General features: G+C 68.2%; 49 protein-coding genes and 1 pseudogene (1 of these 50 only partly in view). 19 read left to right on the top strand and 31 right to left on the bottom strand.

The features are described 5' to 3' along the window. Nucleotides 1-85 precede the first annotated feature (85 nt). The 10 genes and pseudogenes from HZ321_RS04280 to HZ321_RS04240 form a co-directional block, all read right to left on the bottom strand. Entirely contained in the window at nt 86-1,219 is a 1,134-nt protein-coding gene (locus HZ321_RS04280; protein ID WP_181700541.1) for an AAA family ATPase, read from the bottom strand. Continuing rightward, nucleotides 1,216-1,503 carry a hypothetical protein gene (locus HZ321_RS04275; protein WP_181700539.1) on the bottom strand — a complete coding sequence of 96 codons (288 nt, stop codon included), beginning with the start codon at nt 1,501-1,503 and terminating at the stop codon, nt 1,216-1,218. The genes HZ321_RS04280 and HZ321_RS04275 overlap by 4 nt, the downstream gene beginning before the upstream one ends. Continuing rightward, nucleotides 1,500-1,709 carry a hypothetical protein gene (locus tag HZ321_RS04270; RefSeq protein WP_181700537.1) on the bottom strand — a complete coding sequence of 70 codons (210 nt, stop codon included), beginning with the start codon at nt 1,707-1,709 and terminating at the stop codon, nt 1,500-1,502. The genes HZ321_RS04275 and HZ321_RS04270 overlap by 4 nt, the downstream gene beginning before the upstream one ends. Next, nucleotides 1,706-1,888, bottom strand: coding sequence for a helix-turn-helix transcriptional regulator (locus HZ321_RS04265; protein WP_181700535.1), 183 nt, complete (start codon nt 1,886-1,888; stop codon nt 1,706-1,708). The genes HZ321_RS04270 and HZ321_RS04265 overlap by 4 nt, the downstream gene beginning before the upstream one ends. A 140-nt stretch (nt 1,889-2,028) precedes the next feature. Further along, nucleotides 2,029-2,784 carry a hypothetical protein gene (locus tag HZ321_RS04260; protein WP_181700533.1) on the bottom strand — a complete coding sequence of 252 codons (756 nt, stop codon included), beginning with the start codon at nt 2,782-2,784 and terminating at the stop codon, nt 2,029-2,031. 92 nt (nt 2,785-2,876) lie between these two features. Continuing rightward, nucleotides 2,877-4,073, bottom strand: coding sequence for a tyrosine-type recombinase/integrase (locus HZ321_RS04255; RefSeq protein WP_181700531.1), 1,197 nt, complete (start codon nt 4,071-4,073; stop codon nt 2,877-2,879). A 203-nt stretch (nt 4,074-4,276) separates the two neighbouring features. Next, a pseudogene (locus tag HZ321_RS21980) lies at nt 4,277-4,419 on the bottom strand (transposase); the annotation flags it as partial. Between the two features lie 235 nt (nt 4,420-4,654). Beyond that, entirely contained in the window at nt 4,655-5,152 is a 498-nt protein-coding gene (locus HZ321_RS04250; RefSeq protein ID WP_181700529.1) for a cytochrome b, read from the bottom strand. 44 nt (nt 5,153-5,196) lie between these two features. Further along, complete coding sequence (locus HZ321_RS04245; protein WP_181700527.1) at nt 5,197-6,525, bottom strand: sensor histidine kinase; 1,329 nt, start codon at nt 6,523-6,525, stop codon at nt 5,197-5,199. Further along, complete coding sequence (locus tag HZ321_RS04240; protein ID WP_181700525.1) at nt 6,522-7,181, bottom strand: response regulator; 660 nt, start codon at nt 7,179-7,181, stop codon at nt 6,522-6,524. Before HZ321_RS04240 ends, HZ321_RS04245 begins: the two co-directional genes overlap by 4 nt. Nucleotides 7,182-7,315: 134 nt before the next feature. Here HZ321_RS04240 and HZ321_RS21610 point away from each other — a divergent pair, with 134 nt between their 5' ends. Genes HZ321_RS21610 through HZ321_RS04220 form a run of 4 tightly spaced genes read left to right on the top strand, consistent with a single transcriptional unit; the run spans nt 7,316 to nt 11,483 of the window. Beyond that, nucleotides 7,316-7,771, top strand: coding sequence for a PepSY domain-containing protein (locus HZ321_RS21610; protein ID WP_181700523.1), 456 nt, complete (start codon nt 7,316-7,318; stop codon nt 7,769-7,771). Between the two features lie 34 nt (nt 7,772-7,805). Continuing rightward, nucleotides 7,806-8,276, top strand: coding sequence for a DUF2271 domain-containing protein (locus tag HZ321_RS04230; RefSeq protein ID WP_181700521.1), 471 nt, complete (start codon nt 7,806-7,808; stop codon nt 8,274-8,276). Nucleotides 8,277-8,290: 14 nt separating this feature from the next. Next, the gene (locus tag HZ321_RS04225) at nt 8,291-10,501 is read left to right on the top strand and encodes a PepSY domain-containing protein (protein WP_181700519.1); all 2,211 of its coding nucleotides are present in this window, start codon (nt 8,291-8,293) and stop codon (nt 10,499-10,501) included. Beyond that, on the top strand, nt 10,482-11,483 hold the full coding sequence (locus tag HZ321_RS04220; protein WP_244635562.1) for an FAD:protein FMN transferase: 1,002 nt from the start codon (nt 10,482-10,484) through the stop codon (nt 11,481-11,483). The genes HZ321_RS04225 and HZ321_RS04220 overlap by 20 nt, the downstream gene beginning before the upstream one ends. A gap of 129 nt (nt 11,484-11,612) precedes the next feature. Here HZ321_RS04220 and HZ321_RS04215 read toward each other — a convergent pair whose 3' ends face one another. The 4 genes from HZ321_RS04215 to HZ321_RS04200 all read right to left on the bottom strand — a co-directional run bounded on the left by HZ321_RS04215 (nt 11,613) and on the right by HZ321_RS04200 (nt 15,877). Next, nucleotides 11,613-12,080 (bottom strand): cupin domain-containing protein, encoded by a 468-nt coding sequence (locus tag HZ321_RS04215; RefSeq protein WP_181700517.1) that lies wholly within the window; start codon nt 12,078-12,080, stop codon nt 11,613-11,615. Nucleotides 12,081-12,186: 106 nt separating this feature from the next. Beyond that, the gene (locus HZ321_RS04210; protein ID WP_181700515.1) at nt 12,187-12,816 is read right to left on the bottom strand and encodes an ImmA/IrrE family metallo-endopeptidase; all 630 of its coding nucleotides are present in this window, start codon (nt 12,814-12,816) and stop codon (nt 12,187-12,189) included. Between the two features lie 321 nt (nt 12,817-13,137). Next, entirely contained in the window at nt 13,138-14,163 is a 1,026-nt protein-coding gene (locus HZ321_RS04205) for a sulfate ABC transporter substrate-binding protein (protein ID WP_181700513.1), read from the bottom strand. 277 nt (nt 14,164-14,440) lie between these two features. Beyond that, a complete protein-coding gene (locus tag HZ321_RS04200) occupies nt 14,441-15,877 on the bottom strand; it encodes a hypothetical protein (RefSeq protein ID WP_181700511.1) in 1,437 nt (478 codons plus the stop codon). 237 nt (nt 15,878-16,114) lie between these two features. Here HZ321_RS04200 and HZ321_RS04195 point away from each other — a divergent pair, with 237 nt between their 5' ends. Both HZ321_RS04195 and HZ321_RS04190 read left to right on the top strand, forming a co-directional pair. Beyond that, the gene (locus HZ321_RS04195) at nt 16,115-16,450 is read left to right on the top strand and encodes a hypothetical protein (RefSeq protein ID WP_181700509.1); all 336 of its coding nucleotides are present in this window, start codon (nt 16,115-16,117) and stop codon (nt 16,448-16,450) included. Between the two features lie 231 nt (nt 16,451-16,681). Beyond that, entirely contained in the window at nt 16,682-16,930 is a 249-nt protein-coding gene (locus HZ321_RS04190) for a hypothetical protein (RefSeq protein WP_181700507.1), read from the top strand. A gap of 344 nt (nt 16,931-17,274) precedes the next feature. Here the strand turns inward: HZ321_RS04190 and HZ321_RS04185 are convergent, their stop codons facing one another. From HZ321_RS04185 to HZ321_RS04165, 5 genes are all read right to left on the bottom strand, one after another. Further along, on the bottom strand, nt 17,275-18,822 hold the full coding sequence (locus HZ321_RS04185) for a SpoVR family protein (RefSeq protein ID WP_181700505.1): 1,548 nt from the start codon (nt 18,820-18,822) through the stop codon (nt 17,275-17,277). Continuing rightward, nucleotides 18,819-20,135 carry a YeaH/YhbH family protein gene (locus HZ321_RS04180; RefSeq protein ID WP_181700504.1) on the bottom strand — a complete coding sequence of 439 codons (1,317 nt, stop codon included), beginning with the start codon at nt 20,133-20,135 and terminating at the stop codon, nt 18,819-18,821. The genes HZ321_RS04185 and HZ321_RS04180 overlap by 4 nt, the downstream gene beginning before the upstream one ends. A gap of 78 nt (nt 20,136-20,213) precedes the next feature. Further along, nucleotides 20,214-22,157 (bottom strand): PrkA family serine protein kinase, encoded by a 1,944-nt coding sequence (locus tag HZ321_RS04175; RefSeq protein WP_181700502.1) that lies wholly within the window; start codon nt 22,155-22,157, stop codon nt 20,214-20,216. Between the two features lie 278 nt (nt 22,158-22,435). Further along, nucleotides 22,436-22,912 (bottom strand): phage holin family protein, encoded by a 477-nt coding sequence (locus HZ321_RS04170; protein WP_181700500.1) that lies wholly within the window; start codon nt 22,910-22,912, stop codon nt 22,436-22,438. Beyond that, entirely contained in the window at nt 22,912-23,175 is a 264-nt protein-coding gene (locus HZ321_RS04165) for a hypothetical protein (protein ID WP_181700499.1), read from the bottom strand. Before HZ321_RS04165 ends, HZ321_RS04170 begins: the two co-directional genes overlap by 1 nt. A 186-nt stretch (nt 23,176-23,361) precedes the next feature. Here HZ321_RS04165 and HZ321_RS04160 point away from each other — a divergent pair, with 186 nt between their 5' ends. From HZ321_RS04160 to HZ321_RS04140, 5 genes are all read left to right on the top strand, one after another. Continuing rightward, on the top strand, nt 23,362-26,637 hold the full coding sequence (locus tag HZ321_RS04160; protein ID WP_181700497.1) for an alpha-1,4-glucan--maltose-1-phosphate maltosyltransferase: 3,276 nt from the start codon (nt 23,362-23,364) through the stop codon (nt 26,635-26,637). Between the two features lie 24 nt (nt 26,638-26,661). Beyond that, a complete protein-coding gene (gene treS, locus HZ321_RS04155; RefSeq protein ID WP_181701726.1) occupies nt 26,662-29,952 on the top strand; it encodes a maltose alpha-D-glucosyltransferase in 3,291 nt (1,096 codons plus the stop codon). Then, complete coding sequence (gene glgB, locus HZ321_RS04150) at nt 29,949-32,144, top strand: 1,4-alpha-glucan branching protein GlgB (protein WP_181700495.1); 2,196 nt, start codon at nt 29,949-29,951, stop codon at nt 32,142-32,144. Before treS ends, glgB begins: the two co-directional genes overlap by 4 nt. Before the next feature lie 323 nt (nt 32,145-32,467). Next, a complete protein-coding gene (locus tag HZ321_RS04145; protein ID WP_181700493.1) occupies nt 32,468-33,208 on the top strand; it encodes a cold-shock protein in 741 nt (246 codons plus the stop codon). 186 nt (nt 33,209-33,394) lie between these two features. Further along, nucleotides 33,395-35,542 (top strand): methyl-accepting chemotaxis protein, encoded by a 2,148-nt coding sequence (locus HZ321_RS04140; RefSeq protein WP_181700491.1) that lies wholly within the window; start codon nt 33,395-33,397, stop codon nt 35,540-35,542. Between the two features lie 112 nt (nt 35,543-35,654). Here the strand turns inward: HZ321_RS04140 and HZ321_RS04135 are convergent, their stop codons facing one another. After that, complete coding sequence (locus HZ321_RS04135) at nt 35,655-36,809, bottom strand: AAA family ATPase (protein ID WP_181700489.1); 1,155 nt, start codon at nt 36,807-36,809, stop codon at nt 35,655-35,657. Between the two features lie 343 nt (nt 36,810-37,152). On the opposite strand from HZ321_RS04135, the gene HZ321_RS21975 reads away from it, so the two are divergent. Both HZ321_RS21975 and HZ321_RS04125 read left to right on the top strand, forming a co-directional pair. After that, complete coding sequence (locus HZ321_RS21975; protein WP_181700487.1) at nt 37,153-37,650, top strand: DUF4259 domain-containing protein; 498 nt, start codon at nt 37,153-37,155, stop codon at nt 37,648-37,650. A gap of 57 nt (nt 37,651-37,707) precedes the next feature. Continuing rightward, on the top strand, nt 37,708-37,968 hold the full coding sequence (locus HZ321_RS04125; protein WP_181700485.1) for a hypothetical protein: 261 nt from the start codon (nt 37,708-37,710) through the stop codon (nt 37,966-37,968). 274 nt (nt 37,969-38,242) lie between these two features. Here HZ321_RS04125 and ribB read toward each other — a convergent pair whose 3' ends face one another. The 7 genes from ribB to rsmI form a co-directional block, all read right to left on the bottom strand. Next, complete coding sequence (gene ribB / locus HZ321_RS04120) at nt 38,243-39,361, bottom strand: 3,4-dihydroxy-2-butanone-4-phosphate synthase (RefSeq protein WP_181701725.1); 1,119 nt, start codon at nt 39,359-39,361, stop codon at nt 38,243-38,245. Between the two features lie 102 nt (nt 39,362-39,463). Continuing rightward, entirely contained in the window at nt 39,464-39,826 is a 363-nt protein-coding gene (locus HZ321_RS04115; RefSeq protein WP_181700484.1) for a cupin domain-containing protein, read from the bottom strand. A gap of 1,011 nt (nt 39,827-40,837) precedes the next feature. Further along, nucleotides 40,838-43,447: a hybrid sensor histidine kinase/response regulator gene (locus HZ321_RS04110; RefSeq protein ID WP_181700482.1), complete on the bottom strand. Its 2,610-nt coding sequence runs from the start codon at nt 43,445-43,447 to the stop codon at nt 40,838-40,840. Nucleotides 43,448-43,797: 350 nt separating this feature from the next. Then, nucleotides 43,798-45,339 (bottom strand): YifB family Mg chelatase-like AAA ATPase, encoded by a 1,542-nt coding sequence (locus HZ321_RS04105; RefSeq protein WP_181700480.1) that lies wholly within the window; start codon nt 45,337-45,339, stop codon nt 43,798-43,800. Nucleotides 45,340-45,436: 97 nt separating this feature from the next. After that, nucleotides 45,437-46,378 (bottom strand): glutathione synthase, encoded by a 942-nt coding sequence (gene gshB / locus HZ321_RS04100; protein ID WP_181700477.1) that lies wholly within the window; start codon nt 46,376-46,378, stop codon nt 45,437-45,439. Between the two features lie 104 nt (nt 46,379-46,482). Further along, entirely contained in the window at nt 46,483-46,860 is a 378-nt protein-coding gene (locus tag HZ321_RS04095) for a YraN family protein (protein ID WP_181700475.1), read from the bottom strand. Beyond that, the gene (rsmI, locus tag HZ321_RS04090; RefSeq protein ID WP_181700472.1) at nt 46,857-47,801 is read right to left on the bottom strand and encodes a 16S rRNA (cytidine(1402)-2'-O)-methyltransferase; all 945 of its coding nucleotides are present in this window, start codon (nt 47,799-47,801) and stop codon (nt 46,857-46,859) included. The genes HZ321_RS04095 and rsmI overlap by 4 nt, the downstream gene beginning before the upstream one ends. Before the next feature lie 199 nt (nt 47,802-48,000). Here rsmI and HZ321_RS04085 point away from each other — a divergent pair, with 199 nt between their 5' ends. Further along, complete coding sequence (locus tag HZ321_RS04085) at nt 48,001-49,218, top strand: penicillin-binding protein activator (protein WP_181700469.1); 1,218 nt, start codon at nt 48,001-48,003, stop codon at nt 49,216-49,218. Nucleotides 49,219-49,294: 76 nt separating this feature from the next. Here the strand turns inward: HZ321_RS04085 and hemW are convergent, their stop codons facing one another. From hemW to rph, 3 genes are read right to left on the bottom strand one after another with little or no spacing between them, the layout of a single operon-like run. Then, a complete protein-coding gene (gene hemW / locus HZ321_RS04080; protein ID WP_181700466.1) occupies nt 49,295-50,500 on the bottom strand; it encodes a radical SAM family heme chaperone HemW in 1,206 nt (401 codons plus the stop codon). Then, the gene (locus tag HZ321_RS04075) at nt 50,497-51,144 is read right to left on the bottom strand and encodes a non-canonical purine NTP pyrophosphatase (protein WP_181700464.1); all 648 of its coding nucleotides are present in this window, start codon (nt 51,142-51,144) and stop codon (nt 50,497-50,499) included. The genes hemW and HZ321_RS04075 overlap by 4 nt, the downstream gene beginning before the upstream one ends. Before the next feature lie 14 nt (nt 51,145-51,158). Continuing rightward, complete coding sequence (rph, locus tag HZ321_RS04070) at nt 51,159-51,878, bottom strand: ribonuclease PH (protein WP_181700461.1); 720 nt, start codon at nt 51,876-51,878, stop codon at nt 51,159-51,161. Nucleotides 51,879-52,047: 169 nt separating this feature from the next. Between rph and hrcA the strand changes: the two genes are divergently transcribed. The 5 genes from hrcA to HZ321_RS04045 all read left to right on the top strand — a co-directional run bounded on the left by hrcA (nt 52,048) and on the right by HZ321_RS04045 (nt 56,976). Further along, the gene (hrcA, locus tag HZ321_RS04065) at nt 52,048-53,118 is read left to right on the top strand and encodes a heat-inducible transcriptional repressor HrcA (protein ID WP_181700458.1); all 1,071 of its coding nucleotides are present in this window, start codon (nt 52,048-52,050) and stop codon (nt 53,116-53,118) included. A gap of 113 nt (nt 53,119-53,231) precedes the next feature. Next, the gene (gene grpE, locus HZ321_RS04060; RefSeq protein ID WP_181700455.1) at nt 53,232-53,819 is read left to right on the top strand and encodes a nucleotide exchange factor GrpE; all 588 of its coding nucleotides are present in this window, start codon (nt 53,232-53,234) and stop codon (nt 53,817-53,819) included. Between the two features lie 120 nt (nt 53,820-53,939). Beyond that, nucleotides 53,940-54,596, top strand: a complete 657-nt coding sequence (locus HZ321_RS04055) for a trimeric intracellular cation channel family protein (RefSeq protein ID WP_181700452.1) — start codon at nt 53,940-53,942, stop codon at nt 54,594-54,596. 186 nt (nt 54,597-54,782) lie between these two features. Next, complete coding sequence (locus HZ321_RS04050) at nt 54,783-55,274, top strand: PRC-barrel domain-containing protein (protein WP_181700449.1); 492 nt, start codon at nt 54,783-54,785, stop codon at nt 55,272-55,274. Between the two features lie 157 nt (nt 55,275-55,431). Further along, nucleotides 55,432-56,976, top strand: a complete 1,545-nt coding sequence (locus HZ321_RS04045; RefSeq protein WP_181700447.1) for a methyl-accepting chemotaxis protein — start codon at nt 55,432-55,434, stop codon at nt 56,974-56,976. A gap of 28 nt (nt 56,977-57,004) precedes the next feature. Here the strand turns inward: HZ321_RS04045 and HZ321_RS04040 are convergent, their stop codons facing one another. After that, nucleotides 57,005-57,221: the 3' end of an ABC transporter ATP-binding protein gene (locus HZ321_RS04040; protein ID WP_181700445.1), read on the bottom strand. 1,415 nt of this gene lie beyond the right edge of the window; the window shows 217 of its 1,632 coding nt (coding positions 1,416-1,632); the start codon falls outside the window, past its right edge; the stop codon is at nt 57,005-57,007.

The raw sequence follows: 57,221 nt of genomic DNA, 5'->3' as shown, positions 1-57,221 counted from the left end.
ATGGGGGGTGTGTTTACGTGTGTTACGGCCTTGCCCGTAACAGCCGTCACAGATGTTACACCTGTTACACTTGTTACGGTCGGGTTCATGCAAGCCATATCCAGGTATCCCCCTCTATGTCCGCTGAGTGCGCTAGATGACGATTTGCCGCCTGCGATACCGCACGACTGAACGCCATCTTCCGAGCCGTGTGATTGTCGGCAGGATGACGGCTGACGAACTCATCGCGGAGCAAATCGCGGCGGATCGCCTTGACCTTCGGCCCGTCTGCGTACGGGCGGATATCCTCGCCATGATCAACGAGGGCATTCGTCAGCGCCGACGTGAACAGCTTCAGAGAAGCCGGGACAGTTCGGGCTCTAGCCTTCGTTGCAACCTCGGTTCCGAACGCAACATCCGTAACGTTCTCGACCACGCACGTTGTTACGGGCTCGCCATCGGCATCCCTGCCCACTTCGACGGTCTTCAGATCGAAGCTGAAGGACAGGTTGTCCGCACCTTCCTTGGACTTGACGAGGCGGACAGTCCGCACGCCAGCGTCGACCGAGATGCACCATTCCGCGTCCGCCGCACCGTGCAGCGCGGACGAACCGCGCATGCCGGAGTCGACGTTCTTGCCGCTGTGATGAACCGCGATAACGGTGCACCCGAGGGCGCGGGCAAGCTTGTCGCAGTTGGCGACGAAGATGCCCATTTCCCGGCTAGAGTTCTCGTCCAGCCCTGGAATGGTGCGGGCGAGCGTATCGATCACCACGACACCCGGCGACCAGCCGAGCGTCTTCGCCTGCGTCCGGACATCCGTGATCAGGGATGCAATGTCCTTGTCCGCCGTACCGAGGTCGGGAGCGGCCGACACCAATGCGAACGGCGCATCAGTGATGCCGAGTTCGTCACGGGCGGCGACGACGCGACGCTTGAACCCCTCGCCAGCTTCAGCTGCGATGTATACGACACCGGCCGGGCGGGATCTCTTGCCGGCGAACATCATGCCACTGGCGAGACACAGAACGGCGTGCAGTGCCAGGAAGCTCTTGCCCGATCCGGGCGGGCCGTAGATCACGGAAAGCCCGGTTGCGGGGAGCAAGTCGCGAATGTGCCACGCGGGTAAGGCCGGCGCGGCGATCGATGCCAGCGGCTCGAGCCGGAAGCGAGGAGTTGGAGGCGACGCCTTTGGCGGGGCAACCGGATCGTCGGCCCAAAAGGCAGCTACGTCGTTCATCGCGTCGCCTCCAGAATGGCGGCGCCGATCGCGGACAGCACCCGCTGTGCGACTTCCTCCGTTATAGTGTCCGGAAAACCCCGGCGTCGGCCATCAGACAGGGCGAACATCGCCGTGTCGTGCATCCATTCATCGAGCCCCTGCATCGCGCGCTCGGCTGACTGGTGAGCATCGATGCGGGCGTGTTCCCGGTTTGCTTCGGTCCGGCGCGGCTGCGTTCCCTGGTAAGCTTCAAGGAACGCGCTGTGCCGCATGCGGCTGTCGAAAGAGGTGTGCATGTTCACGAGCGCACCCCCATCATGACTGCCAAGCCGGCAAGTTCCGCGATCAGCGCGGCATGAGCGGGCGTGATGGAAAACCGCGCCATCAGGTGCCGGGCTGCGAGCGGGAAATCTTGAGATTGTGAGGCAGCCGCGATAAGGTTCGAACCAGATCCGCCAAGATCGTAATTCGAGCCCTCGCCTGCGACATGCGGGCGGGGGTTCATCATTTAAGAGGCCCCCCCGACACGAGCCGTTCGAGGTCCGCTCGCAAGATCACCGAGCGACCACCCACTTTGCGGATGGACAGCTTATTCTCTTTCGCGAGGTCGTAGATTTTCCAGCGGCTCACGCCGATGAAGCTTGCGGCATCGTTGATCCGCAGTGCGAAGGCTTCAGACTTAGTCATTCCGACCGTCCTACTCTTAGGATCACACCGCCTATACAGTAAGCCGGTGTGGGTCCTTGTTTGCGACGGTTCGAGATTGCCTGCCTTAGCTTGATTGGACCAGTTACAGACCCCCAACTAGCTAGGGGGTGGGTCTGTCATCAATACCAGCTTGGCATTCCGGGAGGCTCGATTAGCTGGATTTCAGGCGGGTTGGCGAGCATCGACCGCAACTGCGAGGCGAAGCTGGTATCTGACGTTTGCCCAACATCTTCCCAAGCAACGGCACAGTAACGAAGGAATGGGTTGAGTTCCTTGTCCGTGCTTTTCCCCGGCATCTTCCCTGTGAGACTCAGCCATCCTTGGGCCATGTGTAAAACGAACGCCTGCTTTGCTGGTTCGCCAGGGTTATTCCGTCCAGTGGAGACACGGATCCCTTCCACCTCCATAACCGACACTATCTCGGCACAGATCCGTTGCGCTTCGATTAGTACCCGAGCCCTTTCGGCGGCTGCGTTCCAAGTCTCAACAGGGTTCGCAGCCGGATCGGCCTTAGCCGCTATGATCGAAAGCGGACGCTGCAAAACAGATGGGTTGTCGCCGGCGGCATGGTGCGGGCTCAATCTATTGAGAAGGTCTGCAAGTTCACGCGAGGCTTTCCTGGCCGGTGTCTCGATGTAATCAAGTTCAGTCTTGTAAGCGGATATTCTGTCGACGCCGTCGATTGCGTATCGGGTGGCGACTTCAAGCGCGCGTCTGGCAAAGCGTGTTGCGCTGTCTATGCTCGTCCATTGGGGACTAAGTTTCGGATGCCGTCCGCTTCCGTTGGCAAGCGCCATAACGATCGCATCGATCTTCGGCTTGTGCGTGCCGTCTTCGATCGCCTCAAGCCTTGCCACTGCCTCTGCAACATTCATCGCGAGCACCTTCGCGGCACCTGTCGGGTCGCAGGGGAAACCGAGGGTGCGTCTCGGCTTGTCGGCTGGCCGGCCTATCCCCTGCGAACTGGTTATGCCTTCCGGATCGGCACGACCTTGTCGGCGCCTTTCGGCTCAATGTATCCAGCCCACGCGATCATCAGCGCGCGGCGCTTTTCCAGGGCATCACCACGGCGGTAAGCCCGTTCGGTCTGGTCTCCGACGACGTGAGCGAGCGCGGCCTCTGCAATCTCGCGCGGGAAGGTCGACACCTCGCCACACCAATCGCGAAATGACGAACGGAAGCCATGCACGGTCACGTCGGAACCCATCCGCCGCAACACCATGTCCAGCGCCATGACGGACAACGGCTTGCCGCGACGGCTGCCAGGAAAGACGTAGCCGGCGGGGTCATCACCGAGCTTCGCCATCTCCTTCAGGATCGTCACAGCACGGGCTGAGAGCGGCACACGATGTTCGCGGCCTGCCTTCATCCGCCCGGCCGGGACGGTCCACACCTTGGCGTCGAGGTCGAATTCCCGCCATGTTGCCCCACGGACTTCGCCAGACCTGGAAGCGCAGATGATAACGAATTCCAGTGCCAACGCCGCGACGCCGTCGCGCTCACGTAGACGGGCGATGAAGGCGGGCACGTCCTGGTACGGCATGGCCGCGTGATGTCCACGCGTGAGCTTGTGTCGCTTCGGCAGTAGGTTCGCCAGATGCCCACGCCATGCGGCCGGGTTCTCTCCGTTGCGGTGCCCTTGCGCCTTGGCTGCATTCAGTACGCGTTCGATGCGACCACGGACGCGGGACGCGGTCTCCGGTTTCGTTGACCAGATCGGTTTGAGCACCGACAACACGTCCTCGGTCGTCACTTCCGAGACCAGCTTGTCACGGATCGGCTTGGCGTACTCGGTAAGCGTCATCGTCCATTGCGCGATGTGCTTGGCGTTCCGGAACTGCGGCTTCATCGCTTCGATGTAGTCATCAGCGGCCTTACCGAACGTAGGAATGTCGGCCGGCTTCTCATCTCGTGCCTTGATCGGGTCGACACCTTCACGGACCAGCTTGCGAGCCGCATCGGCCAACTCACGGGCGCGGGCAAGTGGCACGTCACGAGCCGAGCCGAGCCCCATCTCGCGACGCTTACCGTTCCAAGTGAAATAGAGAAGCCAACGGCGGCGTTCGTCTGTGACGACGAGGTACAAGCCGTCTCCGTCAGCGTGCTTGCCGTCACCAGCCGTCGCGACCGTCCGTGCACTCAGTCTCTTTGCCGCCCGCGCCATATCGGCCCCACTCTCGACCCCACTTGCGTTGCCTATTTATAGCAAACAACCTAACACAGTGGCAACTAAGCGAGCGCACGGTTGGGCGGTTTTCTGCTCGCTAATCAAACGTCGGCGATCATTCACAAACGCCAGTATGGCGGACTCCTTCTCCGCCATGTTCCGCGTTGTCCATGCCGGACACGGGTGACGGCTTGTTCCGATCACCGGGGTGACAACCTCCTGCTGAACGGGTTGTCGAGTGGCTGCAGGGTCCTCTGCTCGAGGTCCACATATCCCGGATCGCAGTGCGCGTAGGAGACGAGCCAGAGGCCCCGTCGGCCCGCTTGATGCCGAGCCTCTGCCCGCCCTCCGGTGCACGAAGCCATCCGCAGCGGAACGCGTCGCGCGCCCGGCGCGCCCAGAGGAGGCTCACCCGTGAAAAGGTGGCCTCCTGGGTTTTCCGCCTCAACGATCCGATGCCGATGTAACCCGCCCAAGGGCCGCGGCGACTCCGTGGACAAGGCAGGAGACATGGACACGCCTGGAGGCGAGCCATGGCGACCGCCGCGCCGCCAGTGCCGGGGAGTCGAAGCCTGCCGTCATCCGCGCCCCGGGCGGAGCATGCGCTTCAATGTCTCGTCGCGCAGCACGACGGCGTGGAACAGGGCAGCGCCGGCGTGGATCGCGATCAGCACGATGAACACGGGCTTGGAGACCTCGTGGATCTCGCCCCATGGGTCGCCGAGATAGAAGCCCATCAGCCCGGTCACCGGAACGAGGACGAGGAGCAGGTAGAAGAGATGGTGCAGGCCGGCGGCGATCTTGGTCGAAAGACCCTCGCCGATGGCATCGGGAGCGCCGGTGCGGATCCGGACCAGGAGGCGGACTGCGACCAACGCGAGGATCGCGATGCCGACCCAGTAGTGGGCGCTCGCCATCGTCTGGTCGACGGCGGACAGCGCCTCGCCCTCCTCGGCGGCCTCGACCGCCTCGGCCATGCTCTCCCCGAAGACGAGCTGGAAGAGGACAAGGGCGGCGATCGCCCAGTGGAGCACGATCTGGGTAAGCGAGTACCCGGTTCTGGTTGCGGTCTGCATGGTCGGCTTCTCCGATGAAGCCCGCCGGAAACGCGGCGGACGGGTTAGGCGAGCCTGAGACGGACTTCGGCGGCAAAGCCGACCGTTCGTCCCGGCGCGGGGGAATGAAGAACGAGGCGTGTTCCGGCGCCGCGTGCGATGGCATCGACGATGGCGAGGCCAAGGCCGGTGCCGTCGGCTGTGGTCGAACCCCGTTCGAAGGGCCGCACGAGTCGCACAAGCCGGTCCGGCGGCACCACGGGGCCGCCGTTCGTCACCGTCAGCCGGCCGTCCGGATCGAGCCGGATCGTCACGGGGTCGCCCACGGCACCATGCTTCAGGGCGTTCTCAACAAGATTTCGGACCAGGATCGACAAGGCGTCCGGATCCATCCGCGTGACGACCGGCCCCGCAGGCGGTTCCCAGGTCGGACGTCGGTCGGGGGCGGCTGCCCGGACGAGGTCCTCGCAGACCAGCCGGACGATCGGCACCGCGTCGACGGGCGTCTCGGCGAGGAGGCGTCCGCCTTCGGCCTTGGCGAGCTGCATCAGCTTCTCGGCGAGCCGGGCGAGCGTCTTCAACGTCGTCTCGATCTGCCGGGCGCGTGCGGTGACCCGCTCGTCCTCAGTTTCGGCGAGAAGGCGCTGGGTCTGCGCGAGCGCACCGGCGATCGGCGTCCGCAATTCGTGTGCGCTGTTGGCCGTGAAGCTTCGCTCGGCTTCCAGCGTCCGCCGCAGCCGCTCCATCAGATGGTTGACCGCCGCCGCGATCGGCTCAATCTCGCTTGGCATCGACCGGGCGGGGAGCGGCGTCAGGTCGCCCGTCCCGCGCGCCTCGATGTCGCCGCAGAGCCGGCGGATCGGACGCATCCCGGTCCGCACCAGCAGCCACACACCGCCGAAGGAGAAAGGGATCAGCAGAGCGAGCGGCATCGCCAGGGCTTCGGCGGCTTCGTGCGCCGCCTCGCGCCGAACGCTCCAGGGCTCAGCCAGCAGGATCGTCAGCGAACCCTGGAGCGCCGGCTCGGCATAGATCCGGTGCGCCGGTGTCATGGAGAAGCCGGGCGGCGCTTCGGCTGGGAAGATCGCCGGATCGGCGTCGTGCGAGGCGAGGATGACGGTGCCCGTCTCGTCTCGGACAACGTAGGTCAGCAGTTCGTCATGCGGACGGACGGAGGCGACACGCTGGAGATCGTCGGGGTCGCGGTCGATGATCTCCATCACGGCGAGCGGCAGGATCCGCTGGGCGGTCTCCTGGATCGCGCTGTCGAACACCTCGTCCATCTCGTGGCGCATCACGGTGTAGGCCGTGCCGGCCGCCGTCGCCCAGACCAGGGCGAGGCCCACGGAAAGCGCGAACGCCAGCCGCGCCTGCAGGCTGCGGAGCGCGATCATGCCGCCCCCAGCTTGTATCCGAGCCCGCGGACGGTTTCGATCGCCGCGGCCCCCAGCTTCTTGCGCAGCCGGCTGACGTGGACCTCGATGGTGTTGCTGTCGACCTCCTGATCGAAGGCGTAGAGCCGTTCCTCGAGCTGCGGCTTGGACAGGATCATGCCGGGGCGCTGGACGAAGGCTTCGAACAGCGCCCACTCCCGGGCCGTGAGCGGAACCGGCGAGCCCGACCGGCGAACCGCCTTGGCGGCGAGATCCACGGAGAGCGTGCCGACGGTGACGAGCGGGTTCGGGTTGCCGTGATAGCGCCGGGAGACGGCGGCGAGCCGGGCGGTCAGTTCGTCGAGGTCGAAAGGCTTCACGAGATAGTCGTCGGCACCCGCGTTCAGGCCACCGATGCGGTCGGAGATCTGGTCCAAGGCGGTCAGGATGACGACGGGCGTGACGTCGCCCCCCGCCCGGAGCGCCTTCAGGAAATCGAGGCCGCGGCCGTCCGGCAGCATCAGGTCGAGCAGGATGAGTTCGTAGGGCGCGGCGCGCACATGGTCGCGGGCCGCGTCGAGCCGGGTCACCCAGTCGACGGAATGACCGCCGTCCGCCACCTGATCGCGGACAGCCGAGCCCAGGCCAACGTCGTCTTCGATCAAGAGCACGCGCACGGACATCTCCTTCGAGATCTTGTCTGCACCCCGAAGCTGACAGGAAGCTGAAGCGAAATCTGTACGGGCTTCAGCTGACTGTCAGCTTCGACGACCACGGTGCTGCCAGCCGAGACGGCTTGGGAGTGCATGCGATGAAGACGAAGATTCTGATCCTGGCCGCCACCTTCGCCCTGACGGGCGTGGGCGTCGCCCTGGCCGACGACGACGAATGCGAGGCGCGGGTCGGCGAGTGGCAGCCGCGGAGCGCCGTTGTGAAGATGGCGGAGGCCCGTGGCTGGACCGTCCAGCGGATCAAGACGGACGACGGCTGCTACGAGATCCTCTGCACGGACGAGAATGGCCGCCGCTTCGAGGCGATCGTCGATCCGGCGACCCTGCAGGTATTGGCGACCGAGTTCGGCCGCGACGACGACGATCGCGGAAGCGACGGCAGACGCGGCAGTCACGCCGACGACGATGACGATGACGACGACGACCATCACGGGGGACCGGCCGTGCCGCGGAACCGACCTGCGGATCCGGACGCGCCCCTCCCCGACAACGGCCTCTTCAAGGGCAAGGTCCGCCCCAAGGTCCAGGTGCAGTGAGCGCCGACCTGATCCTCAACGCAAGGAACATCCGATGAAGATCCTCACGCCCGCGCTCGCCGCGGCCACGGCCCTCGTTGCGCCCACTCTGGTCGACGCACGCGAGGTCACCTTCGAGACGGTCCTGAAGAACTACGGTGGCGACGGTGCCTACCTCGCCCTCTACGTCGTCGATTCGGCCGGCACCTACCAGGGCACGCTCTGGATGGCGGGGGGCAAGGCGAAGTACTACCGCCACCTCTCCGACTGGCAACGCGCCTCCGGCGGCGCGCTCGCCGAAGTCGACGGCATTACCGGCGCGAGCGTGGGTTCGGGCCGGACGCTCAAGATCACGCTCGATCTCGCCGACACGCTGATCGACGGCGGCTTCGAGGTGCACATCGACACCGCCGTCGAGGACATGCGCGACAACCCCTCCGACGTCGTGGCGCCGCTCACCACGGCGGGCAACGGCAAGCCCGTCGCCGGGCGCGGATACGTCGAGAGCTTCACTTACGCCTTCTGAACCGGACCGAACCCATGTTCCGCACGATCCACTCGATCCCCGGCCTCCTGGCCGCATTCCTCGTCGCCGTGATGGCGGCGGCGGGCGCGGTGCTCTCCGTGAACCCGGCCTTGGAGCGTCTCCAGGTGGCCGTTCCGGCCCGCGGAGAGGTATCCATCGCCGATCTCGCGGGAAGGGTGCAGGCGGCCCTGCCGGGCGTCGAGCGGATCGAGCGCAAACCCTCCGGCCTGCTGGTCGCGACCTGGTTCGACCCGGACCGGCCGGGCATGGCGACCGTCGATCCCCGCACGGGTGCCGTGCTCGGCCCCTATGAGCCGTCGGCCTTCGCCCGCTGGATGACGAACCTCCACCGCAAGCTGTTGCTGGACGACACCGGCCGGATCGCGGTCGGCTTCGGCTCCGCCGCGATGCTGATCCTCACCGTCTCCGGGACGGCGATGCTGGCCCAGCGCCTCGGCGGCTGGCGGCGTCTCTTCGGCCCCATCCGGGGCACCGCGAGCCAGCGGATCCATGGCGAACTCGGCCGCGCGGCCATGGCGGGCCTCGTGCTCTCGACCTTGACCGGTCTCGTCATGTCCCTCTCGGCCTTCGAGTGGCTTCCCGACGGATCGCCCGCCGAAGCCCCGGCCACCGAAGCCTCCGCAGGCCCGGCGCTGCCGGTTGGCGACCTCGCGGCCTTGAAGGCGGTGGACCTCCGCGATCTGCGGGAGCTTTCCTTTCCCTATCCCAACGATCCGACCGACGTCTTCACCCTGACGACCGCGTCGGGCGAGGCGGCCGTCGATCCGGCGACCGGGGCGGTGTTGACCTCCGCGGAGAACGGCGCCTGGCAAACGGCGACCCAGTGGATCTACGCCCTCCACACCGGAGAAGGGCTCTGGTGGCTGGCCCTGGTGCTGGGCGCGAGCTCCGCCGTGGTTCCGGTCCTGACCGGGACCGGCCTCGCCATCTGGGTTGCCCGCCGGCGCGCTCGGCCGCGGATCGCCTGCAACGTCGGCGCCCAGTCCGCCGACACGGTGATCCTGGTCGGCAGCGAGGGCAATACCACCTGGGGCTTTGCCGGAACGCTTCATGCTGCGCTCACCGCCGCCGGTTACCGGGTCCACACCGGAGCGATGAACGACGTCGCCGTCCACCGCCAGGCCGAGCGCCTGATCGTGTTGACGGCGACCTACGGCGACGGCGAAGCGCCCGCCTCCGCGCGCCGGTTCCTGGACCGTCTGGACCGGCTGCCGGTGGCCCCTGCGCCCTCATTCGCCGTGCTCGGCTTCGGCGATCGCGGCTTCGCGCACTATTGCGGCTACGCGGCGGAGGTCGATGCGGCATTGGCCGAATCCGGCGCCACGCGGCTCCTCGATCTCGGGCGGGTCGACCGCCAGTCCGCGCAGGCCTTTGCGCAATGGGGCGCCGAGTTCGGCGCCGTGCTGAACCACGATCTCACTCTCGCCCACGTCCCCGTCCCTCCGAAGACCTGCCGGCTGCGTCTCGTTTCGCGCGAGGACTACGGCCTCGCGGTGGACGCGCCGACCGCCGTCCTGCGCTTCGCGCCGGCCGAACCGGGTCCGTCTCTTCATGCCCGCCTGTTCGGCGCTCGTCTGCCGCGCTTCGAGGCGGGCGACCTCGTCGGCATGCTGGCGCCGGGCAGCACGGTCGCCCGCTTCTATTCGCTCGCCTCCGCGACCCGCGACGGCGTGCTGGAGATCTGCGTCCGCCGCCATCCGGGCGGGCTCTGCTCCAGCTTCCTGACGGACCTGCCCGTCGGAGGCGAGATCGACGCCTTCGTCCGCGCCAACCCCGGCTTCCGTCCCGCTCCAGGCGTGGCCCCGGTGATCCTCGTCGGCGCCGGAACCGGCATCGGCCCGCTCGCCGGCTTCATCCGCCACAACGACGGTCTGCGGCCGATGCACCTCTGGTTCGGCGCCCGCAACCCCGCCTCCGACTTCCTCTATGACCGCGACCTGAAGCGATGGCTCGCCGAGCGGCGCCTGTCCGGCCTGCACACCGCCTTCTCGCGCGTCGCCGATCGCGCCCACGTCCAGGACCGCCTCGCGGCGGACGCCGAGACGGTGCGGGCGCTGGTCGCGAAGGGTGCGCAGGTCATGGTCTGCGGCGGGCGCGACATGGCGGCCGGCGTCGCCGACGCTCTCGGGCAGGTGCTGCGGCCGCTGGGTCTCACCGTCGAGTTGCTGAAGCGGGAGGGCCGCTATGTCGAGGACGTCTACTGACACGGCCGGCGGGGCCCGTCGGGTCAGCCTGAGCGGGCCGACCATGGGCAGCCGCTGGACGGCCGTCTGGTTCGACGACGGCCGCCTCGATCCGATGGAGATCGGTCGAGCGCTCGTCGGCGCGGTCGGGGCGGTCGACGGCCAGATGTCCACCTGGAAGCCGGACTCGGACCTGATGAGGCTGAACCGCGCCGCGGTCGGCTACTGGCACGACGTGCCCGCGAATCTTGCAGTGGTGCTCGCCGCGGCGCTCCGGATCGGGCGGGCGAGCAGCGGCGCCTTCGACATCGGCGTCGGTCGCCTCGTCGCGGATTGGGGTTTCGGCGCCCACGCCGGACGGGTCGACGGGTTGGCGGGCACGAGCGGCCCGCTCGGCATCGACACGCTGGAGATCGACGGCGCCGGACGCCGCGTCCGCAAGCTCGCGCCGATGTCGCTCGACCTTTCCGGCATCGCCAAAGGATTCGGGGTCGACGAACTCGCCGGCGTGCTCGACGAGGCCGGAATCGGCTCCTTCCTCGTCGGCATAGACGGCGAGATGCGCGCTCGGGGCCGCAAGCCGGACGGCGGCGCCTGGTCGCTTGCCGTCGAGCGGCCGGAGCCGGACCGCCGTTCCGTTCATAGCGTCGTCGAGCTGGAGGACTGCGCAATCGCGACTTCCGGTGACTACCGCCATGTCCGCGAGACCGGCGACGGGCGGATCTCCCACACGATCGATCCCCGCACCGGCGGCCCGTCGAGGAACGCCGTCGCCTCGGTCACGGTCCTCGCACCGACCGCCATGGTCGCCGACGCCATGGCGACGGCACTGATGGTCCTCGGTCCGGACGAGGGCACGGCCCTCGCCGAACAACACGGCCTCGACGCCCTCTTCATCCTGCGCGGCGCAGACGGGGCGTTTCAGGAGCGATCGACTCGCCGCTTCGCAGCAACGGACCTCACCGCGACATGCGCCCGTATCGGTGCTGACGGCCACCGCTGAAGACGCCGAGCAGGAAGCGGAAGACGGAACGGAACAGGCCACCCTCCGTCGGCCCGGACCGCGCCGTTGGCCGACTTGTGGAGGAGCTTGGGATCGGGAGCTTTCAGCCCCACATGGCGGCCGGTCGCCTCAGCCGCCGGCGCCCCGCTTCAGGCGGACGGCCAGCGCGATCGGCCCGGGCATCTTCCGCCGGCAGAAGGCGATCTTGCGGACGTGGTCCGGGATCGTCCAGACGGCGGACGTGCCGCCTTCGAAATAGCAGACGTCGCCTGCCGAAAGCACGCGCTCGCTCCCGTCCTCGGCCGTGACATGGACCGAACCGGAGAGGATCAGCACCGTCTCTTCCCAGACGAACTGCCAGCGAAAGCTGCCAGCCGTGCATTCCCACACCCGCGTCTCCGCCAGATCGTCCGCCGCGCGCGAATGAAGGCCGGAGCGCGCCACCGGATTGCCGTCCAGGATCCAGTCGGGATCGATCGGCGCCGGCTCCAGCACGACGTCGTCGAGGCCGGCCGCCACCACCGGACGGGACGGCGCCCGTGCCGGCAGGAAAGCCAGGAAGGCGAGGGCGAGCGGGGTCAGAAGCTTCAGCGGCAAGGTGTGGGTCCCGCGAACGTGCTCGGCGAACCGGGCGGTCGGGCCGGCCGGCGTCCGGATGGAGGAAAGGTCGGCGCGCCGGACGCTCGGTCGGCGCGGATCCCGGTCAGGTCTCCGACCCGGACGGCCGCAGCCCGAAGTTCTTGGCCGGCGGCGGAGTGCCTTTCGGCTTGATGGCCTGGACCGCCCGTGCGTTGCGCAGGATGGCGTCCACGCCCGACGACGTTTCCGACGCCTCCGGCGACAGGGGCAGCGGCGCCGGGGCCGGTGCCGGCTGCACGATGGGCTTGTCGACCTTCTTGGCCGCGCGGTAGAGGCCGAGATGTTCCGACCAGACCTCCACCGCCTGGCGCGGCACGCAATAGAGCGTGGCGAGACGGGCGAAGTCCGGATGGGCCGGCTTGAAGATGCGGCGGAAGCCCTGCTCCGGCACCAGCAGCTCCATGGCCTCGGTCAAGGCGGGATCGCTGCCGAAGTCCGACGCGGTCAACCGGCGCTGGGATTCCAATTCGAACCCGCGCGCCTTCGGATCGGTACGCGGCAGCTTGACCAGCGCTTTGGCGAGTGCGAAGCGGCGCCATTCCAAGCTTTCCCGCTTCTCCAGCCGAACCTCGGTGGAGTTCTCGTCCCACCGGATCATCATGGCGGAATACTTGCCGCGAAGATCTGTCATCGTGACCTTCACGCCGCGAGCAAGTGCGATCGCCTCCAGATTGACGGGTTCGAAGTCGGGCAAGTCAAGGCTCCACTACTGTCTGGTGGATGCCAAACTGGGTTCTAAAGGTTGATGAAGCCCGAAATTCCCAGGGCTGTCTCCGGTGAAGGTGCATAGAAGCTTAGTAAGAACTTAAACTTTGCCGAAGAATGCTCGCCGGCGCTGTCGGTTCTGGCAAGACCCCGGCAGGGGATTGCAAAGGGGCCGCGCGGCATCCGGCGGCTCCCCGAAAGCAGGCGACCGCCGACGATCCCGAAAGGATCGCAGCGGCCGCCGCCATGTCTCGTCGTCGATGGGCGGACCGGGCACGTCTCCGCCTGGAGCCTGCGCCCGGACGCAGCGTCAGTTCGCCGGCTTGTAGATCTGGTCGAACACGCCGCCGTCGCCGAAGTGGTAGGGCTGCGCCTTCTTCCAGCCGCCGAAGATCGGATCGTCGATCGACACCAACTTCAGCTCGGGGACGCCCTTCAGCAGCGCCTGGTCCGCCACCAGTTCGGGCTTGGACGGGCGGTAGTGGTGCTTGGCCGCTAGCGTCTGGCCTTCCGCGGAGTAGAGGTAGTCCAGGTAGGCCTTGGCGACCTTGGCCGTGCCGTTGGCCTCCAGGTTGCCTTCCACCAGCGCCACCGGCGGTTCCGCCAGGATGGACTGCGGCGGCACCACGATCTCGAAGCTGTCGGCGCCGAACTCGTCGAGCGCGAGGAAGGCCTCGTTCTCCCAGGTCAGCAGCACGTCGCCGATCTGGCGCTGGGCGAAGGTCGTGGTCGAGCCGCGGGCGCCCGTGTCGAGCACCGGGACGTGCTTGAAGAGCTCGGCGATGTAGTCCTTGACCTTGGCCTCGTCGCCGCCGAACTGGCCATGCGCCCAGGCCCAGGCGGCCAGGTAGTTCCAGCGCGCGCCACCCGAGGTCTTCGGGTTCGGCGTGATGACCTCGACGCCGTCCTTCACCAGGTCGCCCCAGTCCTTGATACCTTCCGGGTTGCCCTTGCGCACCAGGAACACGATTGTGGACGTGTAGGGCGACGACTGGTTCGGCAGCTTGCCGCGCCAGTCGGCCGGGATCTTCCCGGTCTTCTCGGCGATGGCGTTGATGTCGCTTTCCAGCGCCAGCGTCACCACGTCGGCCGGCAGGCCGTCGATCACGGCGCGGGCCTGCTTGCCCGACCCGCCGTGCGAAGTCTGGATGGTGACCGTTTCACCCGTATCGGCCTTCCACTTGGCTGCGAAGACCTCGTTGAACTCCTTGTAGAGCTCGCGGGTCGGGTCGTAGCTGACGTTGGTCAGCGTGATGTCGGCGAAAGCCGGCCCCGCCGCCAGCGGCCAGGCCAGCGCTGCTGCGAGCGCTAGGCGCTTGAAAGACTGGAGTGTCATCTTGATCCTTCCCTTCACCGTTCGGGCCGGCCCTCCGTCTGGGGGCGACGCGGACGCTCCCCGCGCCCCGGCTCTCTGACGACGAACCCTATCGGCTTTATAGATTACGGGAAGAAAGGAGAGATCCGTTCTCACGGGCGCCGGAGAAACATTTTTCCAAACCAAGCCCTGCGATTGCGAGATCGAGGGTAGCCGGCCGCAGCCTTTGCCCTCCGAACGAAATCCAATTCCGCATCGCTCTACATCCCCGCCGCCCGACACATGGCCCTCTGGATCATCAACCCTGAAGGGGCGGCCGCAGGCGGTCGGCTGCTTCCAGGGCGCGCCGGTCCGCCATGATCGCCTCCGACACGCTGCCGAACGGTCGGCGGCGCGGGAGGTCGACCATCGGAACGTCGGTGGATCCTCCGGTGTGGAATTCCGGCAATCCCCTGAACGGCGGACCCGGCCGTGTCCCGCGCGGCATCCGGCGCCGGCGCGCCGACGCCGCGGGTGATCGCCCGTCGGGAAAGAAATGGTGGAACGTCGCGATGGCGGCGCGTGCCGGCCCCGGTTTCAGTCCATGGGCGGGTTTTCCCTGAAGGCTGTCGCGCAGCCAGCCGTGCCCGAGGTGGAGCGCGAACGGCAGCACGATGCCGAACAGGATCCACACCATGTGGATGCCTTCGTAGAAGAGATTGATCCGCCAGAACTCCCAGAAGGCATAGCTGGCCGCGGCTCCGCCCACGATCATTTCCAGGCGGCGGGATCGATAGGCGCTGAAGAAGAACAGCGTGTTCACGCCCAGGATGACGCCGTAGTAGACCAGCAGCCACCACCGCATTCCCGCGCTCTGCATCACCGCCGAATTGGTGGTGAGCGAGGAATCGATACCCGATCGCCGCAGGTCGCCCCCCGCGACATAGTCGGCGCCGACGAGGCTGCCGTGGGCCGGCGACGCGAGATAGGTGAGCGTATCGGCGAGGCCCGCCAGCACGGGGCTGTCGACGCCCAGTTGCTCCTGGTAGAAATTGATGTTGCGGGTGTTGCTGAGAACGATCAGCGCCACGACGAGCGCCACGCCTCCTGCAACCGCCTGGCGGACTCGGATTTGGCTTCCATAGCGCGCCATCGTCATCATCAGCACCACGACAGACGCGATCAGCGTCAGCCGGGACGACAGCAGCGCGACGACCAGCATCAGGCCGACGTTTATCGCCGCAAGGAGAATGATCGGTCGCCGCCACCGCGTGATCAGGCCGATGGCGATGCTTGCCGGCGCGGCCAGCACCACGAGATAGCGCAGGCTCATAACACCCGCGGAGTAGTCCTCGTAGAGGGCGTGCTTCAGTTCATTGGCAAGCCCGCCGCTGATCAACGCCCACGCACCGGATATGCCGACCTCGGAGATCGCCTTGCCGACGGCGGCCGTGGTTCCGACAGCGGCCAGGGCCGTTACGATGACGAGCCAGACGGTGGTCAATCCATCGATCTGCCGGATCGCCGGCCGCAGCGGAACCGCGGCGCTTGCCAGCGCGCTGGCCGCCACCACGATCCCGGCGAGCACCAGGTAGATCACCGCCAGCGCCAGAACCGCATAGCCATGATCCACGTCGGAGGCGCCGAGCCACCGGCGGCCATACCAGTCCTGCGGTACGAAATAGGCCGCGAAGCTCAAGCCGATGGGAATCAGGAGCCATTGGACCGGTTTTCCGACCACCGCATATAAGCGCATAGAGGGTTCGCCGACGTGAAAACAACCAATTGTATCACGGCCGACATCGCTGGCAATCCGGTTGCAGGATGATCCCGATGCAATCGAACGCAGCAGGGCGGTCTGCCCGACGGTCGGCGTCGAATGCCTCTGATAATGCATGCTGCATGCTGACCGACGCCGGGTCCCGGAACGCCCCGGCGCGTCCGGGCGTTCTCCTGCCACACCAGGTGGGTGGTCGAAGATGGGAGCGTTGTCATGGTGTTGCGTTCGATGCTGGCGGCCGGGCTTGTGGCGGCAATGGTCGCGGAGGCTGCGGCTGCGGGGTCCGTTGCCCCGGGCGTGATCTCCTCGCCCGGATCCGCAGCGGCGGTGGAGATCCAGTTCCGCGATCGCTACGTCGTCGAGCGACGGGGCCCGATCGGCCCGCGCCAGGCGGCTCGGATCGCCCGTGATCATGGCATCCGCGATGTCGAGCGTGTCATCCGGCGTGGACGCACCTACCGGGTCGTCGGTGTCGATCGCGTCGGCCGGATCGTCCGCATGGACATCAGCCGTCGCACCGGCGCGATCCTCGCCGTCCGCCGCCGTTGAGCCGGACCATCCCGGCACGTTCCCGGCCCGCCGCATCGTTGGACCGGTTAGGCGCGACGAGGGGCTGCGAGGTCGTTCGCACGGAGAAGCACAGGAAAGTCGAGGCAAAGGTGATCGGCAAGATCGATCGACTTTTACTCGACACGGAACTTGCAAGGCTGGCGAGCGTTGTTTGGCCACGACACGCGACGGGATCCTCCCGCGTGGTCAGGACGGTGGCCTGCACAGCCCATGTCGAAGTCTTCCGATGAGATCCTGCGGCAGCTCCAGGAGCAGAGCCGGCGGCTCGAGAACGAGTCCTACGTCGTCGTCGCCAAGGCGCTGATCGCGGCCGAGCAGATCCGCGCCGACCTTCGCCCGATCGAAGGCGGCGCCGACCCCCTGGACCGTGTCATAGAAAGCCAATTGAGAAAGATCGACGACGGCGACGAATCCGTCGCCGGATCGTCCTCCACGCCCCCCTCGACGCGCGATGTCTGAACATCTCAGAAGTCATGCTGGCGGATGGCGAAGCTCGTCGCCCGTTCCCTGCTGCCGGCGCACGCCGACCGCGGTCCCCTGAACGCCGGTGCATCGGACGCTCTTCCGATGACGGGGCCCAGCACCCGCCCCACCCAGCCTGTTAGCCGCGCCAAACGGTTCCTCCGGCGGGCGTCTCGTCGTCCCTGCTTCGATCCTGCGCGATCCATATCCAGTCTCCTCCGAGCCTGGAGCAATAGCGCGCTTTTGTTTCCGTCGGACGTCGCGGCAAGCGCAATTAGGTTTCGTTTGTTTCAGTTTGGGGCGATTTGCGAAACCTGCAACTCGGAGCGGATCCCGCACGTCTAGACGATCACGCCGTCCCGAGCCGAAGCGGCGTGCTCCTCCAGCACCGTCAAGGTTCCAGGGTCGACCTCCTTCAGCAGCACGTCGTAGCCCCAGAGGTCGGCGAGGTGCTGCAGCACGCGAGCCGCTTCCTCCGGTTCCAGCAGGCCGCCGTCCAGCACCCGGTGATGCAGCATCAGCCGCCGGTTCCCGTCGAGATCCACGTCCACCACCTGGATGTCGGGCGTGATCCGTCCGATGTCGTGCTGCCGCGCCAGCATGCGCCGGATGTTGCGATAGCCCCGTTCGTCGTGGATCGCGCTCACCTCAAGGTGCGGCTTGTCCGGGTCGTCCTCGATGTGGAACAGCCGCCACTTCCGGATCAGCCGGGGGCTCAGGTACTGCGCGATGAAGCTCTCGTCGCGATAGTTCGCCCAGATGTCCTTCAGCGCCTCCGTCGCATCGCCCCGTCCCGCGAGATCCGGGAACCAGGCCCGGTCCTCCTCGGTCGGTTCATTGGCGATGCGGACGATGTCGCACATCATGTCGTAGCCGAGCGCGTAGGGGTTGATCCCGGAATAGTGCGGATCGGTATAGAGCGGCTGGCGCACCACGTTCGTGTGCGACGTCAGGAACTCCAGGAAGCTGCCGTCGTCGATCCGCCCGCGCTCGTGCAGCGTGGTCATGATCTGGTAGTGGATCCAGGTCGCGCAGCCCTCGTTCATCACCTTGGTCTGCTGCTGCGGATAGAAGTACTGCGCGATCAGCCGCACGATCCGGAGGATCTCGCGCTGCCAGGGCTTCAGCTTCGGCGCGGTCTTCTCCAGGAAGTAGAGCACGTTCTCCTGCGGCAGGCCGAGCAGCGCCCGCCTGCGGTCGTCGAGCACGCGCCGCTTGCTCGCCGGGCCCCGCGGCACCGTGCGCCAGAGGTCGTTGTACATCCGCTCCCGCTCGGCATCCCGCTCCCGCTCCCGCCGCTCCTCGTTCATAAGGTCGAGCGACTTCTTGCCGGGATAGCGGTGCACGCCCTGGTTCATCAGCGCGTGCGCCGCATCCAGCAGCCGTTCCACGGCCGCATGCCCGTAGCGCTCCTCGCAGGACGCGATATAGGCCTTGGCGAACGACAGGTAGTCCAGGATCCCGTCCGGGTCCGTCCATTGCCGGAACTGGTAGTTGTTCTTGAAGAAGTGATTGTGCCCGAACGCCGCGTGGGCGATCACCAGCGTCTGCATCGTGGCGGAGTTCTCCTCCATGATGTAGCTGATGCACGGATTGGAGTTGATGACGATCTCATAGGCGAGCCCCATCAGCCCCTTGCGATAGACGCTCTCGTGCTGGGCGAAGCGCTTGCCGAACGACCAGTGCTTGTAGAACAGCGGCATCCCGATCGAGGCGTAGGCGTCGAGCATCTGCTCCGCCGTGATGATCTCGATCTGGTTGGGGTAGGTGGAGAGCTTCAGGTCCTTCTCGGCGATGTCGGCCACCGTGTCGTGGATCCGCTGGATCGTCGAGAAATCCCAGTCGTTGCCTTGGAACAGCAGGTCGTCCGCCCCCGCGATCGTCGTCATGGGCTCGCCCCCTGCGCCGCGCCGCGCTTCTGGAACAGCTGCCGGAACACCGGATAGATGTCCTCCCGCCGCGACACCCGCCGCATCTCGAACTTCGCGCCCGCGGCAGCCAGCGCCGCATAGGTGTGCCAAAGGCTGGTCTCGCGTGAATGCTGCATGAACCCCAGCGGATGGCCCATCGGATCGCCCACCTCCAGGTAGGCGAAATACTGGCAGAGCGGCAGGATCTCGCGCGAGAGCAACTGCCCGGTCCTGTCGCTGTCGCTGGCGCTGTTGTCGCCGTCCGAAGCCTGGGCGGCATAGATGTTCCAGGCCGACGGATCGTAGCGTTCCGCCACCACCCGCTTCATCTCGGCCAGCGCCGACGACACCAGCGTCCCGCCGGTCTCGGTGGAATGGAAGAACGTGTCCTCGTCCACCTCCTCGGCCCGGTCCGTGTGGCGGATGAACACAACGTCGACGTGCTTGTAGCGACGCGTCAGGAACACGTGCAGCAGCATGAAGAAGCGCTTGGCGATGTCCTTCATGCCCTCTGTCATCGAGCCCGACACGTCCATCAGGCAGAACATCACCGCCTGGACGACCGGCTTGGGATAGGGCTCGTAGCGCCGGTAGCGCAGGTCGAGCGGATCGATGTAGGGGATCCGCGCCCGCCGCCGCTCCAACGTCTCCAACTCCAGCGATAGCGCCGCCCGCACGCCCGGTTCTTCGCCCTCCGCTTCCACCGAAGCTTCGGCGATCGCCCGCTGCAGCGCCTCCACCTCCGCCGACTTCGGCCGGCCGAGAGCGATCCGCCGCGCCAGCGAGATCTGCAGCGTCCGCTGCAGCGCCAGATTGGCCGGGGAGCCCGTTGTCGTGTAGCCGGCGCGCCGCAGCCCGTGCGTCTCCACCTCTGCCATCCGCTGCTTGGCGAGATCGGGCAGTTCCAGGTCGTCCAGGAAGATGTTGAGGAACTCCTCGCGCGTCAGCACGAAGCGGAACTGGTCTTCGCCGCCGTCGCCCGATCCGGCGCCGCTGCCGCCGCCGCGGCCCTTGCCGCCCGGCGAGCGCTCGATCAGGTCGCCCTCCACGTAGTCCTTGTTGCCCGGCAGCACGAGGTCGCGCTTGCCTCCGGCCGCCCGCCTGAAGCTGGGCTCCCGGATGCCATCGACCGGGATGGACACCTCGCCGGACTGCTCGATGTCCTCCACGCCGCGGTCCTTGGCGCTCTCTCGCACCGCGCGCTGGACCAGATCCTTGGCCCGCCTCAGGAAACGCTGCCGGTTCGCGAAGCTCTTCCCCCCGGGATTCAACCTGCGATCGATGATGTGCATCGGTCTTTCCGTTCGCCGGCGCCGAACCGCCCCGAACAGGGCCCGGCCGGATGCCGGACCCGTCGGAAGCGGGTCAGTCTAGCCAGCCTGCTTCACCCGCATGTACCACTCGACCAGGCGCCGCACTTGCCGCTCGGTGTAGCCGCGCGCGGTCATCCGCTGCACGAAGTCGTCGTGCTTCTTTTCCGTCTCGCTGTCCTTCTTGGACCCGAAGCTGATCACCGGCAGCAGTTCCTCCACCTGGCTGAACATCCGCCGCTCGATGACCTCGCGGATCTTCTCATAGGAGTTCCACGACGGGTTCTTGCCGCCGTTGGTCGCCCGCCAGCGCAGCGCAAACTTCACCACCTCGTTGCGGAAGTCCTTCGGGTTGGCGATCCCGGCCGGCTTCTCGATCTTGGTCAGCTCCTGGTTCAGGAGCTCACGGTCGAGCAACTGCCCGGTGTCCGGATCCTTGAAATCCTGGTCCTCGATCCACGCGTCTGCATAGTCGATGTAGCGATCGAACAGGTTCTGGCCGTAGTCGTTGTAGCTCTCCAGGTAGGCCTTCTGGATCTCGTTGCCGATGAACTCCGCGTAGCGCGGCGCGAGCTCGGCCTTGATGAACTCCAGGTACAGCTTCTCCGTCTCCGGCGGCAGCTGCTCGCGGCGGAGCGCCTGCTCCAGCACGTACATCAGGTGCACCGGGTCGGCCGCCACCTCCACCGTGTCGTGGTTGAAGGTCGCCGCGAGCACCTTGAAGGCGAAGCGGGTGGAGATCCCGTCCATGCCCTCGTCGACGCCGGCCGCGTCCTTGTACTCCATCAGGCTGCGGGCCCGCGGGTCCACCTCCCGCAGGCTCTCGCCGTCGTAGACGCGCATCTTGGAGAACACGTTGGAGTTCTCGTGCGCCTTCAGGCGCGACAGCACCGAGAACCGCGCCAGCATCTCCAGCGTCGACGGTGCGCACGGCGCCGCCGCCAGCTCCGAGCCGCGGATCAGCTTCTCGTAGATCCGCTGCTCCTCCGTGACGCGCAGGCAGTAGGGCACCTTGATCACGTAGATCCGGTCGATGAAGGCTTCGTTGTTGCGGTTCTGCTTGAAGGATTGCCACTCCGCCTCGTTGGAGTGCGCCATCACGATGCCGGAGAAGGGGATCGCCCCGATGTTCTCCGTCCCGATGTAGTTGCCCTCCTGCGTCGCCGTCAGCAGCGGATGCAGCATCTTGATCGGCGCCTTGAACATCTCCACGAACTCGAGCATGCCCTGGTTGGCGCGATTGAGGCCGCCGGAGTAGCTGTAGGCGTCTGGATCCGACTGGGAGAGCGTCTCCAGTTTGCGGATGTCCACCTTGCCGACCAGCGAGGAGATGTCCTGGTTGTTCTCGTCGCCCGGCTCGGTCTTGGCGATGCCCACCTGCCGGAGGCGCGACGGCATCATCTTCACCACGGTGAACTTCGTGATGTCGCCCTCGAACTCGTCCAGCCGCTTCAGCGCCCACGGGCTCATCAGCCCGGTCAGCCGGCGGCGGGGAATGCCGTAGCGGTCCTCCAGCATGGACCCGACACGCTCCGGATCGAACAGCCCGAGCGGGCTCTCGAACACCGGGCTCACATCGTTCCCGGCCTTCAGCACGTAGATCGGGTTGACCTCCATCAGCGCCTTCAGCCGCTCGGCAAGTGACGACTTGCCGCCGCCGACGGGGCCGAGCAGGTAGAGGATCTGCTTGCGCTCTTCGAGCCCCTGCGCGGCATGGCGGAAGAAGCTGACGATCCGCTCGATCGTCTCCTCCATGCCGTAGAATTCGGCAAAGGCGGGGTAGAGCCGGATCGTCCGGTTCATGAAGATGCGGCCGAGCCGCGAGTCCCGCGACGTGTCCACCATCTCCGGCTCGCCGATCGCCGAAAGGATGCGTTCCGCCGCGCTCGCATAGGCCCCCGGGTCCTCTTTGCAGAGGTCCAGATACTCCAGCAGGGTCATCTCCGAGGCCCGGCGATCACGATAGAGGCGCGCGAAATCCGAGAAGACGTCTGCCTGTGTCATGGTGGCTCCTGATACCGGCTGGTGAGCGTGGTCGAGCACTTGGCTATGGAACGGTCCCGAACTTGAATTGGTTTCCCTGCCCCCCGAGGACAAGCGTCAATGACGACGGTTTTACGGCGTCGCCGATGTGCGGTCGCCTTTGCCGCACCAGGATGACATGCAAGGGGAATGCCGCCAACGCGCAACAAGGCGAAGGATGCACCCGTCGTTGACGCGGATGGCGGCGGATGCGGCTCGGCCGCCGCACGAGGCGGCGCCCCGACGGTCTGCGGAGCGGATCAGCCGGCCTTCTTCTCGCCCCGGCTTTTCAATGCCTTCAGGATGATGCCGCCGAGCGGCACGATCAGCCCCGGCAGTGCGCCGTCGAGCGGGTTGCGCACCGCCTTGAGCAGGCCGCGTGCGTCCGCTTCCAGACCCTTCGCCTCGGCCGCGAGCGCTTCGGCGGCCGTTGCGTGGAGCTCCTGCGCCAGGACGAGGTCCCGTCCCGGCTGGATGCCGGTTGACACCCAGAACACCACGAGGGCGATGACGACCGCGGCAAGTCCTGTCAAGGCCGCCGCCAGCGTCGGGCCGACCCACGCCGACAGGACGAGGTAGGCGGCGATCCCGAGCATCACCAGCCCGAACATCAGGATGGACAGGGCAAGCGTTGCAAGGCCGGCGCGCACCAGCGCCACCCGGATGTGGATGTCCGCGATGATCCGGTCGGCGCGCCACAGCACGCGGAGCTGGCGGGCGATGTCCTCGCTTCTCATCAGAACCCCCTCGTGCTGCGCCCGATCAGGAAACCGAGCAGGAACGCCGACCCCACCGCCGCCGCGGGATGGTCCGCGACGAGGTCTTCGGCACCCTCGGCGGCCTCACCCAGCGCCTTGCGGATGTCCGCGATGACGGAGGCGACTTCCGCCTCCGATCCTCCGGTCTCCGGAGACATCGCTTCGGCGGCAGCCGTCGAACGCGCCTTGAGGTCGGCGCGCAAAGCCTCGATCTCCGCCATCAGTCGCTTGGAGCCGATCATGCATGCGCCCTCCGAAATGTGAAGCCTACGCTTACTCTCGGACGTGATCCGCGCCTTGACGTGCGTCAAGCGGGTGAGCTTCCCGCGGAACAATATGCATGAGGACAGGTTCTGACCCCCGTGACGCGGCGGCCGGACGAGCTACGAGCGCCCGCCGACCGACAACCCGCCCACGGACGGCAGACCATGATCCACCGGCAACGGCTTCCTGCGCTCTATTACATCCACCCCCTTCTTGCTGGCCCGCTTTCCGACTGGGATCCCCATCTCCAGCAGGCGGCCGCCATGGGCTTCTCTGCCGTGGCGACGGCCCCGCTGTTCGCGCCGGGAGAGACGGGCAACGTCCTCCTCGCCGCCGACGACGAGCGCTTGAACCCGTCCCTGGGGGAGAACGGTTCGGCCGATGAAGGCATCGCCGGTCTTGTGGAGAAGGCCGCCCGCCACGGCCTGGCACTCGTCCTCGATCTCGTCGCCGACCGGGTCGCCGCTGGCGGACCGCTCGCCGACCGCTTCGGATTTCGTGCCGACGCCCGCTTCGACGGCCTCGACCCGCGGGTCGACCCCGCCGAGCGCGGCGCCGCGGACCTCCCCGTCGACCGCCAGCCCTGGCTCGATCACCTCGCCGCGCGGCTCGCCCGCCTCGCCGGTCTGGGCGTCGCCGGCTTCCGCTGCCTCGGCCCTGAACGCCTCCCGGCCGATGCCTGGCATGGACTGATCGCAGCCGTGCGCGCATCCCGGCCGGACACGGTATTCCTGGCGGTCACCCCCGGCCTGCCGTTTGAGGCGCGTGCAGCCCTTTCCGGCGCAGGCTTCGACGCCGTCTTCTCCTCCGTACGGTGGTGGGACGCCCGCTCCGGCTGGATTGTCGACGAGAACGATGTCCACCGCCGCATCGCACCCGCGATCGGCTTCCCCGAAGCGCCCTTCGGCCGACGGCTGGCCCGCGAGGTCGACAACGACGAGGACACCCGCCGCGCGATGGGCCGCGCCCTCTGGCTCGCCGCCTCGCTCTCCGACGGCCTCCTGATCCCGATGGGTTTCGAATACGCCGCCCGGGATCCGATGTCCCCGCTCGCCGGCTCCCCGCGAGACTGGTCGCGGATCCGCGCGGAAGCGCCCTTCGACCTCTCCGAGGAGATCGCCGCCGCAGCAGCCTTCGTCGCCGAGCGCGCCGACGATTTCGACCGCGCGGAGATGCGTACGCTGACCGGCGCCAGCGCCCCGCTTACAGCCGTCCTGCGCACCAACACCGCCGACATCCGCCAGGCCGAACGCGCCCGCCTCGTGCTGGTGAACCCGGACCTGCGGCGCGCCGCCGAGATCGACGCCGACCACCTCCTCACCGACACCGGCGGCCGCTTCCAGCGCTTCCTCGATATCGCCGGTACGCTCGAGGTCGGCATCGACAGCCGCATCCGACTCGGTCCCGGCGACGTCCGGGTCCTGGAGGGCAACGCCCTCGAGCCCATCCGCATGCCTGGCGCCCTGGTCCCCGACGTCGACAGCGCCACCGCCGCCCCCCGCCTCGCCATCGAGGCGATCAACCCGTCGGTCGACGGCGGCCGCTTCCCCGTCAAGCGCACCGTCGGCAGCTCGGTCACCGTCACCTGCGACCTGATCGCCGACGGCCACGACAGGATCGCGGCGAGCCTTCTCTACCGGGCAGCCGATCGCCAGACGATCCACGAGGTGCGGATGCAGCCCCTCGGCAACGACCGCTGGACCGCCGACATGCCGCTGGAACGGCTCGGCCGGTGGTACTTCACGGTCGAAACCTGGCGCGACGAGTTCGCCACATACCTGAACGAGCTCTCCAAGAAGCACGCCGCGGGGCTGAAGATCGGCCTGGAGCTGGAGGAAGGCCGCCGCCTCGTCGCGGCCGCCGCCGAGCGCACGGCCGACGGCGAGCACGGTGCCCGCCTGAGGGCCATCCTGGACCGTCTCAACGATGGTAGCGACGCCGTCCGCGTCGACCTGCTGCTCGCCCCGGAAACCGCGGAGGTGATGGCGGCCGTTGACCACCGCCCGTTCCGCCTCCGGCACGAGCCGTGGATCCCGCTCGACGCGGAGCGCACCGGCGCCGGCTTTGCGTCCTGGTACGAACTCTTCCCGCGCTCCCAGAGCGGCGACCCCGCCCGGCACGGCACCTTCGACGACGTCATCGCCCAGCTCCCCCGCGTCCGCGACATGGGCTTCGACGTCCTCTACTTCCCGCCGATCCACCCGATCGGCCGCACCAACCGCAAGGGCCGCAACAACACCCTGACGCCCGGCCCCGACGATCCCGGCAGCCCCTACGCCATCGGCTCGGAGGCCGGCGGCCACGACGCCGTCCACCCCGAGCTCGGCACGCTGGAGGATTTCCGCCGCCTGGTCGCCGCCGCCGCCGAGCACGGCCTGGAGATCGCCCTCGACTTCGCCATCCAGTGCTCGCCGGACCACCCCTGGCTGAAGGAGCACCCGGACTGGTTCGCCTGGCGACCGGACGGCTCGATCCGCTATGCCGAGAACCCGCCCAAGAAGTACGAGGACATCGTCAACGTCGACTTCTATGCCCCCGGCGCCGTTCCCGCGCTCTGGATCGCGCTCCGCGACGTCGTGCTCTTCTGGGTCAACGAGGGCGTCCGCCTCTTCCGCGTCGACAACCCGCACACCAAGCCGTTCCCGTTCTGGGAGTGGCTGATCGCGGAAGTCCGCGGCCGGCATCCCGACGCCGTGTTCCTGGCCGAGGCCTTCACCCGCCCCAAGGTGATGTACCGCCTCGCCAAGATCGGCTTCTCCCAGAGCTACACCTACTTCACGTGGCGCAACACCAAGGCCGAGCTCACCGAGTACCTGACCGAGCTCACCTCCGAAGCGCCGAAGGAGTTCTTCCGCCCCCACTTCTTCGTCAACACGCCCGACATCAACCCGGCCGTCCTGCAGGCGTCCGAGCGCTCGGCGCACCTCATCCGCGCCGCCTTGGCCACCACGCTGTCCGGCCTCTGGGGCATGTACAACGGCTTCGAGATCTGCGAGGGCCGCCCCTATCCGGGCAAGGAAGAGTACCTCGACAGCGAGAAGTACGAGATCCGCGCCTGGGACTGGTCGCGCCCAGGCAACATCATCGCCGAGATCACCCGGCTGAACCGGATCCGCCGTGACAACCCGGCCCTCCACAGCCACCTCGGGCTGACCTTCCTCACCGCCTGGAACGACCAGGTCCTCTGGTTCGAGAAATCCACCCCCGGCCGCGAGAACGTCCTCCTCGTCGCGGTCAGCCTCGATCCCCATGCCGTCCAAGAGGCGGACGTGGAGATCCCCCTCTGGTCCTTCGGCATCCCCGACCACGGCTCGCTCCCCGTGGAGGACCTCATGCGCGGCCACCGCTTCGCCTGGACCGGCAAGCACCAGCGCCTGCGCCTCGACCCCCACGAATTGCCCTTTTCCATCTGGCGCGTCGACGCCGCGAAGGAGTTCTGAGACATGGCCGACGATCCGAAGCCGATGCCGCAAACCGGCAGCCGGCCGGCGCTCGATCCGCTCTGGTACAAGGACGCGATCATCTACCAGCTGCACGTGAAGTCCTTCTTCGATGCCAACGGCGACGGCATCGGCGACTTCGCGGGCCTCATCTCCAAGCTGGACTACATCGCCAGCCTCGGCGTCGACACCATCTGGCTGCTGCCCTTCTACCCATCGCCGCGCCGCGACGACGGCTACGACATCGCCGAGTACCGCGACGTCTCGCCCGACTACGGCACCATGGCCGACGCCAGGCGCTTCATCCGCGAGGCGCACGCACGCGGCATGCGCGTGATCACCGAGCTGGTCATCAACCACACCTCCGACCAGCATCCCTGGTTCCAACGCGCCCGCCACGCCAAGCCCGGCTCCAACCACCGTGACTTCTACGTCTGGTCCGACACCGATCAGAAGTACCAGGGCACCCGGATCATCTTCCTCGACACCGAGAAATCCAACTGGACCTGGGACCCGGTCGCCGGCGCCTACTTCTGGCACCGCTTCTATTCCCACCAGCCGGATCTCAACTTCGACAACCCGCAGGTCCTCAAGGCCGTCCTCTCGGCGATGCGCTTCTGGCTCGACCTCGGCGTCGACGGCCTGCGGCTCGACGCGATCCCGTATCTCGTCGAGCGCGACGGCACCAACAACGAGAACCTGCCCGAGACCCATGTCGTCCTGAAGAAGATCCGCGCCGAGATGGACGCGCACTATCCGGACCGCATGCTGCTCGCCGAGGCCAACCAGTGGCCGGAGGACACCCAGGAGTACTTCGGCGCCGGCGACGAGTGCCACATGGCGTTCCACTTCCCGCTGATGCCGCGGATGTACATGGCGATCGCCAAGGAGGACCGCTTCCCGATCACCGACATCATGCGCCAGACGCCGGAGATCCCGGAAACCTGCCAGTGGGCGGTCTTCCTCAGGAACCACGACGAACTGACGCTCGAGATGGTCACCGATGAGGAGCGCGACTACCTCTGGAACTTCTACGCCGCCGACCGGCGCGCCCGTATCAACCTCGGCATCCGCCGCCGCCTCGCTCCACTGTTGGAGCGTGACCGCCGCCGCATCGAGCTGATGAACGCGCTGCTCCTCTCCATGCCCGGCACGCCGGTCATCTACTACGGCGACGAGATCGGCATGGGCGACAACATCCACCTCGGCGACCGCGACGGCGTGCGCACGCCCATGCAGTGGAGCCCCGACCGCAACGGCGGCTTTTCCCGTGCCGACCCGGCGAGCCTCGTGCTGCCGCCGATCATGGATCCGCTCTACGGCTACGAGGCCGTCAACGTGGAGGCCCAGAGCCGCGACGCCCACTCGCTCCTCAACTGGACCCGGCGGATGCTCGCGCTCCGCAGGCAGCACAAGGCCTTCGGCCGCGGCACGCTGCGATTCCTCTACCCGGGCAATCGGAAGGCGCTCGCCTATCTCCGCGAGTTCGACGGCGATACCATCCTCTGCGTCGCCAACCTGTCCCGCACGCCCCAGGCCGTGGAGCTCGACCTGTCCGAGATGGCCGGCCGCGTGCCGATGGAGATGACCGGCGCCTCCGCCTTCCCGCCGATCGGCCAGCTCACCTACCTCCTCACGCTGCCGCCCTACGGCTTCTACTGGTTCCAGCTCCTGGAGGAGGCGGCGACGCCGACCTGGCACGTCTCGCCACCCCAGCAGCTTCTGGAATTCTCCACGCTCGTCCTGCGCCGCGGCCTCACCGAGATTACCGAGACCCGCAATCGCCGCGTGATCGAGGCCGATGTTCTGCCGCCCTATCTGGCCATGCGCCGCTGGTTCGGCGCCAAGAACGAGACGCTGGAGGGTGCCAGCCTCGCGCTCGTCACGCCGATGCCGGACGGCGAGACCCTCCTCGCCGAAGTGGAGACGCGCCTGCCGGGCCACACCGAGCGCTACGTGCTCCCGCTCGCCATCGCCTGGGAGGAGGGCAACCCCTCTCCGCTCCCGGCCCAGCTCGCGCTCACCCGCGTCCGCCAGGGCCGCCGCGTCGGCTATCTCACCGACGGCTTCGCTTCCGAAACCTTTGCTCGCGGCCTGCTGGACGCCTTGCGCAAGGAGACCGTTGTTCCGACCGACGACGGCGAACTTCGCTTCATGCCCACCCGACGGTTGGAGACGGTCGAGATCGCCCCGGACGCCCCCATCAAGTGGCTCTCCGCCGAGCAGTCCAACTCCTCCCTGATCGTCGGCGACGCTGCCGTGATCAAGGTCGTCCGCCACATGGCCGAGGGCATCAACCCCGAAGCGGAGATGACCCGCCGCCTCACCGAGCTGGACTACGGCAACAGCGCCCCCCTGCTCGGGCAGGTCGCCCGTGTCACCAACGACGGCACTTGCCGCGTCATCGCCATCGTCCAGGGCTTCGTCCGCAACCAGGGCGACGCCTGGACCTGGATGCTGGAAACGCTGAAGCGCTCGGTGGAGGAGGCCCTCCTCACCAGCACGCTAGAGGGCCCGCGCCCCGTCGGCGACCCCTTCGAGGACGAGGTCGGCTTCGCCCGCACCATCGGCCGCCGCCTCGCCGAACTGCACGCCGCGCTCGCCCAGCCGGTCGACGACGAGGCCTTCGCCCCTGTCGAGGCGGGCGATACGGAGATCGCCGCGTGGGCCGACAGCGCCCGCGGCCAGCTGGAGAGCGCCTTCGGTGTTCTCCAAGCGCAGACGGACGGCCTCGAGCCCGATCTCTCCAGCCCCGCCGAGCGCATCCTCGCCGAACGGCAAGAGCTTCTCGCCGCGCTCGACCGTCTCGCCGCCGCTGGCCGAGGCGCTCTTGTCACCCGCATCCACGGGGATTTCCATCTCGGCCAGATCCTCGTCGCCCAGGGCGACGCCTACCTGATCGACTTCGAGGGCGAACCGGCCCGCTCCCTGGAGGAACGCCGCGCCAAGTCCAGCCCCTTGCGCGACGTCGCCGGCCTCCTGCGCTCGCTCGACTACGCCGCCGCGGCCGTCGGCACGGAGGAGGAGGAACCCGCCTCCGGCGAGATGGCCGATAAGCGCCGCCAGTTGCTCGACCGCTTCCGTCGGGAGGCCGGGGAGGCTTTCCTCACCGCCTACCGCGAGGTTGCCGCGGCGGCCGAACAACCCTGGCTTCCGCCGGGCGTCGAGGAGCCGCTCCTCGGCCTCTTCCTCCTGGAGAAGGTCGCCTACGAGATCCGCTACGAAGCCGCCAACCGGCCGAAGTGGTTGCCGATCCCGCTCAGGGGCATGGCGGCGCTGCTTGATCGGATCACGCGGTCGGGAGCCTCGTCATGATCGATCCCGCTTTCGGACTGGACCATGCCGCCGTCCAGGCACTGGTCGAGGGACGTCATGGCGACCCCTTCACCTTGCTCGGCCCCCACCGCCTCGGCGACGCGGCGAGCGTGCGCGCCTTCCTGCCGGGCGCCCGCTCGGTGGAGGTTCGCGCCCGCGACGGCGGCGATCTTCTCGGCACCTTGCGGCTTGCCCACCCCGCCGGCTTCTGGTCCGGCCCGGTCGCGCGCATCGGCCCTTATCGTCTTGTGATCGACTGGCCCGACGCACGCCAGGAAACGGAGGACCCTTACGCCTTCGGCCTCCTCCTCGGCGATCTCGACCTGCACCTGATCGCGCAGGGCACCCACTACGAGCTCGGCCGCTGCCTCGGCGCCCAGGCGATGACCGTGGAGGGCGTTCCCGGCGTTCGCTTCGCCGTCTGGGCCCCCAACGCCCGCCGCGTCTCCGTCGTCGGCGACTTCAACAGCTGGGACGGTCGCCGCCATCCCATGCGGCAGCGCCGTGAGGCCGGCGTCTGGGAGCTGTTCGTCCCGCGCGTCGGTGTCGGCACTCGCTACAAGTTCGAGCTCGTCGGCCCGGACGGTGCCGTGCTGCCCCAGAAAGCCGATCCCGTTGCCCGGTCCGCCGAACCGGCGCCGGGCACCGCTTCGATCGTCGCGCGCACCGAGCCCTACGCCTGGACCGACCACGCGTGGATGGAGTCCCGCGCCGCCCGTCAGGCGCCCGACGCACCCATCTCCGTCTATGAGGTCCACGTCGGCTCGTGGCTCCGCATCGGCGAGGACGCCCGCAGCCTCGACTGGATCGAACTGGCCGACCGGCTGATCCCCTACGTGAAGGGCATGGGCTTCACCCATCTGGAACTGCTGCCGATCATGGAGCACCCTTTCGGCGGCTCCTGGGGCTACCAGCCGCTCGGCCTCTTCGCTCCCACCGGCCGCTTTGGTCGGCCGGAGGAGTTCGCCGCCTTCGTCGACCGCTGCCACGCCGAGCAGATCGCCGTACTCCTCGACTGGGTGCCGGCCCACTTCCCCACCGACGTGCACGGCCTCGCCCGCTTTGACGGCACTGCTCTCTACGAGCACGAGGATCCGCGCGAAGGCTTCCACCAGGACTGGAACACGCTGATCTACAATCTCGGCCGCAACGAGGTGAAGGGCTTCCTGATCGCCAGCGCCTTCGAGTGGCTGGAGCGCTATCACGTCGACGGGCTGCGCGTGGACGCCGTCGCCTCGATGCTCTACCGCGACTACTCACGCAAGGCGGGCGAGTGGATCCCCAACCGCTACGGCGGCCGCGAGAACCTCGAAGCCGTGGAGTTCTTCAAGCATCTCAACAGCATGGTGCCCCGCCGCTGCCCCGGCGCGGTGATGATCGCCGAAGAGTCCACCGCCTGGCCCGGCGTTTCCCGCCCCGTCGAGGAGGGTGGGCTCGGATTCGCATACAAATGGAACATGGGGTGGATGCACGACACCCTCCACTACATCGCGGAAGACCCGATCAATCGTCGTTGGCACCACGACGAGATGACCTTCGGCCTCGTCTACGCCTGGTCGGAGGCCTTCGTACTGCCGATCTCCCACGACGAGGTCGTGCACGGGAAGGGTTCGCTCCTTGGCAAGATGCCCGGCGACGACTGGCAGCGCTTCGCCAACCTGCGCGCCTACCTCGCCTTCATGTGGGCTCACCCCGGCAAGAAGCTGCTGTTCATGGGCTGCGAGATCGCCGAGCGCCGCGAGTGGAACCACGACGGCTCCGTCGACTGGGCGCTGCTCTCCGAGCCACGCCACCGCGGCGTCCGGGATCTCGTCCGCGACCTGAACCGACTCTACGCAACCGAAGCGGCGCTGCACCGCCTGGACGCCGACCCGGCCGGCTTCGCCTGGGCGGTTGGTGACGACCGGGAGAACTCCGTCTTCGCCTTCCTGCGCCAAGCAGGGGAGGGCGACCCCGCCGTCCTCGTCGTTGCCAATCTCACGCCCGTTCCACGCACCGCCTACCGCATCGGCGTCCCATTCGACGGACACTGGCGCGAACTGCTCTCCACCGACGCGGAGATCTACGGAGGCTCCAACCTTGGCAACGGCGGAGGCGTTGAGACCGAGCCGGTCCCGGCGCACGGCCAGCCTCGGTCCCTGTCCCTGGTGCTCCCCCCGCTTTCAACCGTCTACCTGCGAAGCGGTGGGTGATCCGCGGCCTGCGGATGGCGGCGAAACCGTGGCAGCGGCCGCCGGAAAAGGCGTTTTTGCCGTGTTACCTTCAAAAAAAGTCGCTCTGTGGCGATGGAATCGCAAAAAACGGGGCGATCAAAGGCGGGCGGTATGCTAAGACTAGTCCCTAGGAGCGGTTCTGGAATACGGTCAAGCTTGGATTTCGTCCTCCGCGAGGGGCAGCGAGCCGAGCTTTGAAGAATACGAAATCGGCGCAGAAGGCTCTGGCAAACAAAACAAGTCGGCGGAAGCTCCGCGGCCGCTGACTTGGGGCTCTCTATAGGCGGAGACGAGAAGACAGAATGGGTAAGGGTAAGGATTTCCGCCCCCCGCGTCGGCGTGGCGGATTTGACGACGACATCATGCCGTCCTTCGAGATGCCGCGCGAGCGTCCGCAGCGTTCCTTCGGCGGGCCGTCGCCCTTCGACAGCGCTCCAGCATCAGGCCCCGTGGTCGACGCCACGGTGTCTTGGTTCAACCCGGAGAAGGGGTTCGGCTTCACCGCCCTCTCCGACGGCTCCGGCGATGCCTTCCTGCACATCGGTCAGCTCCAGGCCATCGGTCGGGACAGCGTCCCGCCGGGTGCCACGCTCAAGGTCCAGGTTGCCCAGGGCGCCAAGGGCAAGCAGGTCGTGAAGGTTCTGGAAGTCGACGAGACGACCGCTCAGGCGCCGCAGTTCCGCCCGCGTCCCGCTGGCCCCCGTCCGGGCGGCTTCGGTGGCGATCGCGGTGGCTTCGGCGGTGATCGCGGTGGCTTCGGCGGCGGCGGTGGCGACCGCGGCGGCTTCGGCAGCCCGCGTCCGCCCCGGCGCACGGTGGACCTCTCCTCGGCCACGCCGCTCGACGGCACAGTCAAGTGGTTCAACCCGGACAAGGGCTTCGGCTTCGTGGCCGGCGAGGATGGTGGCAAGGACGTTTTCGTCCACATCTCCGTCCTTCAGGCCGCCGGCATGGGTCCGCTCGCCGATGGCCAGCGCGTCTCCATGAAGATCGTCGAGACCCCCAAGGGTCGCGAAGCGGTGCAGATCAGCGTCCTCGACTGATCCGGCTCATTGCAGACAAACAAAGGCCCGCGGCTTGCCGCGGGCCTTTTGTTTTCAAGGGCACGACCGCAACGCGTGCGGCAATCTGTACAGCACAATTTATGCAGCGTAGGGCATTAATTAATAATTATGGGTGCTTGATGTTTCTCCTATGATGACTGCGTAAAGTTGCTTGGGGGAGTCCTGATGTTCTCGACACTGAAAATCCGTTTGCCGGTGGCGCTGGTCGGGCTCGCTTTGGCGAGTGCAGCGGTCATGGGCGGGATTGGATGGTTCGGTGCCAAGGACGGCCTGGAGCGGGAAGCGCTGGACCGGCTCGCCTTCGCGGCCGACGCCCGGCAGGATCTCCTCGGCATGCAGGCAGCGCGCATTTCCAGCGACGTGCAGACCGTCTCGGAGATGACCGTCGTCTCAAGCAGCATCGCCGAACTCGACAAGAACCTCGCACTCAACCCGGCCGACTTCGAGAAGACGCTCGCCTACTTCAAGGCTGGCGCGCCGGCCGAGCGGCTCGCCCGCGACGGCGCGGACTCGCAGACCATGTACGGCTTCCGCCACGCCAAGGTCCACGCCACCTTGAAGTCCGCCATGGAGAAGGGCGGCTACGCCGACATCATGATCCTGGACGGCAACGGCCGGGTCATCTACTCCGTGGCCAAGGGCGACGATTTCGCGCTCTCCATGGACGATCCGGCGCTGGCCGGAACCGCGCTCGGCGGCCTCTTCAAGTCCATGCAGGAGGGCCCTGCCGACACCTTCGTCTTCGCCGACTTCCAGCCCTATCCGTTGGCCGGCGGCGAACTCTCCGCCTTTCTCGGCCATCCCATCGAGCGCAAGTCCAACGCGGCGATGAACACCGCCCAGGAGACGCTCCGCGTCGGCTACATGGTGTTCCGCCTGTCGCCGGCCGTGTTCGACACCGTCATGTCCGGCCGCAAGGGCCTCGGCCAGTCCGGCGAGACTTTCGCCGTCGGCCCGGACGGGCTGTTGCGCACCAACCCGCCGCTGAGCGGCGCCAAGGCCGGCGAGCCGGTCACGGTCGTCGGCATCGACGGCGCTGACATGAATCCGTCGGACGGCATCCACTTCCAGCGCGCCGATACGCTTTTCACCGCCGCCACCGCCGAATCCAAGGTCTTCGGCGCCACGTGGACGATCTACGCCACCCAGGCGGATGCCGAGGTCCTGGCCACCGCGACCACCATCCGCAACCAGATGACGCTGATCGGATCGATCATTGTCGCCGCCACCGTCGCCATTGGCTTCCTGACCGCCCGCAGCATCATCGGCCCCATCGCCAAGCTCACGCAGGCACTTCGCGCCATGGCCAGCGGCCACGACGTGGAGGAGATCGCCGGACGCCACCGCAAGGACGAGATCGGCGAGATCGCCCGTGCCGTCGAGCAGATCCGCGAGATGACACACAAGGATGCCCAGAGCCGCGCCGAGGCGACGGAATCCGAGCGGTCCGCCCGCGAGGCCGAGCGTCGGGCGCTCACCGAGAGCATGGCGAACGACTTCGAGGCCCGCGTCGGCTCCATCGTCGGCAAGGTCGCCGACGCCGCCCTCCAGCTGGAACGGGCCGCCGGCGACATGGCGGGCCTCGCCCAGCAGGCGAGCCAGCGCTCCTCCACCGTGGCTGACGCCACCGAAGCGGCCAGCGGCGACGTCCGCTCCGTGGCCGCCGCCGCCGACCAGCTCTTCGCCTCCATCCGCGAGGTCTCCGACCTGATCGCCCGGTCCGGGGAGATCGCCGGCGACGCCGACCGCCACGCCGCCTCCACCAACACGCTGGTCGCCTCCCTCTCCGAAACCGCCGCCCGCATCGGCACCGTGGTCGACATCATCCAGTCGATCGCAGAGCAGACCAACCTGCTCGCCCTCAACGCCACCATCGAGGCCGCCCGGGCCGGCGAGGCCGGCCGCGGCTTCTCCGTGGTCGCCGGCGAGGTCAAGGGTCTGGCCGGCCAGACCGCCAAGGCCACCGAGGAGATCGGCTCCCAGATCGCCGCCATGCGCGCCGCCACCACCAACGCGGTGGATGCGATCACCCGGATCCGCAGCGTCGTCGGCGAGATCGGCCAGGCCGTCACCTCCGTCGCCTCCGCCATCGAAGAGCAGTCGGCCGCCACCAGCGAGATCGCCCGCGCCGCTCAGAACGCGGCCCGCGGCACCAACACGGTCTCCACCAACATCTCCGACGTCCGCTCCGCCGTCGGCACCACCGACGAGGCCGCTTCGCGCGTCGTCGACCAGGCCCGCAGCCTCGGCAAGGACGCCGCCGACCTCCAGTCCGCCATGAAGAGCTTCGTCTCCCAGATCCTCGCCGCCTGAGAAGGCCGCATTCCGTCTGCCCAGGCTCCCGACGCCCCGCGCCGGGAGCCGATTTGCGCCGGGAGACCCGGCCGCAGCCCTGTCCCGCAGGGTCGGAGGGAAGCGAACGGGCTCAACGCGTCGGCCAAACCCAACGCGGTCTCTCCACGCCCTGTGCCAGCGTCTCGCCCAGGTCCTTCTCCAGCTCGAGATGGAGCACATCCGGTGCTTCCAGCAGCCGGTGCGCCAGCTCCGCGGCATGCGTCACGACCACAATCTGGCATCTTCGGCTGGCTGCGGCGATCAACCGTGCAAGGGGTGCTGCGAGGTCGGGGTGCAGGCTGGTCTCCGGCTCGTTGAGCACCATGAACTCGGGCGGCCTCGGCGACGTCAGGGCGGCGAGGAGCAGCAGGTAGCGCAGCGTTCCGTCCGAGAACTCCGAAGCGGCAAGCGACCTGAGAAGCCCTGGCTGCCGCAGCCGGATGGAAAAGAACCCGTCGCGCTCCTCGATCTCGACCTTCGACCCTGGAAAGGCGTCGTCCACCGCCTCCGCCAGCCCCTCCGGGTCGCCGATCTCGCGGATCGTCTGCAGCGCCGCCGCAAGATCGGCGCCGTCGCCGGCAAGCACCGGCGTGAACGTACCGATCTGCGGCGCCCGGCTTGGCGCCTCGCGGTCCGTGCGCAGGTGGTCGTAGAAGCGCCAGGCCTTCAGTCGCTCGCGCATGATCAGCAGATCCAGGCCATCCCGGCCGTCTGCGGCATGGGTCAGCATGCTGTCCACGGCTGCAAGGGATGTGAACGCCTGCTGCCAGATGTGGGCTTCATCGCGGATGCGGACGCTTGGGCCACGCCGCTCTGCCACGGTGTTGGCCCGACCAGGAGCCGAGCCTGTCCACAGCGTCTCCACTTTGATAGCCGGATCGAGGTTGAAGGCCGTCTTCCCCGGCACGGGATAGCCGAGGTCGATGGCGTATCCGCCCACGTCGCCGGAAAAGCCGAGTTTCAACGAAACGGCGTCGCGCCTGACCTGCCCCTGGACCGGCGCAGTCCCCTGTTTCATCGCACGGGACAGTGTCGGCGGTCCCGCCCACAGGGTCGATGCCAGTCCGCCTTCCGCCGCCAGCGTCTGGACGATCCGGCCTTGTCCGTTGTCAGCCAGCAGGCGCAACGCACGATAAAGGCTGGACTTGCCGCTCCCGTTTGCCCCCGTCACCACGGTAAGCTGCGCCAGCGGTACGACGAGGTCGCGGATTGAGCGATATCCGGAGATGGCGAGCGTCGACGGCATCGGTGAGAGACTACGGGAGCCGCGGCTGATTGCAACCTGCCCGCCGGAAATCCTGTCGACTGGTCGCCGTCACACCTGCGTCCCCATCTGAAGATCCGAATCGGATCTCGACGTATTGGTGCTGGCTGCGTCACGGATCAATTGCCACCGCCGAAGTCGGATAGTTGGCTCTTGACAGGGCAGACAGCGTGTCAAAGACTAATTCTGATGGAAACGAAAGCAAACAATAAAATGGATGCATATAGGAAATGCGATAACGTCTCTGGAGAACCAAGCGTGCTTGGAGGTACGTCTGTTTTGTGATTTTACGCCAGGATAACGCAGATCAGACTTATGTTTATCGATGAATTACTCTGAAGGGCGGGCGATGGGCGCTTGGGGAACTGGACTGTTCGAGAACGATGCCGCTTGTGACCTAGCCTCCGATGTTGCGGAGGGAGATCCTGCACGTTTGGAGCAGGCCATTGATGCTGTTCTGGCTTGCGGGGCTGGATATCTCGAAGCGCCGGTCGCGGAGGAGTGTTTAGCAGCTGCCGCGATCATCGCGAGGCTGAAGAGCGGGCCGGAGCGTGGAACCAAGTATCCCGAGGTCCTCGAACCCTGGTTCCGAAGCGCCGCAGCACCGCTCCCCGCCGGACTGGACCAGAAGGCGAAACGGGCAATCCAACGTGTTTTGTCCGAAACAAGGGACTCATCTTCGGCAACTGGCATCCTCGACCTTATCAAGCGGGCGCTTCGGCGTGAGCAGTCCGGACCCTCAGAAATACTTAAGGTTTGGTCGGACTCGACGGACTTCGAGGAGTGGCGACGCAATGTCGATGCAGTACGAGCCCGCCTGTAGACGTCAAAGACAGGTTCGACCCCTGCACGCTTGTCGAACCGTATGAAGGACTGGAACGTGAAGACTTTGACAGTGGACTTCAACACCCTGCACTACGTTGAAATGGTCGTTGTGAACGAAAACTTCAACGACATGTACGGTATAGAGGTTGGAGAAAGAGTGCTGCTTGTCGACGGAGATGATGACGTCGTTGCCGAGGGCTACCTGCGTCGAAGTGATTTCACGAAGTATGTTGTGGAGATCATTCACGGAACGATGCGGTCGACGCTTGGCGACACTTCCGGAACTAGTCCCGTTACAAATATCGAACCGAAATAGGGACCACCGGCCGGCTGGATCTCGACGAACACGACACCCGTCTGGGCAGAAAGGGCAGTCCGCCGATCGGTCGATCCGGGAGACTTGCAAACCCAGGCTGGAAACCGATCGCTCCCGCAATTCGCCGGTTGACTGCTATGGAGGGCCGACAACGTCGTTGCCGGCAGAGTAGCCACGCTCCGCATGGAAGCATCCGAGCGAAATTCAAAGGCTTCAGGCATCGGTCACCCGCGCAGCCGGGGTTTGCCCCCCAAACCTGACGTACCCGGCTCGCTCAATCCTCCACGATGATCGTGCGGCTGATCTCGATGCCGAAGCCCGCGAGGCCCACGTAGGCGCGTTGCTGCGTGGCGAGGGTGGCGATCGAGCGGATGCCGAGGTCGCGCAGGATCTGCGCGCCGACGCCCACCTCGCGCCAGCGGTGCATTCGCTTCAGCGCACTGCCGTGCTTTTCGCCGTCCTTGCCGTCCTGCCGCGCCTCGGAGGTTTCCCCGATGTCGTCGACCACCGGGTTCCGGAGGAACATCAGCACGCCCCGGCCGCCCTCCCGCTTGAAGGTGTCGACCGCCACGTCCACCCACGTCCGCTTGCTTTCCGTGCGGTCGAACAGGTCGAACACCGGCTGCTCGCGGTGGATGCGGCAGGGCACGTCCTCGCCGTCGCGCACGTTGCCGAACACGGCGACCACGTGCTGCATCGGATCGAATGGGGTGCGATAGGCGAAGACCTTCGCCTTCAGCCCGTTGACGGTCATCTCGGTCGCCGCCGCCTTCTCCACGAAGCGCTCGGTGCGCACGCGATAGGCGATCAGGTCCTCGATGGAGATGATCTTCAAGCCGTGCTCGCGCGCGAAGGGCACCAGCTCCGGCAGGCGCTTCACGGTTCCGTCGTCGTTGACGACCTCCGCCAGCACCCCCACCGGATCGAGCCCGGCGAGTCCGGCAAGGTCCACCCCCGCCTCGGTGTGGCCGGACCGGGTGAGGACTCCGCCCGCCCGCGCGATCAGCGGAAAGATATGGCCGGGCCGCAGGAAGTCGCTGGCCGCGGCGTTGTCGTTGGCGAGCGCCCGGACCGTGTTGGTGCGCTCCTCCGCGGAGATGCCGGTGGTCATCCCGATCTTGTAGTCGACGCTGATCGTGAAGGCGGTCCGGAGCGGGTCCAGGTTGTTGGCCACCATCGGCGGCAGGTTCAACTGGTCGGCCCGCGCCGCCAGTATCGGCACGCAGATGATCCCGCTGGTGTGGCGGATCATGAAGGCCATCTTCTCCGGCGTGGCCCGCGCGGCGGCCATGATCAGGTCGCCCTCGTTCTCGCGGTCCGTGTCGTCCACGACGACGACCAGCTCCCCCGCGGCGATGGCTGCGATCGCGTCTTCAACCTTGTCCAACTGCATCATGCACCCGACGACTGGAAGTCCGGCGGAACACCGGAATGCTGGCGCGTTTCTAGTCCCTCCGCCGATCCGGTTCAATCGCCCCCGCCCGCGTGCTGCGTTTCAAGGCATCCTGATCACGTAGAATTTTCGTGTCGTCTCCACCACTTCCCAGAGGCCGGTGAACCCGGGTCGGATGACGAAGGTATCGCCCTCGCGCAGGACGTGCGGCGCTTCGGCGCCATCCTCGTGCAGGATGGAGATGCCGGAGACGATGGAGCAGAACTCCCATTCGTCGTAGCTGACGCGCCACGTTCCGGGCGTCGACTCCCAGACCCCGGAAAAGAGCTTTCCGTCCTCGGCCTCTTCCACGCTCCAGGTCCGATGACGCGGCTCGCCCTTGACCACACGTTCCGGATCGGGCGCGCCGTCTTCCGGCTCGATCGTGCTGAGGTCGAACGGCACGAAGAACGGGGCACGCGACATGAGTTCAACCTTTCCTGGCTGGCAACGGAACCGACCTTAGGTCGCCCGGGGGAACGTGACCAGTCCGTGCAACTCCGTTGCCCTCTCTCCGGTCGGCGGCGGGCAGGACGGGCTCGGCGGATTTCTTCGGTTGTCCCGGCGCAGGGTCTGTCCGCGGGCCCGAGCCGACCCGTTCCGACCTCCGAAGGGTCCGGGCCGGCGCGCTTCTTGCCGTCGTGTTCCATCACGCGCGATCCGCCCCGAAGGACGGCTTGCCGGCGGGCCGGGATCGAAAATGGGTGCCGCCACTGCTCTGCCGATCGCCACCGGCGGGCCGTCGCCCACGTCCGCGGGACGATTCCGTCTGCGTCAGCCCGGGCGCCCTGGCGGCGAGAGTTCGCAATCCCCCACTGTCGTCGCCGGCGTCTGCAGGTCGATCCCGGTCGCTCAAACCTGAACGGCCTGGTGGCGAACGTTGGTTCACCCCACGGCCATCGCTCCCGTCCGCGGGTCGACCTCGCCCGCTAGAATCAGGGAAAGCTGGTTGCGCGAGCGGTTTTCCATTGCAGCCGTCGCCCCCCGTCCACAGGTCGGGCCGCCCGCTTCAGCCGCCGCCCCCTGGTGGCGCAAGGCAACCTGGAGCGCCTGATGACGCAAGCTGGTTTTCGTCCGCGGCCGCGGGTCGGTTCCCTCGCTTCAGCCGGGGCCTCCTTGGAGGCGAAAGGCAGCTGAGGCGCTTGATGACGCGCGCTGGCTTTCGCTCGCGGCTGCGGGTCGGTTCCCCCGCTTCAGCCGGGGCCTCCCTGGAGGTGAATGGCAACGGAGGCGCTTGATGACGCGCGCTGGCTTTCGCTCGCGGCTGCGGGTCGGTTCCCCCGCTTCAGCCGGGGCCTCCCTGGAGGTGAATGGCAACGGAGGCGCTTGATGACGCGCGCTGGCTTTCGCTCGCGGCTGCGGGTCGGTTCCCCCGCTTCAGCCGGGGCCTCTCTGGAGGCGCGAGCCGTCCCCCCGTGGGGTCGCGGCTGGATCCGCTCAGCCGTCCCCGCGTCGGCTGTCGCTGCGTGACAGCACCGCCCGGAGCGGCTCCGGCAGCAGCGGTTTGGCCAGCCACGCGTCGAACAGGTCGGCCTCGCAGGCCTCCCGGGTCTCCGGCATCATGTCGGCGGTCAGCGCCACGATCCGGGGCGGCGTGACACCGGCGCGGTTGGCGATGGCTCGGATGCCGCGAGCGGCCTCGATGCCGTCCATTTCGGGCATGTGGAGGTCCATCAGGACCAGGTCGAGCGGTAGCGCCCGGCCGGCGGCCGCTTCCTCCATCTGGACGATCGCACGCCTCCCGTCCGCCGCCGTCACCACCTCGTGGCCGAATTTCTCCACCATGCCGCGGCCGAGCAGCACGTTGATCTCGTTGTCGTCGCACACCAGCACGCGCAAACGGCGCACCGGCAGGACGACCCCACCCGCAGCGTCAGGCGGTTCGACGTCGCCGGAGCCGAAGCGCGCCTCACCCAGCAGCGCCTGTACCGCCAGGATCAGCGAGCGCGCGCGCACCGGCTTGACCAGATAGGCGCCGTAGCCGGACGCCTGCAGGTCCGGCAGCAGCGGGCGCTGCCGCGGATCGACCAGCACGCCCGCCGGCGCTTCGCACATCGCACGGATCCGGTCGATCACCGGCAACGGGTCCAGCGCCGTGGCGTCCACCAGGATCACGTCGGGCGTTCCGATCCGGGCCAGAACGGATTCGAGGTCCTTCTGCAGGACCAGCTCAACGTCGGCGCCGTAGTCGAACAGGCGGCGGAGCACCAGCGGCCCTTCCACCAGGGCATGCGACACCACCAGGATGCGCCGGCCGGCGAGGGCATCGCCCGCTGGATCGGCGCGGGATGTTGGCGCGATGGAGAGCAGGTCGCGCCCGAACGTCGCGGCGAGCGCGGCCTGCGCGGCCCGCGCACCGAGCCCGGCGGAGGCGAAGTCGACGGTGGGTTCCGCCGGCGCGATGCCGTGCGCACGAACGGCGAACGCGACCGTGAAGGAAAAGCAGGCGCCCGCGCCCGGTGCCGAATCGAGCCGGATGTCGCCTCCCATCAGGCGAACGAGGCGGCGCGCGATCGCAAGGCCCAGCCCGGTGCCCCCGTAGCTGCGGGCCGGCCCCGGATCGGCCTGCTCGAACTCGCCGAACACCCGCTCCGCGTCGTCGGAACTGATCCCGATCCCCGTGTCGCGCACCTGGAACTGGATCCGCACCGCGCCGTCCACCTCACCGTCGTCGGCGGGCGTCACTTCGATCGCAACGCCGCCCTCCGCCGTGAACTTGATGCCGTTGCCGGCGAGATTGAACAGGATCTGCTTAAGCCGCACCGGGTCGGCGACCACCTCCCGCGGAAGGCGCGGGTCCACATAGGCTGCGAGCTCGATTCCTTTGGCGTGGGCGCGCGGGGCCATCAACTCGACCAGTTCCTCGATCGTCTCGGCAAGTGCCACCGGTCGCGGCGCCAGGTCGAGCCGGCCTGCCTCGATCTTGGCGAAGTCCAAGAGATCCTCGATCAGCAGCAGCAGCGCTTCTCCCGAGGTCTCCACGGCGCGCGCGTAGGTGCGCTGCTCGGCCGTGAGCGGGGTCTGCAGCAACAGTCCGGTCATTCCCAGGATGCCGTTGAGCGGTGTCCGGATCTCGTGGCTGACCATGGCAACGAAGCGCGACTTGGCGGCGCTGGCGGCCTCCGCCTGGTCGCGTGCGACCGAAAGAGCCTCCTCGATCGCCTTCCGGTCCGTGATGTTGCGGCCGATCACCCGGAAGCCGACCACGGCGCCGTTGCGGATGACCGGCGTTTCGCTCCAGGCGAACCAGCGGACCCCCTCGGGGGTCCGGAGCGGCATGTCCCCTGCCAGCCGCGGCGCGGCCGATCCACCGATTTCCTCGAGATCCTGCGGCGTGTGCTCGGGCGTCGGGCCGAGCCGGGCGCGGAGCGCCGTCCAGGGGTCCGTGCCGTGGGCAGGGTCCGACGCCTGCGCGACCGCGGGGGCCCCGACCGCCGCGTCCGGAACGGTGGTGGCGGACGGGTCGGCATCGCCGTTGAGGGCCGCGATCCTGCCTGCGATGGCCGCGTAGGGGGTGCCGACGATGGCCGACAGCGGCGATCCCAACAGGGCGGCGACCGCCGGGCTCGCTTCGAAGACGCGCCCGTCGCTGGCCACCCCGAGCACCAGGTCGCCTGCATGGTCCAAGTCGGTCTCGTGCTCGGCGTCCCGGTCGGTGTGTGGACCGGGGCCCGAATGGTCCATGGACGCATGCGCTTCCCAGCGGGCGTCCTCGGCGGTCTCCACCAGCGGCGATACGGCCGCGGACACGGGCCGCCTCCCGCCGGCCGCGCCGATCCGCTTGCCGGCATCCGAGCGCAGGATCAACGCCGCCGTTGCCGCAAGCGCCGCAGCGAATGCGGCCCCGGCGACGAGCGCCACGTCCGCCGAGCCGCTGCGCGCGATCTCGATCGCCAGTGACAGCATCACCATCGCCGATGCGGCGCCGAAGGCGAACGGGATGGCCCGGCCGGAGCGCGTCTCCTCCCGGCCATGCACGGCAGCCTCCACGGAGCCGATCAGCCCGGAAGGCGGTTTCCGGTCATCGGCCGGAGCGGCGCCGGTCATTCGATCGGGTCCGGGCGGAGCGGCAGGGGTCATCGTCGATCCGGTTCGGTTCCTGGCGAACGGGATTGCGCGCGCGTCACCGCCGCCACCCGCAGGTTCGGGAACCCTACGCCGCCGCCGGTTTCCAATCCGTTGCCCGGACGGCCCGGAGGGAGCTTGCCCCCCGCCGGCGCTCGCCGATGCTCCCGGCCGCGGTGACGGGCGATGCCGCCCGCCCGCCGGCCGCTCGCAGTGCTCACCCCTCCGAACTTCGTCCATCGCCGCCTCCCCCGCCGGATCGCTTGTCAAACCCCGGGATCCTCGCTCGTCCGTCCGCAGGCCCGCCCGAACGGCGGGATCGCGGATCTCCGTCAGGCCGCCAGCATGGGCGCCGCCTCCATGGTCTGCCGGTAGGCGAGCGCCTCCGCCACGTGGATCCGGCCGACGCCCTCGACCGCGTCCAGGTCGGCCAGGGTCCGCGCGACCTTCAGCACCCGGTGGTACCCGCGGGCGGACAGCCGCAGCTTCTCCGTCGCGTCCTTCAGAAGCCGCAGGGCGGCGCCGTCCAGCGCAGCGATCGCCTCCACCATATCGGCCGGCGTGGCGGTGTTGGTGAGAACATCCGGCCGGCCAAGCGCGGCGAAGCGCTCCGCCTGGATCCGCCGCGCCGCCGCGACGCGGGCGGCGACCACCGCCGACGGCTCCCCGGACCGCCGGCCCGGCATGAGGAGGTCCGCCGCCGAGACGGCGGGCACCTCCAGCTTCAGGTCGAAGCGGTCGAGCAGCGGGCCTGAGATCCGCGCCTGATAGTCCGCGGCGCAGCGCTGTCCGCGCCGGCAGCTGAAGCCTGGCGTGCCCGCCATCCCGCAGCGGCACGGATTCATCGCCGCCACCAGCTGGAACCGGGCGGGGTAGGTGACCCGCGAGTTCGCGCGTGCGATCACCACGTCGCCGCTCTCCAGCGGCTGGCGCAGGCTGTCCAGCACCGCCGGTTGGAACTCCGGCAGTTCGTCAAGGAACAGCACGCCGTGGTGCGCAAGCGAGATCTCCCCGGGCCTGGCCCGCAGCCCGCCGCCCACCAGCGCGGCCATCGAAGCGGAGTGGTGGGGCGCGCGGAAAGGCCGCCGGTCGGTGAGCCGCCCGTCCGCCAGCGTTCCGGCGATCGAGGCCACCATGGAGATCTCCAACAGTTCACGCGGCCCGAGCGGCGGCAGCAGCGACGGTAGCCGCGCGGCGAGCATCGACTTGCCGGACCCCGGCGGCCCGACCATCAGCAGCGTGTGGCCGCCCGCTGCCGCGATCTCCAGAGCGCGCTTGGCGCTCTCCTGCCCCTTCACATCCGCCAGGTCGGGCAGCGCGCCGGAAGTCTCCGCCGTCCGCGGCTCGGGCCGCGACAGCACCTGCGTGCCCTTGAAATGGTTGGCGATGGCGATCAGGCTCATCGGCGCAAGCACCGGCATCGACGGATCCGCCCATGCCGCCTCCGCACCGCAGCCCTTCGGGCACAGGATGCCGCGTCCCTCCGCATTCGCCGCGATCGCCGCCGGCAGGGATCCGGCCACCGGTGTCAGCGTCCCGTCGAGGGAAAGCTCGCCGAGCACCACCAGACCGTCCAGCGCGTCGGCCGGCACGGCGCCCATCACCGCCATGATCCCGAGCGCGATCGGCAGGTCGTAGTGGCTGCCTTCCTTCGGCAGGTCGGCCGGCGCGAGGTTGACGGTGATCCGCCGGAGCGGCAGCGCAAGGCCCGAGGCCGTCAGCGCGGCGCGGATGCGCTCCTTGCTCTCCGCCACCGCCTTGTCGCCGAGCCCGACGATGATGAGCTTGGGATCACCCGGGCCCATGTGGACCTGCACGTCCACCGGCACCGCTTCGATCCCCTGGAAACACACGGTCCTGACGTGGGCCACCATGCCGAATTCTCCCGAGTTCTTCTGCAACCTTGCGTTATGCAGGGTTGAAAGTCAAGAACGGGAGAAGAACAAAAAAGGATCGTATGTTCCTGATCCGTCAGCCGCGCTTGGCCTCGATGGCGTCCCAGATCATCGCCGCCACATCCGGTCCGCCGAGCCGCTTGATCGCGCGCAGCCCGGTCGGCGAGGTCACGTTGATCTCGGTCAGGTTGCCGCCGATCACGTCGATGCCCACGAAGATCAGCCCGCGGCGCTTCAGCTCCGGCCCGATCGTCTCGCAGATCTCGCGCTCGCGCTCGGTGAGTTCGGTCGTCTCCGCCGCCCCGCCGCGCACCATGTTGGACCTGAGGTCGTCCGGCGCCGGCACCCGGTTCACCGCTCCGGCGAACACCCCGTCCACGAGGATGATCCGCTTGTCGCCCGCCCGCACGGCCGGCAGGTAGCGCTGCACCACCCACGGCTCGCGGAACTGGCTGGTGAACAGGTCCATCAGCGAGCCGAAGTTCTCGTCCTCCGGCTTCACGCGGAACACGCCCTGGCCGCCGTTGCCGTAGAGCGGCTTCATCACGATGTCGCCGAACTCCTTGCGGAAGGCGCGGATCTCGGCCCCGTAGCGCGTGATCAGCGTCTCCGGCATCAGGTCCGGAAAGTCCATCACGAACAGCTTCTCCGGCGCGTTGCGCACCTCCGCCGGGTTGTTCACCACCAGCGTCTCAGGGTGGATCCGCTCCAGGAAATGGGTGGTCGTCACGTAGGCCATGTCGAAGGGCGGGTCCTGCCGCAGCAGCACCACGTCCACGCCGGCGAGATCGATCGTCTCCGCCGCTCCGAAGCTGAAGTGGCTGCCCGGCTCGTCGCGCACGCGCACCGGCTCCACCTGGGCGGTCACCCGGTTGCGGCGCAGCGCCAGCCGGTCGGGCGTGTAGTGCAGCAGCCGGTGGCCGCGCCGCTCCGCCTCCAGCATCAGCGCGAAGGTGGAATCTCCCGCCACACGGATCGAGGCGATGTGGTCCATCTGGACGGCGACGGTCAGCGACATGGAAGCGGGGCTCCGGCGAGAAGGGCAGGGCGTCGGCGGAAGTTATGGTCCGAGCCGCTCCCCCTTGTCCACCGCCCGCCTGACATCGCGCAGGGCATCCGGTCTCAATCTAGCGGACTTTCGAAGGCGCCGGGCCGGTGAACGGGCAGCCGGCCCGGTGCCACGAACACGATGTCGAAGCGCCGGTCGAGCGTCGCCAGCCGTGGATGGCGGTTGAGGTAGAGCGAGGCCGCCCGGGCGATCCGCGCCTTGGCGGCCGGTGTCACCGCCTCCACCGCGCGCGCCTCGTCGCCGCGTGCCTTCACCTCCACGAACACGATCAGCTGGCCGCGCCGCGCGATCAGGTCGATCTCGCCGGCAGGCGTCTTGAATCGGGCGGCAAGCACGCGGAAGCCCTTCAGCCGCAGCAGCCAAGCGGCGACCCACTCGGCCCTGAGGCCCTTCCGGTACGCCGCGTGGCGGGCGTCCCGGTCGCGTGTCATGCCCCGTCGTCCTGGCCGTCCGCGTCGTCGCCGGCGGCGTCGAGCGTGGCGCGGAGCGCCAGGGCCCGCTGGTAGACCTCCCGGCGCGGCCGGCCGGTCGCCTTCGCCACCTCCGCGGCCGCCTGGCCGGGCCCGCTGCCGGAAAGCGCCGCCTTCAGGAGCGCGTCGAGGTCGTCGGCCGAAGCCTCCGCCCGTGCCGGTGGACCGGCGAGCAGCACGATCTCCCCGCGCGGCGGATCGCTCACCGCTCCGTCGGCGAGGCTCTGCAGCGTACCACGGCGCACCTCCTCGAACTTCTTGGTGATCTCCCGCGCCAGCACGCCCGGCCGCTCCGGTCCCAGCACCTGCGCCATGTCGGCCAGCGTCTCGGCGGCCCGGTGCGGCGCCTCGTAAAGCACCAGCGTCGCCGGCACGCTCTTGAATTCGGCCAGCCGATTGCGCCGCGCGCCGGATTTCGGCGGCAGGAAGCCCACGAAAAGGAAAGCGTCGGTCGGCAGCCCGGCCGCCACCAGCGCCGCGAGGATAGCCGACGGGCCCGGGATCGGCACCACGGTGACGCCGGCCTCGATCGCCTCCTCCACCAGCTTGTAGCCGGGGTCGGACACCAGCGGCGTGCCGGCGTCGGAGACGAGCGCGATCGTCTTGTCGCCTTTCAGGATCGCCAGCAACCGGGGCCGTTCGCGTGCGGCGTTGTGTTCGTGATAGGCCGCCATCGGCTTCTTGATGCCGTAGCGGTCGAGCAGCGTGCGCGTCACCCGCGTGTCCTCGCACACGATCAGGTCGGCGGCGGCCAGCGTCTCCAGCGCCCGAATCGAGATGTCGGAAAGGTTGCCGATCGGGGTCGCCACGGCGTAGAGGCCGGGCGCGATCGGCTTGGCGCGGAAGCCGACGCCGTCGATCGAGTAGCCGTTCGTTGGCGCGGCGCTGTCTGGAGAACTCATGGTCGAGCCGGTCGCATAAGGTGAGGAGGGGCTGGGCGGGGCCGACGTTGCCGTGCGGCCACACAGGCGCGGCGAACAAGGGGGCAGGGGGATCGCATTGTCCACGAAAATGTTGCCTGCACGCCACGTTGCACTTTGATATGTACGCGATGACAGACGTAGAAGTCGATCACCCCGAGCGGCACGGGCAGGTGAAGTCATGAACAGGGTCGGCGACGACGAACGCGCGTCCGAACAAGGACGGCGTCATTTCTCCAGGCGGCAGGCACTCTTCCTTCTCGGTGGTTCGGCGGCGGCTCTGGCCGGCTGCGCCCCCACCGGCGGCGGCATGACCTATCAGCCCATCGCACCGATGCAGAGCACCTTGCCGGTGCCCACCGGCGAGACGATCGGCACCGGCAATGTGCGCGTCGGCCTGCTGTTGCCGCGCACGGCGCAGGGCAACGCCGCGGCTCTGGCCACGGCCATGCGCAACGCGGCCGAACTCGGCCTGCGCGATTTCGTGGGCGCCGACATCACCATCCTCGTCAAGGATTCCGGCGGCACCGGGCCGGTGGCCGCCGCCGCCGCCCAGCAGGCCATCGCCGAGGGCGCCGAGATCATCCTCGGCCCGGTCTTCGCCGACGAGGTGCGCCAGGTCGCCCCGATCGCCGGCGCGGCGGGGGTTCCGGTGCTCTCCTTCTCCTCCGATCCCGGCGTCGCCCAGCCCGGCATCTACATCATGGGCTTCCTGGTCGACGACCAGGTCCGCCAGTTGCTGGCCCAGGCCTCCACCGGCGGTCTCCGCTCGATGGCGGCCCTGATCTCCACCGGCGCCTTCGGCACCCTCGCCGAGGCCGCGCTCCGTCAGATGGCGCCGCGCTACGGCATCCGCCTCGTCCAGGTCGAGCAGTACTCCGGCCAGGATCTGCCGCAGAAGGTGGCGGCAGTCGCTGCCAATGCCGCCCAGATCGACGGCATCTTCATCCCGGACGATCGCGCGGCGGCCGTCGTCCAGCAACTCGTGAGCGCGGGTGTCGACACCCGTCGCGTCCGCGTGCTCGGCTCAGGCACCTGGAACAATCCGGCGGTCTACGCCAATCCGGCGCTCGTCGGCGCGTGGTTCCCGGCCCCCGAGATCTCAGGCTTCCAGACCTTCACGGGCCGCTACCGCGCCGCCTACGGCAGCGAGCCGCAACTGACCGCCACACTCGCCTACGACGCGGTGGTGCTGGCGGCGAGCCTTGTCAAGCAGGCTGGAACCCAGCGATTCCAGCGCTCCGTCCTCGCCGATCCGCAGGGCTTCATTTCGGGCGTGAACGGCCTGTTCCGCTTCAACGCGGACGGCACCAACGATCGCGGCCTCGCCATCTACGAGGCCACCGGCGGCGCACCACGGCTGGTCCAGCCCGCGCCGCGCGCCTTCACCGGCTTCTGATCCACCCGGCCCCGCCGCTCAGGCGGCGAGGTCCGCGACCTCGGTGGCGGCAGCGCCTGCCGGTTGGCAGCTTATCTTAGGCGGCGAGGTCCGCCACCACCGCGTCGAGCACGAACCATCCCCCGTGTGAGGCGCGGATCCGCCCGTCGGGCAGGATCTCCACCATCTCGTGTTGGAGCAGGTCGGCGATCCGCTTCTCGTCGAACGAGCGGCCGGCAAGCCGCTCGTAGCGGGCCGGGTCGATGCCCTCGCGCAGCCGGAGGCCCATCAGGAGCATCTCGTCGCCCGCGCTCTCGCCGACGATCGTCTCCGTCTCGATCACCCCGTGGCCGCCCGCTTCCACCCGCTGCAGCCAGGCTTCCGGGTTCCGCTCGGTCATCGTGGCGAACCGTCCATCGCCGTCCGGCAGCACCACGCGCCCGTGCGCCCCGGCGCCGACGCCGATGTACTCGCCGTAGCGCCAGTAGACCAGATTGTGCCGGCTCTCCGCGCCCGGAACGGCGTGGTTGGAGATCTCGTAGGCCGGCAGCCCGGCGGCTTCCGTCACCCGCTGCGTCGCCTCGTAGAGGTCGGCGGCGAGATCCGGGTCCGGGATCTGCAGCTTGCCGGCGTTGAAGAGCGCCTCGAAGCGCGTGTCCGGCTCGATCGTCAGCTGGTAGAGCGACAGGTGGTCCGCCGCCAGCCCGATCGCGCGGGCGAGCTCCGCCTCCCAGGCCTCAACCGTCTGCCCCGGCCGGGCGTAGATCAGGTCGAACGACAACCGCGGGAAGGTCGCCCGCGCCGTCTCGATCGCCACCAGCGCCTGGTCGACGTCGTGCAGCCGGCCAAGGAAGCGCAGGTCCTCGTCGTTGAGCGCTTGCACGCCCAGCGACACGCGGTTCACCCCCGCCGCGCGATAGCCGCGGAACCGCTCCGCCTCCACGCTCGACGGGTTCGCCTCCATCGTGATCTCGGCATCGCCGGAAACCGTCCACAGCCGCCCCACGGCGTCCAGCACCCGGCCGACCACCGCCGGGTCCATCAGCGACGGCGTGCCCCCGCCGAGGAACACGCTGGTCACCGTCCGCCCGGGCGCCAGCCGCGCCATCGTTGTCAGTTCGGCGACGAGCCCGGCGGCGAACCGCTCCTGGTCCACCCCGCCGTGCCGGACGTGGCTGTTGAAGTCGCAATAGGGGCACTTGGCGGCACAGAAGGGCCAGTGCACATAGACACCGAAGCCCTCGGCCGGAGTTCCCGCCGGGTGCGGCGCGAGGCCGGAGAGGAGATCGCCCCGGGCGGTCATCGCCCGTCCGCCGGGTCCAGCACGTCGGCAGCGAACAGGGCGGCCGAGCGTGCCCGGTGCGAGCGCGGCGTCCCCTTGATCGAGCCGTGCTTTTCTTCGGCCGTCATCTCGCCGAACGTCCGCGTTTCTCCCTCCGGCATGAACACGGGATCGTAGCCGTAGGCGATCGGCCCGCGCCGCGGCGGCCAGACCAGTGTGCCGTTCACCTCGCCGAGATACTCCTGCGTATGGCCGTCCGGCCAGGCCAGGCAGAGCAGCGACACGAACTTCGCCTTGCGCTGCTCCGGCGCCACGGCGCCCACCTTGTGGAGTTCCTCCTCCACGAGCCGCATCGCCCGGTCCCAGTCGCGGGGCACGCCCGCCCAGTCCGCGGTGTAGACGCCGGGCGCGCCGCCGAGCGCCTCCACGCAGAGCCCGCTGTCGTCGGCCAGCGCCACCCGGCCCGAAGCCTTTGCGGCGGCCAGCGCCTTGATTCGCGCGTTCTCCACGAAGGTGGTGCCGGTCTCCTCCGGCTCCGGCAGGCCGAGTTCGCCCGCCGTCACCATGGCAAGGTCGTAGCCCTCGAACAGGAACTCCAGTTCGCGGATCTTGCCCTTGTTGTGGCTGGCGACCAGCAGATTCTTGTCCGGCAGCGTGCGGGTCATGGCCGATGTCCTTCTCAGGCGATCGCCTGCTTCTGCAGCGCCACCAGCGTCTCGATGCCGCCCTTGGCGAGGGCCAGCAGCGCGGCGAACTCCTCCTCGGTGAACGGCGTGCCTTCCGCGGTGCCCTGGATCTCCACGATCCCGCCCTTGCCGGTGATCACGAAGTTGGCGTCCGTCTCGGCGGTGGAATCCTCGGCGTAGTCGAGGTCGAGCACCGGCTTGCCGCCATGGATCCCGCACGACACCGCCGCCACGTGGTCCTTCAGGACCTTGGCGGCCGCCGGGATCATGTTGCGCGCGCGCATCCACTCGATGCAGTCGTGCAGCGCCACGAAGGCGCCGGTGATCGAGGCGGTCCGCGTCCCGCCGTCCGCCTGCAGCACGTCGCAGTCGATCACGATCTGCTTCTCGCCGAGGGCGATCGGGTCGATCACCGCACGAAGCGACCGGCCGATCAGCCGCTGGATCTCCAGTGTCCGGCCCGACTGCTTGCCCGCGGCCGCCTCGCGGCGCATCCGGTCGCCGGTCGCGCGCGGCAGCATGCCGTATTCGGCGGTCACCCAGCCCTTGCCGCCGCCGCGCAGCCAGGACGGCACCTTCTCCTCCACCGACGCGGTGACCAGCACGTGCGTGTCGCCGAACTTGACGAGGCAGGAGCCCTCCGCGTGCTTGGAGAAGCCCCGCGTCAGGGAGACGGCGCGAAGCTCGTCGGGGGCACGGCGCGATGGGCGCATGGCGGGGTCCTTGTCCTGTCTGGCGAAAACGATGGCACGGCCCGTTTCCCGGGCCGGCGCGAGCCCTTTTAGCGCCCGCTCGCAGACGGCGTAAAGGCCGACTTGTCCTGGCCTCCTTTTCCGACCACATTTCCCGTTTGATGACGGGTGCCTTGATGACAGGTGGGACGTGACGTTCGAAAGCTGGTCCGGCAGCCTCCGCGACCTCGACCAACGGTCCCGGGAGATCTTCCGCCGGATCGTGGACAGCTATCTGGAGACCGGCGAACCCGCCGGCAGCCGCAACATCGCCCGTCTTCTGCCGTCGCCGCTGTCGCCGGCCTCGGTGCGCAACGTCATGGCCGATTTGGAGCGCGCCGGCCTCATCTACGCCCCGCACACCTCCGCCGGCCGCCTGCCCACCGACCTCGGCCTGCGCTTCTTCGTCGACGCCCTCCTGGAGATCGGCGATCTCACCAGCGACGAGCGCACCGCCATCGAGGCCAAGGTCAAGACCGGCGGCGCCGGCAAGACCGTGGAGAACGTCCTCAACGAGGCGACCGAGCTCCTCTCCGGCCTCTCCCGCGGCGCCGGCGTGGTGGTCACCGCCAAGTCCGACCTCCGCCTCAAGCACATCGAGTTCGTCCGCATCGAGCCCACCCGCGGCCTCGTCGTCCTCGTCGGCGAGAACGGCATCGTGGAGAACCGGCTGATCGACCTGCCGCCCGGCCTGCCGGCCTCGGTCCTCACCGAGGCCGCGAACTACCTGAATGCCCATATCCGCGGCCGCACCATCGCCGAGGTCCGCGGCGAGATGGAGAAGCGGTCGGAGGCAGCCCGGGCGGAGCTCGACGCGCTCACCCACCGCCTTGTCGAGGCCGGCCTCGCCTCCTGGGGCCAACTGCCCGGCGAGCGGCCGGGCACCCTCATCGTCCGCGGTCGCGCCAACCTTCTCGACGATCTCCGCGCCCAGGAGGACCTGGAGCGGATCCGCCTGCTCTTCGACGACCTGGAAACCCAGCGCGACCTGATCCAGCTGCTCGGCCTTGCCGACAGTGGCGACGGCGTCCGCATCTTCATCGGTTCGGAGAACAAGCTCTTCTCGCTTTCCGGATCCTCGCTTGTGGTCTCCCCCTACCGCGACCAGGATGCCCGCGTCATCGGTGTCGTCGGCGTCATCGGCCCGACGCGGCTCAACTACGCCCGCGTGGTGCCGATGGTGGACTACACAGCCAAGGTCGTCGGCAAGATCCTCGGCTGAGCGGCCCCGGGGGTCGATCCGGCAACACCCGCCTTGATTTTCCAGCCGCAAACCCTCAAATCCGGGGCCGACACGTGGGGCTGCCCACGCCCGCCCTCGAAAGAGAGACCGGAATGACCGAAGAGACATCCAACGCCGCTCCGGATCCGGAAGCCGGCGCCGACGGCGCGGCCGATCCGCGCCTCCTCGCCCTCGAGACCCAGGTCGCCGAGCTCAAGGACCAACTCCTGCGCACGCTGGCCGAGATGGAGAACCTGCGCCGCCGCACCGAACGCGAGATCGCCGACACCCGCGCCTACGCCGTTACCGGCTTTGCCCGCGATGTCGTCTCCGTCGGCGATAACCTCGCCCGCGCCCTTTCCGCTGTGCCTGCCGACGTCCGCGAAGGCGCCTCGCCCGCGATCGTCGCCCTCCTCGACGGCGTCGAGATGACCGAGCGCGAGCTTCTCAAGGCGCTGGAGAAGCAGGGCGTCCGCAAGATCGACCCCACCGGCGAGAAGTTCGACCCGAACTTCCACCAGGCCATGTTCGAGGTCCCCAACCCCGACGTTCCCTCCGGCACCGTCGTTCAGGTCGTGCAGGCCGGTTTCGTCATCGGCGACCGCGTCCTCCGTCCCGCCCTCGTCGGCGTCGGCCGCGGCGGCCCCAAGCCGTCGGCCCGTCCGGAAGGCGAGGGCGTACGGGTCGACAAGACGGCGTGAGCCGCCTCTCGGCTAGGGCGGAAGCGCACCGCCCTCCGTCCCGGGGAGAGGTGCCGTCCCGGTCGGGCCCGCGCCCTCTCCACCTTCCGTCCGTGCCGGACGTCCGCTAGGCTGCGCCGCATGGTCGAAGCACCGGCATTCCTGTCGCTCCTGGACTATCTCGGCGTGGCGGTGTTCGCCGTCACGGGCGCGCTCGCGGCCTCGCGCAAGCAGCTCGACATCATCGCCTTCTGCTTCTTCGGCGTCGCGGCGGGGGTCGGTGGCGGCACCCTGCGCGATCTGCTGCTCGGCACCGTCCCGGTCTTCTGGATCCGCAACCCGACCTATGTGGTGGTGGCCATCGCCGTCTCGGTCGCGGTCTTCTTCGTTGCCCATTATTTCTACGAGAACTGGTCCCGCTACCGCCTGCTGCTCTGGCTCGACGCCGTCGGCATGTCCGCCTACGCGGTGATGGGCGCATCCAAGGCGCATGCGGCGGGCGCTCCCTTCGTGCCCGCCGTGATCATGGGCGGCATGACCGCGGCCTTCGGCGGCGTGATCCGTGACATCCTCGCCGGCGAGCCGTCGATCATCATCCGCCGCGAGATCTACATCACCGCGGCCATGGTCGGCGCGGCCGTGCATCTGGCGCTACTCGCGGTCCAGGTGCCCTTCTGGGTCTCCGCCGTCACCGGGGCCGTCATCGCCTTCCTGATCCGCGGCGGCGCGCTGGCCTACGGCTGGACCTTGCCGGCATATCGCAATCCGCCGGGGCGGGACCCCGACCTTCGCCGCTGAACCGCACCCGACCGCGTGATTCTCCCGACGTTGTCCGCTCGCGAGCCGACGCCTTCGCCGGTTGGGCCGGCGGATCGCGAAGTTTTGTGCACCGCCGTGGAACCGATCTTTAACCGGAACATTACCGTTCCGCGAGGCGAACCGGCTTCAACAGTTCAGCGTAGTCGTTGGGTTCAGGAGAACATCATGCGGGTGGTATGGGTCGCCCCGGCCCTTGTGGCAGCGATCGGCGCACTCGTCGCCGGCATCGTCCTGGTCGAACCGCGCGACGAGTCGCCGATGGCGCTTGCCGCTCCGGTCGTCGACGAGGCGCCGGCTGGGATCGACGCGGGCGACGCCCCTGTGCCGACCGCTCCGGACAGCACCGGTTCCGTTGCCGAAGCGCCGGTTGTCGCCGGCAACGACGCCGACCCGGACCTCTGGATCGGCAAGCCAGTGCTCAGCGCTGATGGTGTCGAGGTCGGCGAGGTATCCGACGTCCAGCTCGATGCCGACGGCCTGCCGATGTCGATCACCACCACGGTTGGCGGTTTTCTGGGTGTTGGCGGTACGCCCGTCCGTCTCCCCGTCGATACCGCCGGCTTCGACGGCGAGGAAGTTCGACTGGCGATCGTGGAGACCGACGTCGCCGCCTTTGCCGCCACCGAGCCCGCGCGGTGGTCGCTCGCGGCGCCTTGAGCGCGCCTGCCGGGGGAGGTGCGGCCAAACGGCCCTAGGGGTTTTTCCGGGTGGGGGACTTAACGACCTCTTCATCAGCAAAAGACATAGTGTCGACGGCATGATTTACCGTCGCGAACCCCTCCTTCCGTCCCAGCCCGGAACCTCCCGACTGACCTTGGGTGTCAGGTTCCTCGTCGTCATCTGCGTCGCTGTCCTGATCATGGGCGTCGGGACGGGTTTGGCGCTCTATCAGTTCCGCGAAAGCCTCTTCGAGGCCCGCGGGCTTGCCGTTCGGAGTGCTGCCGAAGTCGCCGCAGCGTCGGCCGGCGCCGGACCCGGAGCGTCCAATGTGGCCGGCGACACGCAGGTGGCCGTCCTGGATCGCAGCGGAAAGCTCGTCGCCGGGACGATCGCAGGTCCGGTCGAGGACTGGTTGGCGGCCGCCCGCGCCGGCGGCTCGCTCGTTCGCTACACCGGCACCTCGCCCTCCACGTCTGGTCCCGTGGAGATGATGGCCTATGCGCTTCCCGTGGCGGGTGCGGACACGGTGATCGTTGCGGCGTCGCCGGTTGCCGGCGTCGACATCGTGCTTCTTCGCATCGCCGTCACCATCGGCGCGCTTTGCGCCCCGCTTCTTCTCGGCTTCGTCTTCTATGCGTGGCGCCTGGGCAGTGGTGTCAGCCGCTCGCTCGGATCTATCGCCGATGCCGTCGGCCGCCTTGCCGGCGGAGACACCGGTATCGTCGTCGATGGCCAGGATCGCGCCGACGAGGTCGGCCGCATTGCCGGCGCCGTCGAGGTCTTCCGCCTGTCGATGATCGAGAACGATCGGCTGAAGCAGGAGGAGGCCGTCCGCGTGGCCGAGCGCCAACGCCGGGCCGCTCTCCTGGAGGAGGTGGTCGGCGCGTTCCGCGAGGAGGCTGGCCAGATAGTCGGCTTCGTCAAGTCCAGCGCCGAGACCATGACCAGCACCGCCGGCGAGTTGACCCGCGTCGCCTCGCTGACCCGCACCTCCGCCGCTGCCGCCGCGGGCGCGGCCGGGCGCGACAGCGAACACGTCGGAGCCGTCGCAGACGCCACCCGCCAGCTCTCCGAAACCGTCCGCGACGTCGGCCGCCAGATCGAAGCCGCCAACCGGGTCACCGCCGACGGCGCCGTCAAGGGTCGCGAGGCCCGCCGCCAGGTGGAATCGCTTGCCGCCAACACCGAGCGGATCGGCACGGTGGTCGATCTCATCCGCGGCATCGCCGACCAGACCAATCTCCTCGCCCTCAACGCCACCATTGAGGCGGCCCGCGCCGGCGAGATGGGCCGTGGCTTCGCCGTTGTCGCCAACGAGGTCAAGGTGCTCGCCGCCCAGACCGCAAAGGCCACCGACGAGATCACCGGCCAGATCGGTGCCATCCAGGCAGCAACGGCGGCAGTCGTCGATCAGATCGGCTCACTGACGACCACGCTTGACACGATCGAGCACTCCAGCGGCAGCATCGCCGCCGCCATGGAGCAGCAGTCCGCGACCACCTCCGGCATATCCCTCAGGGCAGGAGAGGTTTCCCGCGGCACGGCCGAACTGGGAGCGACTATTTCCGGCGTTTCCGGTGCGGCGGTGGATACGGCCCGGGTAGCCGATACGGTCTCCACGATTGCCGACGATCTGTCCCAGGCGGCGGCAGCCCTGGACGAGCGGATCCGCAAGTTCACCCGCGACGTCGCAGCCTGATCGGCGAGGCGGACCGGCGGCGGGAGCGCTACTCCCGCACTGCTCCGATGGCCGCCGTTTCCAGCTTGAAGGCGGCCGCGAGCAGCGCCTGCGTATAGGGCGCCTGCGGCCGGGCGAACACCTCGGCGGCAGGCCCAGCCTCCACCACCTTGCCGTCCTTCATCACCACGAGGTCGTTGGCCAGCGCCTTCACCACCTTCAGGTCGTGGCTGATGAAGAGGTAGGCGAGCCCATGCCGCCGCTGC

It is taken from the genome of Chthonobacter albigriseus, assembly GCF_013839445.1.
Taxonomy (GTDB): domain Bacteria; phylum Pseudomonadota; class Alphaproteobacteria; order Rhizobiales; family Pleomorphomonadaceae; genus Chthonobacter; species Chthonobacter albigriseus.
Note: the sequence above shows the minus strand (reverse complement) of the source record. Positions and strands in the feature narration are given on the sequence as shown.

Excerpts from the sequence above, each read along its gene's own strand:
- HZ321_RS04280 (WP_181700541.1), bottom strand. The coding sequence starts at position 1,219 with ATGAACGACGTAGCTGCCTTTTGGGCCGACGATCCGGTTGCCCCGCCA.
- HZ321_RS04270 (WP_181700537.1), bottom strand. The coding sequence starts at position 1,709 with ATGATGAACCCCCGCCCGCATGTCGCAGGCGAGGGCTCGAATTACGAT.
- HZ321_RS04265 (WP_181700535.1), bottom strand. The coding sequence starts at position 1,888 with ATGACTAAGTCTGAAGCCTTCGCACTGCGGATCAACGATGCCGCAAGC.
- HZ321_RS04260 (WP_181700533.1), bottom strand. The coding sequence starts at position 2,784 with ATGAATGTTGCAGAGGCAGTGGCAAGGCTTGAGGCGATCGAAGACGGC.
- HZ321_RS04255 (WP_181700531.1), bottom strand. The coding sequence starts at position 4,073 with ATGGCGCGGGCGGCAAAGAGACTGAGTGCACGGACGGTCGCGACGGCT.
- HZ321_RS04250 (WP_181700529.1), bottom strand. The coding sequence starts at position 5,152 with ATGCAGACCGCAACCAGAACCGGGTACTCGCTTACCCAGATCGTGCTC.
- HZ321_RS04245 (WP_181700527.1), bottom strand. The coding sequence starts at position 6,525 with ATGATCGCGCTCCGCAGCCTGCAGGCGCGGCTGGCGTTCGCGCTTTCC.
- HZ321_RS21610 (WP_181700523.1), top strand. The coding sequence starts at position 7,316 with ATGAAGACGAAGATTCTGATCCTGGCCGCCACCTTCGCCCTGACGGGC.
- HZ321_RS04230 (WP_181700521.1), top strand. The coding sequence starts at position 7,806 with ATGAAGATCCTCACGCCCGCGCTCGCCGCGGCCACGGCCCTCGTTGCG.
- HZ321_RS04225 (WP_181700519.1), top strand. The coding sequence starts at position 8,291 with ATGTTCCGCACGATCCACTCGATCCCCGGCCTCCTGGCCGCATTCCTC.
- HZ321_RS04220 (WP_244635562.1), top strand. The coding sequence starts at position 10,482 with ATGTCGAGGACGTCTACTGACACGGCCGGCGGGGCCCGTCGGGTCAGC.
- HZ321_RS04205 (WP_181700513.1), bottom strand. The coding sequence starts at position 14,163 with ATGACACTCCAGTCTTTCAAGCGCCTAGCGCTCGCAGCAGCGCTGGCC.
- HZ321_RS04200 (WP_181700511.1), bottom strand. The coding sequence starts at position 15,877 with ATGCGCTTATATGCGGTGGTCGGAAAACCGGTCCAATGGCTCCTGATT.
- HZ321_RS04195 (WP_181700509.1), top strand. The coding sequence starts at position 16,115 with ATGGTGTTGCGTTCGATGCTGGCGGCCGGGCTTGTGGCGGCAATGGTC.
- HZ321_RS04190 (WP_181700507.1), top strand. The coding sequence starts at position 16,682 with ATGTCGAAGTCTTCCGATGAGATCCTGCGGCAGCTCCAGGAGCAGAGC.
- HZ321_RS04185 (WP_181700505.1), bottom strand. The coding sequence starts at position 18,822 with ATGACGACGATCGCGGGGGCGGACGACCTGCTGTTCCAAGGCAACGAC.
- HZ321_RS04180 (WP_181700504.1), bottom strand. The coding sequence starts at position 20,135 with ATGCACATCATCGATCGCAGGTTGAATCCCGGGGGGAAGAGCTTCGCG.
- HZ321_RS04175 (WP_181700502.1), bottom strand. The coding sequence starts at position 22,157 with ATGACACAGGCAGACGTCTTCTCGGATTTCGCGCGCCTCTATCGTGAT.
- HZ321_RS04170 (WP_181700500.1), bottom strand. The coding sequence starts at position 22,912 with ATGAGAAGCGAGGACATCGCCCGCCAGCTCCGCGTGCTGTGGCGCGCC.
- HZ321_RS04165 (WP_181700499.1), bottom strand. The coding sequence starts at position 23,175 with ATGATCGGCTCCAAGCGACTGATGGCGGAGATCGAGGCTTTGCGCGCC.
- HZ321_RS04160 (WP_181700497.1), top strand. The coding sequence starts at position 23,362 with ATGATCCACCGGCAACGGCTTCCTGCGCTCTATTACATCCACCCCCTT.
- treS (WP_181701726.1), top strand. The coding sequence starts at position 26,662 with ATGCCGCAAACCGGCAGCCGGCCGGCGCTCGATCCGCTCTGGTACAAG.
- glgB (WP_181700495.1), top strand. The coding sequence starts at position 29,949 with ATGATCGATCCCGCTTTCGGACTGGACCATGCCGCCGTCCAGGCACTG.
- HZ321_RS04145 (WP_181700493.1), top strand. The coding sequence starts at position 32,468 with ATGGGTAAGGGTAAGGATTTCCGCCCCCCGCGTCGGCGTGGCGGATTT.
- HZ321_RS04140 (WP_181700491.1), top strand. The coding sequence starts at position 33,395 with ATGTTCTCGACACTGAAAATCCGTTTGCCGGTGGCGCTGGTCGGGCTC.
- HZ321_RS04135 (WP_181700489.1), bottom strand. The coding sequence starts at position 36,809 with ATGCCGTCGACGCTCGCCATCTCCGGATATCGCTCAATCCGCGACCTC.
- HZ321_RS21975 (WP_181700487.1), top strand. The coding sequence starts at position 37,153 with ATGAATTACTCTGAAGGGCGGGCGATGGGCGCTTGGGGAACTGGACTG.
- ribB (WP_181701725.1), bottom strand. The coding sequence starts at position 39,361 with ATGCAGTTGGACAAGGTTGAAGACGCGATCGCAGCCATCGCCGCGGGG.
- HZ321_RS04115 (WP_181700484.1), bottom strand. The coding sequence starts at position 39,826 with ATGTCGCGTGCCCCGTTCTTCGTGCCGTTCGACCTCAGCACGATCGAG.
- HZ321_RS04110 (WP_181700482.1), bottom strand. The coding sequence starts at position 43,447 with ATGACCGGCGCCGCTCCGGCCGATGACCGGAAACCGCCTTCCGGGCTG.
- HZ321_RS04105 (WP_181700480.1), bottom strand. The coding sequence starts at position 45,339 with ATGGTGGCCCACGTCAGGACCGTGTGTTTCCAGGGGATCGAAGCGGTG.
- gshB (WP_181700477.1), bottom strand. The coding sequence starts at position 46,378 with ATGTCGCTGACCGTCGCCGTCCAGATGGACCACATCGCCTCGATCCGT.
- HZ321_RS04095 (WP_181700475.1), bottom strand. The coding sequence starts at position 46,860 with ATGACACGCGACCGGGACGCCCGCCACGCGGCGTACCGGAAGGGCCTC.
- rsmI (WP_181700472.1), bottom strand. The coding sequence starts at position 47,801 with ATGAGTTCTCCAGACAGCGCCGCGCCAACGAACGGCTACTCGATCGAC.
- HZ321_RS04085 (WP_181700469.1), top strand. The coding sequence starts at position 48,001 with ATGAACAGGGTCGGCGACGACGAACGCGCGTCCGAACAAGGACGGCGT.
- hemW (WP_181700466.1), bottom strand. The coding sequence starts at position 50,500 with ATGACCGCCCGGGGCGATCTCCTCTCCGGCCTCGCGCCGCACCCGGCG.
- HZ321_RS04075 (WP_181700464.1), bottom strand. The coding sequence starts at position 51,144 with ATGACCCGCACGCTGCCGGACAAGAATCTGCTGGTCGCCAGCCACAAC.
- rph (WP_181700461.1), bottom strand. The coding sequence starts at position 51,878 with ATGCGCCCATCGCGCCGTGCCCCCGACGAGCTTCGCGCCGTCTCCCTG.
- grpE (WP_181700455.1), top strand. The coding sequence starts at position 53,232 with ATGACCGAAGAGACATCCAACGCCGCTCCGGATCCGGAAGCCGGCGCC.
- HZ321_RS04055 (WP_181700452.1), top strand. The coding sequence starts at position 53,940 with ATGGTCGAAGCACCGGCATTCCTGTCGCTCCTGGACTATCTCGGCGTG.
- HZ321_RS04050 (WP_181700449.1), top strand. The coding sequence starts at position 54,783 with ATGCGGGTGGTATGGGTCGCCCCGGCCCTTGTGGCAGCGATCGGCGCA.